Here is a 55,880-nt window from a genome sequence, read left to right as displayed (position 1 = left end):
GATCTTTCTTGAGCAAGGTCGGATCAAGGAAGACGGGCCCCCAGATGAGGTGATGAATAATCCGAAGTCGGAACGTTTCCGCCAGTTTCTCGCACGCTCGCGTGACTGACCGAATGTTCTTGCAATCCTGAACGCACCAAGGGAGGTACCTATGTTCAAACCACTAAGAAAAATGACTGCAATCAGCCTGCTGGCTATTGTTTCAGCCGGAACTGCCAGCGCCGACGACGTGATCCGCTTTGCGACCGAGGCCGCGTACCCCCCTTTCAATGAACGGGCGGCAGATGGCAGCATCGTTGGCTGGGAAATCGACCTCGGTCAGGCCATGTGCGCCAAGATGGAACGCAAATGCGAATTCGTGGCGCAGGACTGGGATGGGATGATCCCCGGGCTTCTGAGCAACCGCTTCGACGGAATCTTCGCTTCGATGACCATCACCGAAGAACGCAAACAGCGCATCGATTTCTCTGACAAATACTATCAATCCCCTGCTCGTTTCGTTGCCAAGGACGGTGCCGCAATTGACCGCGCAGCTTCCGATCTTGGTGGCCTCAAGGTGGGTACGATTTCCGGGGTAACCGAATGTTTCCTGAACAAGCACTACCCTGACACCGAAACCGCCATCTACCGCTCGTCTGAGGACATGTTCCTAGATCTGCAATCCGGGCGGCTTGATGCAATCCTGAGCGAATCCGTGCAGGCAGACTTTGGTTTGATCCGTGAAAATCCGGATGATGGCTTTGCTTTCCAAGGTGGCCCGGCCCTGGATGCCGAGTGTTTCGGCGAAGGTATCGGCATTGGTGTGCGTAAGGATGATGCCGAGCTTCGCGCCGCACTGAACGAGGCAATTGCCGCCGTTCGCGCGGACGGAACCTATGATCGTCTGGTCGAAGAATACTTCGGCTACGACATCTACGGCGAATAAACTCCCACCAGCCTAGGGGAGAGTGTCAGGCGACATTCTCCCTCTTTTTTGTGAACCGAAGGGATGCGCTTCATGGAAAACGTGATTGCCTATAGCCCGTTCCTGATGAAGGGCGTTACGGTAACAATCGCGCTTAGTGTCTGCTCGATCTTGCTTGCTGTGGCCCTCGGATTACTGGGGGCGGCCGGGAAACTGTCCGAAAGGCTCTGGGTGCAAAGAATTGCTGGCATCTATATCACCATCGTCCGAGGTATTCCCGATCTTGTGGTCATGCTGCTTTTGTATTTCGGTGGTCAGGTTTTATTGAACCAGATCGGAGCTTTGACAGGCTTGTGGACCTACTTCGAATTGAACCAGTTCGTTGCTGGGGTGATCGCCATCGGCTTTATCTTCGGTGCCTACATGAGCGAAACGTTTCGAGGCGCTTACATGTCCATTCCCGTTGGTATGATCGAGGCTGGCGTTTCAGTGGGTATGACGCGGATCACCCTTTTCCGGCGGGTGATCTGGCCACAGCTCGTTCGCTATGCATTGCCCGGATTCACCAACAATTGGCTGACACTGATGAAAACCACGGCGCTGGTGTCGGTGATCGGATTAGAAGACATCGTCTACAACGGTTTTGCTGCTGGTCGGGCCACACGCGAACCTTTCACCTTCATGCTTATCGCCCTTTTCGTCTATCTCGTCCTCACCATCCTTTCCGATACGGGCCTGCGTGCACTTGAACGCCGCTATACCCGTGGTGTCCAGCGGGGAGTGTAACTCATGGAAAACCTGCTGAACGCGGTACAGACATTCTCAGCTGAAAACTCGCCACTGGATTTCTATCTGGTCCTCGAGAACTGGCGCCTGTTCTGGAAAGGCCTGCAGAATACTCTGCTGTTGCTGGTGCTTTCGCTGGTCGCCGGGGGGCTGTTGGCCATCCCGCTTGCGATCATCCGGGCGACCCGCGTACCGGTTCTGAACCCGATCGCTTTTGGGTTCATCTATTTTGTCCGGGGCACGCCGCTGTTGGTTCAGCTTTACGTGATCTACTACGGATTGTCCCAGTTCGAAGCGATCCGCGATTCAGCTGCCTGGGTTATCCTGCGTGATCCCTGGTGGTGTGCGTTGATTTCATTCTCCATCGGCACCGCAGCCTATACTGCCGAGATTTTTCGAGGTGCCATCTCAGATACCCCGCGCGGTGAGGTCGAAGCCACCATCGCTGCCGGCATGTCCCGCGTTCTGGCTTATCGCCGGATCATCCTGCCAAGCGCCTTTCGCCGCGCCTTGCCGGCTTATGGAAACGAGGTGATCTTTAATCTGCACACAACCGTGATTGCTAGCACGGTAACTGTGATTGACGTGCTGGGCGCGGCCCGGACCTTCAACAACAAATACTATCTCGCCTATGAGGGGTTCATCACCGCAGCGCTGATCTTCATCGCCATCGTGTTTGTCATTACGCGAGTGTTCAACCTGATGGAGCGGCGGATGCTACGACACCTGAAACGCGCGTAAAGCAAATCGCAAAGACGGAAGGTCAGTTTAGGCTTTCGCTGACAGCCTTGGCGGTTTTCACAAAGGCCGATACCAGCGGAGAGACCGGGGACTCGGCGTAATGAAGCAAACGGATACTTGTCACTTTACGGATGTGCGCTGGCATGAGGGCACGCATTTGCCCGGCCTCTACCCACGCACGCGCATAGTGTTGCGGAAGGAAGCCAATGAAATTCCCTGTCAGGATCAGCGTGGCGATGCCTTCAGAGAATTGCCCGCTGGCACTGGGACTCAGCCCGACCTTGTGTTCATCCCGAAGTTCGAGCTCTGAATAGGCATGCTGGGCGAACCGCTGTTCGTTCAGCATTTCAAGCGTAAGATCATCATTATCCTTAAGGAACAGCGGGTGGCGATCGCTGCAGAAAAGATAACCGTGTTCGGAAAACAACGGCAGTGTGCTCGCCCCCTTGATCTTGCCGCGATCCGTTGAAAATCCGATGTGAATGCGGCGGTCAGTGATCGACTGATCAATTTCGGCGGCTGAAGCCGTTATCAATTTCAGTTCCACCTCAGGATACTCTGTCGAGAACTGCGTCAAAATCTCTAGGATTGGTGATCTCCGGCTGGTGATCAGCGAGTCGATGCTTCCGATAAATAGAGTTCCAGCTGGTTTTTTCTGCAACCCGTTCAATTCGGCACGGAAACCTTCAAGCGCGCTGAACATCCTGGTGCTGGCGACGTAAACAGCTTTCCCTTCGGGCGTCAGTGCAAAACCGGATCGACCACGATGGCACAACTGAACACCAAGGCGGGTTTCGAGATCCGCTATCTGCTTACTGATGGCCGATTTGGTCATGTTCAATTCGACCTCGGCCAGCGCGAATCCACTGCAATCGGCGACCGCACGAAAGGTGCGTATCAATTTCAGATCGAAATCCGAAATCTGTCCAGAGAACAACCTTGTTGCGAGCGACACGGCACTTCCTATCAGTCTGGAAACTTATCTTCTTTTACTTATATAATTTGGAAACAAAGAAGCAATCAGGACAAGGTTTCCGATGCGGCAAGTCAGCTTTCCAAGTCTGGGGGTGCATATACTTCGCTGCATCCATATTGATGCTGCCGTACACCGGTTCCAAAAAGGCATATGATCATGACAGGCATATACACTCTTAGCGAGATTAACGCAGTTTTGCCCGACGTAGACGTTGTCGAAGAGATCGCAAAGGGATTTGCCGCCTTCTCGCGTGGTGAGGTTGAGGTGCCGCCTGTCGGAGAACTTCTGTTCCCGGAAAACAATGGTGAACTGCATATCAAATATGGGGCCATCCGAGGGGATGATCTTTGCGTCATCAAAGTGGCTACAGGGTTCTTCGAAAACCCGAAGATCGGCCTGCCGCCGTTCGGGGGTTGTATGCTGATCGTCAGCCAGAAAACCGGCATGATCGAGGCTGTGCTGCTGGAGGAAGGTGAGCTGACAAATCACCGTACGGCAGCTGCGGGGGCAGTGGCTGCACGCACGCTGGCCCCAGAAGACCCGAAAACGATCGGCATCGTCGGGTGTGGTGTTCAGGCCCGGCTTCAGGCGGATTACCTGCGCAAGGTGACAAATTGCCGGGATCTGACGATCTGGGCGCGCAAAGCCGGTCCTACTGAACGAGCGGCGGCCGACCTCAGCGCCATGGCATATCAGGTAACGGTATCTCAAACACTTGAAGAACTATGTGACCGATCCCGTCTGATCGTCACAACCACGCCAGCCGAACACCCCCTGTTGACAGCAAGCATGATCAGACCTGGCACTCACATCACCGCAATGGGGTCGGACACACCGGAAAAGAACGAAATCGCACCCGACGTACTGGCGCGCGCCGATGTGGTGGTTGCCGACAGTCTTGTCCAAAGCGAGCTGCGCGGTGAAATCTATCAAGCCCGCCGCGCTGGTGCTCTGCCCCAAGAGAAGATCGTTGAGCTTGGCAAGGTCATTTCCAACGAAGCCAAAGGGCGCGATAACGGAGACCAGATTACGCTTGCGGATCTGACCGGTGTCGCAGTCCAGGACATCGCAATAGCCAAGGCTGTTCTAAACCAACTGCAAGCCAAGTAAGGTTCGGTGTCCGAAAAAAAACGAGCAATTTATGTGTAGCCTCTTGAGATGGCTTTGTTGCGCAAATCACGCTGGGGATTCACTGTTTGAATCCAGCATGATAACCTAGAGGCTATGAGCAGTGGGACCCCGACGAAGTACACGACCAAGTACTGGCCTTCGTCCAACACAGCGTTGAAGTAACACCGATCACTATTGATCTGGTTTGATCCGGACATGACCTGAGTGTCGCAACCCAGTAGCAAGCACGGTCCACAACAGCAATTTAGCGATGCCGCAATCCAAACCTGTCTTGCGCTGAAAGTCTTATTTGGCCTGCCGTTGTGACAAATCACGGGCTTCGTGGAATGCCTGTTGAGGCTGGTCGGCTTTCACATGGGATCCGCGCGTTGTGCTAGTTTACGGGGCAGACGGCATAACCGGCCAGACTGGCATGATCTATTCGTTCGGTGAGATACTTCGCAAAAGACCCGTCAAACCTGCGCGCTCAATGTCACAATATCGCGGATGATCGACGCGGCAGTTGGGATGGGTTCGCGCTCCCACAGTTTTGCACTGATCGTACCGTAGATATCAGTCTGCAGTTGCACTCCCTTTTCCCAACCTGTGACAGTGGCGAGAAAATCGCTGTTCTTCAGAACTGTTGGTGCAACTTTCAATGCGTCATCTGACGCAGAGGCAACCAATCTGACAACTTCACCGTCCGATCGTGCCTTTTGCACGATTGCAGGTGATAAAATGTCAATCCCGGTGACATCGATATCCGCCAATGTAGTGCTGCCATTCTTGAGGCAGTTGAATATTATGCAGAGTTTTGCTGCCGTGTCCCACCCACAGATAACCAATGATGGATCCGCTTCGGCGATACCAAGCTCCTGTGCCGTTGTAAGTGCCTCGGCCATGCTTCTGCCTTGGGACATTTGTTCAAGAATGAAATTGCTGGTGCTGTTGAACACACCGCGAATTTCCTTGATTTCACCGGCAACCAAGCCACGATCACCGAGGTTGAGAACCGGCAAACCACCGCAAACCGTCGCAATATACCTAAGCCCCGCGTTGTTCTTCCGTGCCAACGCCTTAAGGTGACCAAACACCGCTGGCATCAAGGTGATCATCAATATGCTCAAAGATTTTGGTTGTCCGATCCCGATCGAGATGGTCAGACGGAAACATCTCAATGTCATCGTTGAACAGGATTCCCGTTTCATCAAGAGGCGCACTCGGCCTCTGCCGGGTTTCAAGTCCTTCGCTTCAGCATCGGCAACGCTGGCAGGCATCGAGGTTGCGCATATGATCGGCAAGAGGCAATTCACACCCATATTTTGTCCATTTCAGCAGTTCGCAGAACTGGCTGCTTTCTGCAGCGGGATGAAAACGAAGCTGTCTGACTACAGCAAAGTTGAACACTGGTGGAATTCAGGACTTGCGCTGAAAACAAAAAAATCCGTTGATGGCCAAGCTATGTGACTGCGGGGAAAATTTGATCTCAAATATTGGCTTTGCCAAAGCTCGTTCGGATCCGTAGATGAGTGGAAAATAACGGGAACAAGATTTGTTTAGCGCAATTATCAACGCGACTTCGCAGCGTTACATGGATATTCGTTTAGATATTCCAGGTGGTTACCGTGCGCGCATTTTTGAGCGCCCCGGCCTTTGGATGCAGAGCGATGAGCTGGACAATCTGGTTGCGGATTTGCGGCATGTGGCGTCGAAAACTCTGCCCGCTGGCGATCTGATGTATGGCGTGTTTGCCGGAGATCGGGATCGGCTTGAACATTCGGTGATCACTCTGATTTCACGCAGGGATGACGCTACTCCCGTTGCCTTCAATGCCCTGGCGCTGATGAATGTAGACTTGGGGCATCGGTCCGAAGAGGTGTTGCATCTGGGATTGGTGATGGTTGATCCGGGGCTTCGCAGCCAGGGATTCAGCTGGGTTCTTTATGGGCTGACCTGTGTGTTGATCCTGTTTCGAAACGGTATGCGTCCGCTCTGGGTTTCGAATGTGACGCAAGTCCCGGCGGTAGTTGGATTGGTGGGGCAGGGCTTTGCCCGGGTTTTTCCGACGGCTCAAACCGGACCTCAAGAGCGGCGCAGCCTTCTGCATCTGCAGTTGGCTCGGAGCATCATGCGTCATCATCGTCATGTATTTGGCGTCGGACCTGATGCCGGGTTTGACGAAGACCGCTTTGTGATCACCAACGCCTATACAGGCGGGTCGGATCATTTGAAGAAATCCTTCGAGAACGCTCCGAAACATCGGGATCAGATCGTGAATGAGTTCTGCAAGGACCAACTCGATTACGACCGAGGCGATGATGTTTTGCAGTTAGGGCAAATGGATATGCCGACCGCGCTGTCCTATTTCGGGCGCGAAGTTCCGCGCGGTTCCCTTGCTGCCCTTGCCCTTGCTGTCGGTGCTGCAGTTTTGCAGAGGCTTGCGATGCCACTCTGGCAATGGGCAGATACACGGCGCACATTCGGTATCCTCAGACCAAGAGAACAGAAATAATGACGAACTTTACCTATCAGGAGTTCACCACCCGCAATCTGGGTTTTGTTTCCGAGGATGAACAGGCACGTTTACGCAACGCCTGTGTGTTCGTCTGCGGCACCGGCGGTATGGGGGGTAGTGCAATCATGACCCTGATCCGCGCCGGGGTAGGCCGGTTGATTCTGGCTGATCTGGACGCGTTCGAAGTCTCCAACTTGAACCGTCAGCTTTTTGCGACGCTGAAAACTGTCGAACAAGACAAAGCTCAGGCAACCCGTGATCAGTGTCTGCAAATCAATCCCGAGGCTGAGATAGAAGTGCTTGGGGCGGATTGGTCGAACCATGTGGAGTGTCTGGTTCAAAGCGCGGATGTGGTAATCAATGGCACGGACGATCTTGGTGCCAGTTTGCTGCTGTATCGGACCGCGCGGGCCAAGGGGCGTGTCGTGATTGATGCCTATGCGTCTCCTTTGCCATCAGTTTATGTCACAGGCCCCGGCGATCCCATGCCCGAGGAGCGTCTGGGATACACCACAATTGAAACTGACTGGAACGAGTTAACCCCAGAGATGCGTAATGCGGCAGCAATGGCCGAGGCCGAATACGTACTGACCCATTCTTCATCCCGGCATCATGTTGATCTGGCGCTGGCTGGCGAAGTGATTGCCGGGATACGCAGTCGTATGTCCTTTGCGCCAATGGTTATCATGGCAGGGACCCTGATGGGAGGAGAGGCGATTCAAGCGGTTCTGGGGCGGCCGCACGGCGCGGATTATCGAGGTTGGTTCCTGAACCCACACACTGGCAAGGTCGAGCGGCGCTTGCCGGATTTTCTTGCTGCGCTTATGCGTCCGCTGGTTCGCCGGCAGATGACTAAACTGCTGCCGTCATGACGGATATGGCGACCTTTCTGGCGGATTCTTGGGTTTCACTATGCGCAGCATTGGGTGCAACAACTGTGTTGTTGCGTCTTCAGGACCTTGTGCAGAGGCCGGAAATTTCCAGACGGTTTCAATTTTGCTTGTGGGTGCTGGTTGTCCTGATGCTGGCGCGGATTGGTCACTGGGGTGGCTGGGGCTGGTTTTTCTCGGCCGCCTCAAGCATCTGCGCTGCACTGATTCCATTGGCGGCACTTGTTTTGTCTGAGGGACTTATGCGACGCCACGCGCCTCCGGCATTGAAACAACTCTGTGCTTGGGGGGCTGTGATACTCGGGCTGTTGGGTCTTTTCCAATTCAGCAGTATCGAGTTCGCACGGCTGGCCGGTCTGTTGCTGTTCCAACTGATTGGGCTGGGCGGTGTCGCTTTGTTTGTGTTGCGGCGCGACAAAGACAGCCTGTCATCGGCGGAAAACAGAACCATCAACTGGATTAGCCTGTCCTTTCTGTTGATCCTACCGTTTCTGGCAACAGATTTCATGCGTGGGACACCGCTTGACCTGCCGGTCAGGCTGGGTGGTGTGGCTGTGCTGGGGCTGTGCTGGTTATCAATCTCAATGAACCGTTCCGGATTGCGACCGTGGGATACTCTGCTTGGATTCGGCATCGTATTCGTGGTGACTGCTCTGCTTTCGTTGATCGTTTCTGGGATTGTGCCGATGGGTATACGGTCGAGCGTGCAGGTTATGGCAATCATTTTGTCCTCACTTATGCTGCTGGCTATTTGGCAAGCAGCAATTGCTTTACGAATTGAGGATCGCCAACTGATTGCCCTTCGTGAGATTGCAGATGCTGGCGGGCAGGGCCCACAGGCCAGCCTGGCATTGCTGCGTCGCGCTGCCGGATCTGCGGACGCGATTTTGGTGGACGAGGCAGATTTGAAGGACATGAATCTGCAGGAACTGCGCACCAGTTTCACGGCAATACCTGTGCAACAGTTAGGTGCAACGGATGACGAGCAGGTCAATTGGCTGTTCTCGCGTTTCGATGCGACCCATGCGGTGTTCTTGTCCGACATCCCACTGCGTGTGGTCATGCTCAACAGTCCCGACATCGTGGTCCAGGACAGCACTGGTGCCGCCTTGCGCGCAGTACAACGGATGGCACGAGTTTTAATGAATGAGGGACAAGCATGATTGAGCTGCTGGAAAGGGACTTTCCAAGTTTCTTCGCTGCCCCATTCCACGCCTACGGGGCGGACACACCATATGTTTCGCCTATGAAGGTGGATTTGAAACGTTTTTTGTCGGTAGAAAACCCATTGTTTTCCAACGCATCGGATTTCACCTATTTCTCGGTGAAACGGGACGGCATTCCTGTGGGTCGGATTACGGCTCATCTTCATCGACGCTCCAACGACCTGCACTGCGAGGCGCGAGGATGCTTTGGCTACTTTGATTGTGCAGATGACACCGAGGCCGCCACAGCATTGCTGCAAGCGGCGGAAAACTGGGCCAGCGCCAGGGGCATGACCCGACTGGTCGGTAACTTCAACCTGACCGCCATGCAGCAGGCGGGGATTATGACCAGCGGATTTGATCAGGTGCCCTTTACTGATCAGATATGGGGGCCTTCGCATCTTCCGGGGCTGCTTGAGGTAAATGGATATCAGTCACACTTTCCCATGACCACCTTCGAGCGTCGTCTGGATACCAACCCAACCTCGGAATTCTTGCCCGACGCGCAACGCACGCAGTTGCTGGATCAAGGGTTCTCTTTTGCACCGGTCACCCGCGCGACCATTGCCGAGCGGCTTGAAGATGCGCGTGCCATCTTGAACCGCAGCTTCAAAAACAATCCCATGTTTGTTCCGGTCACAGCTGAAGAGTTCCACTTTCAGGCCAAAGACATGAAATGGATCATGGACCCGCGGATTTCAAAAGTGGTGCATTATCGTGGCGCGCCAGCGGGTGCAGTGATCGCCATTCCCGACCTCAACCCGCTGCTCCGTCGGATCGGATCGCGATGGCGCCTGTCCCTGCCGTATCACTATTTCAGATACAAAGCTCGCCGCGACCGCGCAGTGGTCATTTTTCAGGGTGTGATGCCAGAGTTTCAGGGTCGGTCGGTCAACCCGTTGATGCTGAACGAGATGACGCGGGACATGATTGCTGCCGGATACAAAACGGTGGGCGGTACGTGGATTGCTGATGAAAATGCGGCCAGCCTGCGCCAAACCGAGAAAGCCGGGGCTGTGCCACTTCACAGACTGCATCTGTTTTCAAAGGAGCTTTCGTAGTGGACAGCTTGGAATTTGAAGCGATTGTTGCGCAGGCGATGCTGGCCCCTTCGGCGCATAACACGCAGCCGGCGCGATGGCGGCTGAACCAGGGGTATATTGAGCTTTACGCTGATCTATCACGTCGCCTTCCAGTTGGTGATCCGAATGATAGAGATCTGGAAGTGTCATGCGGTGCAGCGGTCGAGGGCACCGTAGTGGCCATGGCTGCGCGGGGGATTGGTGCGAAAGTGACCCTGTCAGACCAACCTGTGGAGACCGGGTTGCGACCGATTGCTCGTATTGCCCCGAAGACGACTGCTGAAGCAAAAGACGCAGAGCTGGCCGCAGAAGTTTCGAAACGTCTTACGCATCGGGCGGGCTTTGTGACTTCACCGAAAGGGGCTTTTGAAGACTGGGAAGCCACTCATATGACATTGGTCGAGGACAGGGTTGAGATCGAGTGGCTTGCCAAACAAATTGACATCGCGTCGGCCCGCGTCATGCGGTCCAGAGCCTTTCGTTCGGAATTGCTGCATTGGATGCGATTGCACCAAGACGATCCGAATTACCACACCGACGGCTTGAACCGAGAAGTGCTTGCCATGGATGCGACAACTGCAAGGGTTGCGCCGACCGTACTGGGAGGCGGGCTTTATGATCTGTTGTCGCTGCTGGGTCTTGGCCCTCACCTGTCAGGAGAAGCTGCGCGCAGTCGTGATGCAGGTGCAATCGCATTGTTTCACTGGCCTGCGAACGAAACGATGATCGAGGCGGGTAGGGCGTTTTATCGATCCTGGCTGCAAGCGACTGCACGTGGGTTGGTGGGATGGCCTGCGGCGGCACTTGCGGACGACCCAGAGACGCGGGTTTCGGTGTCGGACCGGTTCAGTATTCCCGGTGACAGGGTCTTGTTCAACACGTTGAGACTGGGGGCAGCAAACGGTGCCACCCCCAGTCGAACACGCCTGTCCGTGCGTGAGGTTATTGTTTAGGCAGCGATATTCTCGCCCACCTCTTTCAAGAGCTTTTCGGTTTTTGCGTCTTCGATCCTGTTGTGGAGACGCTGCGATTCTTCACGGTCACGCAGGGTCTTTGTGATCGAAACGGTGGTATGTACCAACATCAACGCGGACATGGAGTAAAACCCTTTTGCGGCAAAGCTCGCCTCGAGGAAGTAGATGCCGCCAGCCATCATCGCTGCCGCGACAATGAACGAGATGATGGTGAACATGTTCCAGGCGTTAGACTGCGGCAGGTTCAGGTTTTCTTCGGTACTCATGGATCAATTCCTTTCAGTTTCTCTGTCGGCTTAATTTGATTTGGTCGTCAGTCTGATTTTGATTTGTTGGATTTCTGGGCCTTTTTCTTCAGGCGATCGAGAACGTCATCAGCGTTTGATCGCAAAGGCTTGCCGCACCCTGCTTCGGCTAACTTGTCGCGTATGTTCTCGGCCGAACCGGTCGCTTCCAACTCGGTCATGGCGCGGGCTGTTGCATCCATTTCGCTTTGACGCTCTTGCAATCGCTGCAATGTGTCCTCGGCCTCGCGCAAAGTGGATAACCCGCTGTCCGGCGCGACTTGTTGCAGGCGTTGCGTTTTGTCCGTGGCCGCGGCAAGGCGTTGGCCGCGCTGCAACTGCCGCAACCGTGTTTCAGCTTCGCGTAGGACAGTGCGCAGGCGGGCGATCTCAGTCTCAAACCGGGCCTGTGCCTGTGTTGACACGTCACGCTCTGCTTCGAGATGTGCAATTGTCTCAGCCGCATCCCGCGCTAGATCCTCGCGGTTTTGTTGCAGGGCATCCAGAGTGCGTGTTTCGAGATCCGCGATCTGTTGGGTCAACCGCTTGTGTTGCCTAATTTCCTGTTCATTCTGCGCTATTGCGACGGCTACGGCCTTGCGAGACACCTGAATGGCATGGGCACAATCCCGGATCTGTTGGCGTAGAATGGGCAGGGCATGACGATCCGCAACAACGGTTGCCGCCTCAAAGGCTCGACCCCTTATCAAAGTAGCAAACTGTTTGAACATCTTTGGCTCCTCGTTTATGAACATTGTTCATGAAGTGACTGTGCGCCGATTCTGAACGCTGTTCAACAAAAAAATGAACATTGTTCATAAATTTAGTTGAGCGAGGATTAAGTGTCTGAAAGTAAAAGAGATATTTTGAAAAGAAAAATACTTGGTGCCGCAGAAAAGCGCATTGAAACGCAAGGTCTTGCTGCGCTGCGTGCCCGCGATGTCACAAAAGATGCCGGATGTGCGCTGGGCAGCCTGTATAATGCCTTTGAGGATCTGGACCTTCTGATTCTTGCGGTGAACTCGCGCACTCTTGCGCGTTTGCACGCATCATTGCAGAGTGCATCAGCGTCACAAACCTCGCCCAAGGAAAAGCTTCTTGCGCTCGCGTTGGCCTACCAGGATTTTGGTACCGAGAACCCGAATCTATGGGCCGCACTGTTCGATCATCGGATGCAACCCGGAGTACCCGTACCGCAATGGCACCTTGAGGAGCACGTGCTGCTCATATCTGAAGTTATCGGTCCGTTGTCACAATTGAATCCTAACTTGGATGACGACATGTTAGCTTCGCGTGCACGAACAGTGTTTTCTGCTGTGCACGGCATCGTAAAGCTTTCGCTGGATGGTCGTTTTGTTGCGTTGGACCCGGATAAGGTCAAAGCTGAATTGTCGGAATTCGTTTCCCAGTACCTGCGGGGGAATACGTCAGAAAAGAAAGCGTAAAGCCAGAGCAGTTACTGCTAATCGACGATTGCACCAAGAACGTCCCGGCAGCAGTTCGTTGCGGGTGGCGTGGGTTTCTTCATATTACGGATGCCACACGCATTGAGTTATGCAGCGTACTGGGGCTCAAACCGCCAAATTAGGTCGGCACCCACCAAGTTCCAATGTCGAAAATTTTTGCAGTCATCAGTTTGTATGAAATGGTTTCAATCGCGCGGATCAAGGTTGTTGAAAATTGCTGTGAAGAAGCGAAGTCTTAATTATTCTCATTGCATTAGGTCCCTATGATACTTTCAAGTTTCGCGCGATCGACTTTGGAGGCATGACGCTTGTCCATGGGGATTCTCTCAATTGAAATCACATTGGGAACACCAAAACCAAGCGCAGATTTCTTCCAATCCTCGAAGTGATCCAGGGATCCTTGAACGCACAGTGCGGGGCCTGCCGTAGAATTGATTAGAGCACACCGATCAATACCCGGCCATTGCTGTGCCGCGGCCTCGATGGCAAAGGGGAAGAGCAGGCCTTTATCGACCTCTATTTCGGACCCGATCCGTCCCCACAACCACAATCGGCCGTCATCATCCAGCGCACCAGCATCACCTGTTCGGTGCCATATGATGCGGCCTTCTGTGATTTTGTTTTCTTTTGAATGGGCCGGGTCGAGATATCCGTCATTCACATGCGCGCCGGCGACCTGAATCTCATTGTCGCGAATACGGAGAGCGACATTAGGCACCGGGTATCCTACGAGAAGACCCTTTCCAGCAGCCATCTGGAAGTGATCCTCTTGCGAGATGTCCTTGGTATCGAGATGAGCAATCGGTTCAGCTTCGGTTGATCCGTAGACGCAAACGACCGAAAGCCCGTGCTGGGTTCGCAATGTCTCAACAAGGTTCGGAAACACCGGACCACCGCCCGTGAATACCGTATGCAATTGTGCGGTGTCACCGGATTGGGCGAGTTTTTCACAAATCGATGGTGGGATGAGGGCGCGGGTGATCTGCTGTGTCCTAATCCAATCTTCCAACTGCGCAGGCGCGAGGTGACCCAACTGGCTGAGCCTCCAGTTTGGCAACACACTTGTGCGCCCAGATGCCAGATTGATCAGAGTGAATACTGGAAATGCCACCAGATCGCGCTCTGCCTCGTCACCTTCTAAGAGCGGCGCGATTGCATCGTGCTGCGCCATGAGAAACGCGTGAGAGCGTGGAATGGCTTTTGGCAGCCCGGTTGTTCCGGACGTGAAAGAGATGAGCGCAATATCGTCCTGCCGAACATCGTGGACTGGTGGATCGCGGCGGCTTCTACATGGCCTCAGCAGAGGCAAGGCCCAAAGGTCCGGAACCAAAATTTTCAGCAATGCAAATGCACCCGCAGCGCAGAACGCCTTTGGCTTTGTGGTCCGGACGGCGTGACGCAGACCGGCCAAACCCATTGCCGGTTCCGGAAGGACAACGGTTGCTCCTAGGGTCCACAGGGCCGCCAAGCTTGCATAGAGGTCCGCATTGACAGGCATGGCCAGCAGCACGCGATCTCCGGGCCTGATACCCTTCGCCGCCCATCGACCGGCTAATTGTTGAACGCGCGATTGCAGATCCCGAAAGCTGATCTGACGGCCTTTGCCATCTACAATGGCGGTTCTGTCCGGAAATCGCTTCACCGCATCAGAAAAATGGGTAAGCAGGTCAGCCATTCAGCTTCTGCCCAAGCAGAGTATAGCGCCTGAAAATCGTCGCGCCTTCTGCAGCACTACGATCGGCAGAGGTATTGTCATCATGGATCAGAGCATGGATGGCGTTTTCGAAGCCCATTCCGAATGCTGTTTTGTGAAACTTGTGGGCCAGGTGTCGCCCGGCGCCCGGCTCGAGACTTGCGTAGGTTTTAAGGATTGCGGATGTGGGATTGGGGCCTTCGGCGTAGTTGGGGATGCCGAATAAAAACCCGGCCAGCGTTCCGTCGTGGCGACGCGCGAAAAGGATCAGTTCGCGCTTCAACATTGGCACAATGGGAAGGTACATAGCCATAAAATCCGCTTCGGAGATCGGCTTGTAGAACGCATTGTTAGAAAAGGCGCGGGTTGAAAGGGCAAAGACCTGACGGAACAGGGCTTCGGGGTCGCTTCCGTCCCACGCTTCCAGAACATAACCATCGGTTTCAGGTGGTGCCGATGCGGTGGCTGCCTGCAGCGCGACGCGGGCCGAGAAATATCGGCTGATTTCTGCAAACCCTGCAGCTCGGAATACATCGGGTTCATGAGGTTTGTTGGTGGGTTCCATCATGAACGGATCGGACCCGTCGCTGTCTGAGACAAACCGGTAGCTGTGCCAGGTATCGCCTGACATGGGCCCAATGATGCGGTCGATACCCGCGCTTCTGACTTTCTCCATACCTTTTTGCAGGATCTCGGCACCGGCCTCGGAAGATTTGCAGGAAAAATTACCGAAGGTTGCGGCGGGGATGCCGTCCCAGTTTGGGCCGTTCAGAAATACGGTCAGTTTTGCATCAGCCGTTCTGAATGTTTCTGTGATCATGAAACAACTCCGGCAAAGAATCCGTCACCCATCGACGCAGCTACTGTCCACGCGTAGTAGGTCAATGGCGGAATGAGGGCCAATAGCGTCAGTTTCAGTACCCGGTCTTTATCAAACCATTGCGGTCGGATCAGCGGTACTGCGGCAGTGCAGAGCAGTGAGATGAGGGCCAGAACTGTCAGTGGCTCGGCCCAGTTCGATTGTTCAGAATTCTGGGGCACGACCCAAGTTCGAATGACAAACAGGACAGTCGCCGCAAGCGGTACCGCAACAGGAATGGCACGTAGCGCCACAGCAATAAGCCCCATAGCCAACCCCATCGCACTGAGACCAAAAAAGGAAATTGCATCCCATCCTGTTGCATTTCCCGCCGCTAGCCAACCGAATCCCAAAAGCCCCAAAGCAGCTACGATATCCAGATCGGAGTACTTACTGTCACAAGGAGAAACGGTACGCGCCCACCCGTGTGCGGCAAGAACCAAAATCGGCAATAACGTGTTCTGAAGTTTGGCGGCCGCCAGCAGCAAAAAAACCGCGACAACATATACACGGGTCGTATGTTTGGTCAGGCCCAGCTTGGTCCCCACTACGCCAAAACTGGCAAGGGCGGCAAAGAACATGGCGGCCAACAGGGCAAGCTCTGCCAATGAGCTGTGATAGTGACTTTTCAGAAAAATTAACAAGCCAAGCGGCAGGAACAGATTGTCAAACCCTCGCCAACTTTGAGCCTCGACCAGTGTGCCAAAGGCCGCGACCATGAGACTCAGCATCATGATGTTAGATGGCGGGAGTTTCGACAAGAATAAGAAGCAGATTATCGCAACCAATAGGGTTACGACAAAAAACACTACTGACCCTTCTAAGCTCTTGTCGCCATCTTCGACCACGTAGCGTTTAGTTCCATACGTGGTCCCAGCCAGCGCAGCGGCTGCATCGGCCAGCGTCAGAACAGCGATTGGCAGTATGTAGAACAACGTGTTCTCTCTGGCCAGCAGGAAGCAAAGCCCAACTGACAAGGCGAGCAGAAATTCACCATAGGATGTGCGTTCGACCCCGTGCAGCGCGGCGCCAAGACCCGATGAGAAACGCGGCAGGCGCAAGACCAGCATCACAAGCATCGTAGCCGCAATCAGCATGTAGACTGGCCATCGATCGGGAAAGAGCCATGGCAGCAACAACGCAAAAAGACCCGTATTGACATGCATCAGCTTCCGCTGCATTTCGGCCGCCAATCCCGCAGACTTGGCCAGATGGCGGATGATTGTCATCACTCCAAGCAGAGCCAGAACCGACGCTGCCGCCAGCAATATCTGCAAAGAAACTGTCAAGATACTACCTCTTCGACGATGAAGTCCGAGTAGAAGAATGCCATATCGCAGGCTTTTTGCCGGGTTTCGATTTCGGTCAGGGTTTTCACATTGTCACGGTACTCTGGCGGAACGCGCCTGGGCGCCATCATGTTCCAATAAACCAGCCGGGCGTCAGGCTCTGCGGCGGTCAGGATTGCACCATAGACCTGGTTGAAGGTTTCAGGGGACATGTACTCGAAGATGTCGGACAGGTTGAACCCGCGGGCTTTCTCGCCTGTCGAAACAAAAGCCTCCAGCGAACCAAGGCGGATATCCAGTCGATCCAGGCGGGATCGGATTGTCTCAAAGTGTTCGGCGCGCCATGCCAAGGGCAATGCTTCGCCGTGGTTGCCCTTCAAAATCCAGTGCAGATAAGGGTTTTGCGATGGGTCAGTCGAAACCCCCGCATGATGGATGCGTTGGGCGACATGTTGGGCTGGGCTCCCATCGACATGATCAAAAAACGCGCTGTCCCGGCCCATGCGCCCCATGACGAAACGAGAGAAGAAAATGTTTAACAAAAGCCGCCATCGGACTGTGTTGAAGCGCGTGTCAAAAAAGGTTTGTCGCGCTTCTGCGGCGCGGGGAGTGAATACTTCGTCTATAGTTTGGCGCGAATGCACCAGCGGTAGCAACCAGGTCCGAAAGATACGAAAATAGCGTTCGAACTTGCCGACACCCCCGATGCCGTACTTTTCAACGTCTGGTGACAGAGCCTGCCAGAACCTCTGTGTTTCGGTATCTGTGGCATCTGTAACCCGGGCTAACAACGCACCCCGCCGGTTGCTTGGGCGGGAGCCGGTGAGTTCTATGAACTCAGAGTGGGACAGCACTTTGTAGGCCGCGATCCTGAGTTTGAGGCAGGCAATCTGGGCCGGCGACAGATCCAGCACCACGACTCGCGCGGGATCGAGTGTCAGCATCGCCAGCGCGTTGTCGCCCGCCGAGCAGATGGATACCAATGTTTGATCCGCACAATTGCCCAAGGCCGACGTCAGTACATCTGCATCCTCCCACAACTGGGCGTATCGGATATGGTCGAAATCCGCTTTTTTCTCGATTTCGCTGCTACGCATCGCACCGTTCCACTGTGCCGCTTGCTCCGTCGACAGACAGCATCTCTCCGTCTTCGATCCATTGTGTAGCCCCTTTGAGGCCGACAACGCAGGGAATACCCAGTTCGCGTGCGACAATGGCCGAGTGAGACAACAGCGATCCCCGCTCGACAACAATCGCTGACGCGTTTGAGAATACAGCGATCCAACCCGGGTCTGTGTGGCGCGCCACAAGGATATCGCCGGGACTCAGCGCTTCGCTGCGCGGGTTGCGGATCACACGCGCCCGCGCCGTAACATGTCCTGCGGAACAACCCGTACCCTGCTTTGCCCGCGTTTTATCTGCCTCAAGACCGGTGTTCTCTGACCAGAGAGTCGCGATGGCGGGGCCGCGAATTTCGATGCGCTCCGGTGGGTCGAGGCGTCTGGACGAGGCCTCATCTTCCTGCTTGCGTCGTACAACAATGCCTTTCAAATCAGGCGACAGGTTATAGCCTTCGACCGCTCCAAGGACTTCGTGCGTGGTCAGGAAAAACACATCCCTTTGGGTTTCAAGAAAACCGCGCGCAGCAAATTCCCGACCGATCCCCAAGAGCACGCGCCGCGCGTAACCAAAGATGCGTGTGCGTTCAAAACGCAGGTTTTCGCGGTCTCGCACACGCGCTTTGGTCCAACCCAAGATCCACTTTGCCAAATAGCGCTTGATCAGGTTCGCCGGAATCAGAGCTTGCCAATCCGGTTCCACGCCTAACTGGCGTCTGCCCGGAGGACGCTCGGCACTGGCAGCAATGGCGAGTAACAGGCTGGTCGGGTCGTCACTCAGCGGAATGCTTTCCAGCTTGAGCTCTTCCGTGCAGCGGTCACCGAACTTCTCAAGGTATGCCTCGACCTCGGTTTCAATCTGCGGGTGGCCAGACAAAGTGTGCAAGTGCGGTTTCGCTCTCAACGACTCGGTAAGACCGGCCTGCTGGACAAGCACGCCCATTCTCGTGATGCGTTGCGCGGGTTCGGCTGAAACGATGTCGCCTTGTCCGATCATCAGGTCATTGTGCAATGCCAACCCATCCTCGCCCAGCCACTTTTGCAGCAGGTTCCGCGAGCCGCCAAAAGCAACCATGCACAGAAAATCATTGATCAACGGCGCATCCCAACGATCCAGCAAAGTGCTTTCGATGCGGCGATATTCGGCGGCCAGTTCGGTTGCGTTCGAGGTGTTGACGTCCAGCCCCGCCTGCAACACGCCGTTCAACCTGTGGTAAAAATCGCGCCGGGTTTGCGGCAGACGGATGGCCTGCCAGGTCAGGCCGCCCGCGACCTTGACCAGTTTCGTGTATTCCACAAACTTCCGCCAACCGATCGAGGGGGGCGGGGCGAGGGCGTCCGTGACCTCGCGCGGCATCGGTTCGGATACTCCCATCATCGTTTCCATGTAATCACGATTCAGCGAGAAGCCCGGCAACATAGCCAGAGCGCGGTACCAATTGATCAGATTGTAGTAAACACGCCCGTCCACCCGGCCGAGCAAGTTGTCGAAAATGGTAGGATTCTGGACGACGGTACGTTGAGAAACACCCAACAACCTGACAAATGCGCGGTAGACTTGGGAATACACATGCAGGGCAAAGGAATAGGTCAGAGGGCTGACGACACCCGGATAGCTTTCGATGACGTTCGAGTTGTCGAAAATGGTGAGTGTCTTGTCATCAAGGGCGGCCGGGCGCAGGGGCGTTGTGATTGGTCGAGCCTGCAGAATATGAAGCCCCTGCGCATCTATTGCCCATTCGATGTCTTGAGGTGATCCGAACAGCGCCTCGGCTTTGTACGCCAGAGTTGCGATGGATTGAGCTTCACTCGCAGTCAAATGTAGCGGTGTATCTGGTGCGCTTTCGGGGGCGCCATCTGCGCTGATGATCCAGTCCTCTCCATCCGTTTCACCTGAAACAAGTTGTTCTGCCAGTCCGTCAATCGCCGAGATCACGGCCACATTCCGCCGACCGCTGACTGGATCGGCGGAGAAGGCAACGCCCGCAGATTTCGGATCAATCATGAGTTGCACGATGATCGCAGGGGCCTCGACTTCGCCACCGGATCTGACCGCACGGTAGGTTTCGACCGTGTCCGAGAATCCAGATTGCCAGACTTGCTTGGCCGCAGCCAGCACAGAGTCGGCGGAGACACCAAGGACGGTTGCATATTGGCCCGCATGGCTGTGTTCCACGCCGTCCTCAGAGCGGCCGGAACTACGAACCGCGTAAGGCCCCGGCCCGAGTGTTTCAAGCGCGGCGGTCACAGCCGATCGCAGACCTTTTTGGGCAACGGGGCCGGAACGGCCCATGCGAAACGCGTCATTGGTGATGACAAAAAATGCAGGAGGGGCAAAACCATGCCGGGAAAGATAAGACAGGGCTGCTGCTTTGCCTCCGACCACAGAAACATCTTCAGCTTCCGTTTGGGTGACGATGAAAGTCATGCGCTGGCTCCCGTCAGGAACGGTAGGAAACCAGCAGTGGCGTAGCAGAAGAACACCCAAAGCCCTGCAATAGTGTCCATCCTTGTTTGGGCTTTTTCCGTCGGTGATTGAATGTATCGGTATGCGGCAAGTCCACAGGGGCTTAAGGCCAATGCTCCGATCACGGCGCTTTGCCAGCCAACTCCGGTTGCGGTGCCCGTGCCGACAAGTAGCGCGTAGGAAAGCAGAACGCAGCCGATCCAGACCCGCCCCGCCTGACGCGGGCCCCATAGGGCTGAATAAGTGTCGACTCCGACGATTTCGTTTTCGGGGGCCCATAGTTTACGTCCAATCTCAAGGACGCAACCGTTCACGAAAGAAAGTGCCAGAAACAGCCATAGAGAGGATGCAGCCCCTGCCGCAGGCAGCCATTCAATGCCGGTCAGCAATAAATCAATCAAGGGCATGATCGCCATATGACTCAGCAAATATAGAATTGGCCGCGCCTTCAGCCATTTGGGTGCACCGAATTCAACTGTCATTGCCGCAAGCCAGATCCAGACCACCCCCAACAACCACAAGACCGACGGGTTCCAGAACCAGGCGGCGGCTATGGCCAGAGGAATTGTAATCAAGCCGAGGCGTAGGACTTCTTTCTCAGATACCAGGCCTCGGGGGATTGGTCTGTCTGGTCGATAACGCCGGTCGTCCTCGGCGTCCTTGAACTCGTCGCAGACCCGCATTTGGAAGAACAGCGCCATAGCCAGCGCAAATCCTGCGGTAAATGCGGGCCACTCCGGCAATGGGCGGCCCGCCAGGCGCGCGGACACACAGATGCTGGCGGCGGAAAATACAAGCAGCAAGGGGACGGTCTTTTTCAGCGGAAATCGCTCGGATTGATAAACCCAAAATCGGTTCTGAAAACTCATCTCTGACGCGCCAGACTTTCGTGGGCGCGGGTGAAGTGCCCCGCTGCGATCGCTGCGACGATCGAGATCTCACCACAAAGGCATGTGGCCGCAGCAACCTCGGCCAAAGCTGTGCCGCACCCGTTACCCCGGAGGCCCAAAAGGTTCAGCGCTGCCGCCTGACTTGGCAATCCTGTGCCGCCGCCGACCGAGCCGACCAGGATATTCGGAAGTGTCACCGAGCAGAAAAGATCGCCATTCCTTGGTTCCATCCGCGTGACCCCCATCGCACTTTCGGCGACACAGGCCGCATCCTGACCTGTGGCGATGTAGAACGCTGCCAACCCGTTGGCATAATGGGCTTGCGCTCCAAATTGGCCTGAAAGATGTGCCCCTAGATTGGCGACGCGCCCATAGGCCAGCATCGCCTCAACCGTTGTGCCCAGTGTCTTTTCGACAATATCGGCTGGAAGTGTAACCGAGGCACTGACCTTGCGCCCACGCCCGGTCACCAGCCCCAAAGCCGATGCTTTTTTGTCACCAGAGAAATTGCCCTCAATATACCAGTTCTCAATCGTTACGGGGCAGCGCTCGGTGATCGCATGACACAAAGCGTCAGTGGCGATGGTCACCATGTTCTGGCCCGCCGCATCGCCTGTGGTATAGCGGCAAATCAGGAATACGACGTTGGTGTCAATGAATGGCTCCAATGAAATAAGCTTGCCATGACGTGTGGTTGCTTCCGCTGCAGATTTGAGAATGTCGACATTTGTTACTACCCAATCCACGAACTGCCCGGCCTTCAAAAGGCTTTCGAACACAAACGCCGGAGTCCGCAGTACGCCTTCGTAAAGAACAGCAGTGCTGATACCGCCTGACCGAGTGGCGACGTAAGCACCCCGGGCGTAGGAGGCGACCAGTGCCGCTTCGGTCGTTGCAAGGGGAACATGAAAATCCCCGTTTGCATTCATCCCGTTCAAGCGTAAGGGGCCAATAACACCGACAGGCAGCTTAACGGTCCCAATGAAGTTCTCGATATTGGCGCTGTAGGATTCGGCAGCTTCGATGGTTGCCGAATCTGCAATCTGCGCTTGATCCTCGTCGCTCGCGGTGGGCTTTAATTTGTCCCAGAAACGCGCCACCATCTCTTTGGTGGGCCTGCGGGACGGGCGCAATGTTGAAAATTCGGCATCATTCGGCGCCATCTGCTGCGGTATCTGATCGGCGTCAAATCGTGCCTTTATGCGTTGAAGCATTTCCCGAACGTGAAACGGAATTACCAAAAGCGTGCTCCAATAGATTTCCTGCACAGTTGTGTTGCAACTAAAAACCGCTGCGTTTGCAGGCTATCAGTCGATATACTGATATCCAGCCAAATATGCTTCTATCAAGTGTTTGGTCCGAAAAGGGTCTCGCATTTGCCGCATAATCTGAATCGATGGTTCTGCATCTCAATTATCATGGAACATCGTAATCAGCCGGATTGCTGTGCCCATTTTTCTAAGAGAGCCAAAATGACCAAGCAGCTATGCTTTGTTGCATTGGGTCGGATGCACTGCGCCAGAGTTTTGCAACCTGCCCGATGACACTGTTTAAGATTGTTAGGCCGAGCGCGACGTCTTTTTTTCATACGCGATAGATATTTCGCGAGTATCCCACAGGCGCCGGTGGTTGATATTGTACATGGTGGAGTTTTTCTGAACACATGGACAAGATTTGGCCAAGCGCAAAGTTTGGGGGAGTAATTCGTGATCCGAAACCCTGAATTTTACCCCGGCAAAACCGTTTCGAGCAAAGTTAGAATAGCTTCGGACGGTTCTGCCTTAGATTTGCATCGACAGGCCTAGACTTCGGCAGTTTCACGTTTCTGAAATTACAAAATGGAATTGAATGGATATGCCACCGATCCCGAGCGGCTGGTGCGAGTATAAATCTGTAGTCGTTTTTAAATGGCTTCGTCAGTTACCTCTTTGTTCCATAATCTGCAACAAAACCTCAAGTGTGGCCTCATTGCAGCCGTAATCCGCTCTTATTCCAACGGCAGGTGAGAGCAAGAAGATTAGCCCCATGAAACTTGTAATTCAGATTCCGTGCTACAATGAAGAAGAAACCTTGTGATCGGTGCCACACCGATCGCGTTCGGCCTCGTTACTTTCATGGCCGGTCTACGTGCAGACCTGATCACGGCGAACCGAATATTGTCAGCTGTCATTCGCAGCCTCCAGTTGAAGGTCGAGCTTGAGCGGAGCAAACAGCTTTGAAAAATACGCTCGGTTGGCCAAGCTTAAGTCTCCTTTTTGGCATCAGTCTGCTTCTGATCTTGCTAGGTGTGTTCGCGTCTGATGGCTTCTTCATTTTAGACGAGTTCATTTACTTTGCCGGTGTCCAGTCGTTTAGTGATTCAGGCGGATTCTCTGTTTCTAACGGATTTGAACAATTCGGGTCCGAGGACTTGCGGTTGTGGTTGTTGGTCGAAGGCCCATCGGGTCTTGTGCCCCAATATCCAATAGGTACGACGCTTGCTGGCGCTGCACTGCTTGGTTTATTTGGGCAGAAGTCTCTAATCGCACTAAATGTTTTGGCTGGGATTGGTACACTATGTTTTACCTATGCGCTGGCCCGTCGGATGTTTCCCGGAAGATTTGTAGGTGATCTTGCCGTTCTGCTAATGACGTTTTGCACATTTTGGATTGAGTACGTGGTCGGGCATTGGCCGCATTCGGTTAGTATGCTGACGGTCACCGCGGCGATCTATTTTTTTGTCTCGGCTTTGGATCGGGAAAACGGCGAAGCCGTACTGGCAATGGCCGCGGCTTTCTTGATTGGATTTGGCGTATTGTTTCGTTTGGAAGGCGTTCTCGTTCTTCCCGGCATCGCAGCATTGACCGTCATTTATGCCAGATCCCCAGTGAAGGTCCTTGTATCCGGTATGATCGGACTGATGCCCTTTGCAGTCGTGATTGCTTGGTCAAACTTTGTCCGCTTTGGCAGCCTGAATCCCCTTTCCTATGGTTCGACAGGCGGAGGCACAGACCTAGTAAGTTACTTGCCTTTGGGTGCTTTCTTGGGTTTGGCGCTTCTGGCACTCGTGACGCTTCGTGCCAAGGGTAGTGTGCAATCCTGGTCGGCCTGGTCGATTAGTGCCTGTGTAATTGTCACAGTCAGTGTGATCCTGTTGCCCCAGTTATCGGCGATGGTCCTCAAGGTTTCCGAGGGTGTTCGTTCCTTGTTGATAGATGCCACGCGGCTGTCTGATCCACGTAGCGGCGTTCAATCCAATCCGGATGGAACGCTGTCATTTTGGGGTCTACCCAAGAAAGCGTTAGGTCAAAGCCTCCCGTGGTTGGGGTGCCTTGCACTGTTGGTAGGTTTACAATGGAATCGAGAGCGGCGTAGTTTCGTGATTTCTCTAACGATCTGCCTAATCTGGGCTTTACCATTTTTGGTCCGCAGTTGGCATGGTGGCCTCGGCTTGAATATGCGGTACTTTTTGCCGCTTCTTCCGCTATTGGCAGGCATGTCTGCCTTTCTCATCACTCTTTGGATCGACCGGTTTGGTCACCTTTTACTTGTTGCTGGCGTGGTCATGGGGCTGGTTATTGCGGTTTTGTGGCAGGTGAATTTAACCGTCAGCACTGCAGAGTTTCATCAGATAACAACGACGCGCGTGGTGATCTTTGTAGTGCTCGTTTCACTTGTTTCCGGATTTATTCCCAAACGCTCCACTTCCGGTTTGGCCCTTGCCGCTGTCGGATTCGGTATGGGTGTGGCGACAGTGCTTGCGTTACAGGATTTGGCATTTTCTCAGAGCCGTCGCGCGAATATGGCATCTGCGTCTGAAACCTCGAAATCCATTGAAGGCAGCGTCGTGCTTTATGGTGCACCAGAAGCTCATTCCTACGCGTTGAGGAACCCTAAGCATCTATTGGCCTTACCCAACCCAATTTCCGAAAGTGTTGATTTTTCTTTCGTAGCTGCAGCTTGCAAAGATGGTTACCGGGTATTGTTTCCATCCGAATACTTGGTATCAAACTTAGACCTAAATGTTTTCGCCGAGGTTATTGAAAGTCCAACGAACAGTGGCCGCGCCGTTTATGCGGAAGCAAATTGCACTTTAATAAATCAAGCCGGGTCTGATGAAATACCCGATTCATGAACTTAGGTTTGTCAGGTCTCGGCAGCGGATCTCGCCTTTTTCGCGGGGATTGTCTCAGCCGGCGGCATTCCAGTTAGCTGGGAGCTCAAGCACGATCTCGCGCTCAAACTCGGCAACGCCGCCCAACAGGTTTAGCATCAGCTTGCCTTGATCCGCGGAAGTGTCGAGACTTAGGCCCAAGATACTCAGGTCTGCACCAACAACGTCGATGGGCCGGCGGAAGTAATATATGCCATGTCTGGACAGTGAGAGATACGCATGCAGCTTCATTTTGTGTCACACCTGTGTGTCACACCGCTCTAATGCTTGCTATCTAGTTGTATTGTTAGGTTTTGGTGGAGCCTAGGGGAGTCGAACCCCTGACCTCTTGCATGCCATGCAAGCGCTCTCCCAACTGAGCTAAGGCCCCATGCAGGTACCGCCACGGCGGTGGACGGACGTTTAAGAGACACCGCCGTTGAGTGCAAGTCTAAAAACGCAATCGACGAAAAAGTTCGCACCGTCCCTGCGGGCTAGGGCGAGGCGGAACAGGCCGCCCCGAAACCCATCAGTTTTCGTCTTCTGACGACATGTCCTTGATATCGTCCAAAGGTACGTTGTCGCTGTCGTCTTCGTCGTCTAAAATATCGTCTTCCAGCTCGACATCGACGTTGTCGTCATCGTCCAACACGATTTCTTCTTCCGACGAAGCCTCGCGTGCTTTGACCGAGGCAGCATCTTCAGCATCTGCCGCGATCATCCGGCTTTTGCCGGTTTCCATTTCTACGATCTCGCCGGTGTAGGGGCTGACGATCGGGTCCTTGTTCAGGTCATAAAAGCGTTTGCCAGTGGTCGGGCAAACACGCTTTACGCCCCATTCTTCCTTGGGCATATCAAATCCCCTTGATATCAGGTGAATCTCATCAATGATTCAGGTCACCTGCCACATGCGGCAGGCACTGTCAAAGCCTTTGCGCAAAGGAGATCGGCCCATGGGGCGACACGCATTGCCTGGAACGCCTCTGGTACCGCTGACATTGCGCAAATCTGCGCAGGCAAGACGGATCAGTTTGCGAATTTCCCAATTGGATGGGCGGGTTACGCTAACCTACCCAACCGGCATCGCCGAGGCTGAAGCATTGGATTTTGCACATCAGAAAGAGGATTGGATTCGCGGTCATCTTCAAGATCGGCCAGAGCCTGAAACGGTTGGGATCGGGCAATCCATATCAATCGAGGGGAAAGCGCGGCGAATCGTTCCCACCTCAGGTCGGCGTGTACTGCTGAGCGATAGCGAGATCGGTGTTCCGACCGGTGCAGAGGCGCGAAGGCTCGCCCGGTTCCTCAAAGAACTTGCCCGCGATCGGTTGACCGGCGCGTGTGATGATTATGCCGCGATGTTGGATCGTCCATATAGTAGCATTACGCTGCGCGATACCCGTTCGCGCTGGGGATCCTGCAGTTCTGCTGGTGCGCTGATGTTTTCATGGCGATTGATCCTCGCACCGTCAGAGGTCTTGCACTATGTGGCCGCTCATGAGGTCGCGCATCTGGTCGAAATGAATCATTCGCCGGCATTTTGGGCTCAGGTTCAGCGAATATTTGGCCCCTATGAAGTGCCCCGCCGTTGGTTGCGCGACAATGGGGCCGAGCTTCACCGCTATCGCTTCGATTCTGCCGCTTGACGTCATGAGAATTTGTGATCACATAAACCTATGTTGACCACACGCCCCGCCGAGTCCCACATTGCCACCCATGATCGAGTGTATCGATCACTCAGATCTCGGATCATGCATGGTGAGATGGCTCCGGGGCAGGCTTTGACTCTGCGTGGTATCGGCAAGGAATTCGGCGTGTCGATGACCCCTGCGCGCGAAGCGGTACGGCGGTTGGCGGCCGAAGGTGCGCTGTCTTTGTCCACTTCGGGCCGCGTGTCGACGCCTGAACTGACCCGCGATCGAATTGAGGAGCTGGCAGCGCTGCGCGCGCTGCTCGAGGTTGAACTGGCCAGCCGCGCCCTGCCGCGTGCGCATATGGCACTGATTGACCGGTTGCAAAGCATCAACATGACCGTGGCCGAGATGGTCACGAAACGTGATGCGGTTGGCTATATCCGTTCAAATCTGGAATTCCACCGCACACTGTACCTGCGCGCGCAGGCGCCGGCGATGCTTGCAATGGCTGAAACCGTCTGGCTGCAACTGGGTCCTACGATGCGCGCACTTTATGGCCGCTTACGGCGGACCGAGCCGCCGCATTATCACCGCCTGATCATTGCCGCACTCAAGGCCGGGGATGAGCCGGGGCTACGGCTTGCCGTGCGCTCGGACGTGACGCAAGGGCTTCGCCTGCTGGTGACCTGAGCGGCTTGTTGCCCATCGCTCTGACATGTTGGTTTCGGGTGCCACTCTGCTGGCCTGAGCGACTTGGCTGCGTTATCCTAAGAACAAATCACAACAAGAGCAGATTTCAGCTATGATCAAACGACGAGCATTTTCCATCGGGCTTGGGGCAACCCTATTGGCGGCCTGTTCCACAGGCAGCGCACCCACCCGTGCCCCGGCTTCGCGGATGCGTGCGGTTCCAAACGCCGGATGGGATGCATGGGTTGCCAGTTTCAAAGGTCGGGCAGCGTCGCAGGGCATCTCTCAGACCACGCTCAACCGCGCCTTTCAGGGGGCGGGGTATTTGCCCGACGTGATCGAGCGCGACCGTAATCAGGTCGAATTTAAGCGCTCGCTTGAGGATTATCTGGCCATTGCCGCCTCGGACGAGCGGATCAGCACCGGCAAACAGATGCTTGTGCGGCACGCAGGCACCCTGTCGCAGATTGAGGCCAAATACGGGGTCGACAAGGAAATCGTCGTCGCCGTCTGGGGGCTGGAAAGCCGCTATGGCGCGCGGCGCGGCGATGTGCCGGTGATCTCGGCGACCTCAACGCTGGCTTACGATGGGCGACGCGGCGCGTTCTTTGAAAAGCAATTGGTGGCGGCGCTGAAGATCATTCAAGAGGGCGATACAACCCCTGCCAATATGACCGGTAGCTGGGCCGGGGCCATGGGCCATACGCAATTTATTCCAACGTCTTATCTAGCCTATGCGGTTGATTTCACCGGTGACGGTCGGCGCGATATCTGGTCTGAGGACCCGGCGGATTCTCTGGCCTCAACGGCCGCCTACCTGTCGCGTGCGGGTTGGGTGCGCGGGCAGCCTTGGGGGGGCGAGGCTGGCACGGTCTCGGGCACTCCGGTGGCTGTGTTGCAACCACAGACGCCCGGACCGCGCATCGCAGTGTTCCGCAATTTTCAGGTGATCAAGCGCTATAACAACTCGGACAGTTACGCGATTGGTGTCGGCCACCTTGCTGACCGGATTGCCGGTGGTTCGCCGTTCCAGGCATCGTTCGGGCCGGATGCAACCGGATTGACGCTTGAGGATCGCAAAGAACTGCAGCGCCGCCTGACTTCCGCGGGCTATGACACGCAAGGCGCAGATGGGGTGATTGGCAAAAACACTGAAGCCGCGATCAGTGCCTATCAGCGCGCGAATGGGCTGTCCGTGACTGGCCAGCCTTCGGTGGCGTTGTTACAGCGGTTGGGTGGCTGACAGGCTAAGCTGCCAACCCTTTTGAGCCGATATCCAGGAACTTCTGACGGCGGTCCTTGATCAGGGCCGCCGCATCTTTCCCGTCAAGTTCTTCCAGCATCGAAGCAATTGCAGATCGCACGGCCTCAACCGTTGCCGGGCGGTCACGATGCGCCCCGCCATTGGGTTCTGGAATGATGTGGTCACAGATACCAAGCTTATGCAGATCCTGAGCCGTCAAACGCAGAGCTTCGGCGGCTTCGCGCATCTTCTCCGAATCTTTCCATAGGATTGAGGCGCAACCTTCGGGCGAAATCACTGAGTATACCGAATGTTCCAGCATTGCGACGCGATTGGCCGTCGCAAATGCGACCGCACCGCCTGAACCACCTTCACCGATGATCACTGAGACCAGAGGTACTCCGATCTTCAGGCACATCTCGGTCGAGCGTGCGATGGCCTCGGACTGGCCACGCTCTTCGGCGCCTTTGCCGGGATAGGCGCCGGCGGTGTCGATCAGAGTGATCACAGGCAGGCCAAAGCGCCCGGCCATTTCCATCAGGCGCACGGCCTTGCGATAGCCCTCGGGGCGAGCCATGCCGAAATTCCGCTCGATCCGCGATTTGGTGTCGCTGCCTTTTTCATGACCAATCACCATGACAGGCTGGTCGTTGAACCGCGCAAGACCGCCAATCACCGCCAGATCGTCGGCAAAGTTCCGATCACCTGCCAGAGGTGTGAATTCCGTAAACAGTTCATCCACATAATCATTGCAATGCGGACGCTCAGGGTGACGCGCGACCTGGCACTTTCGCCACGGCGTGAGGTCCCCATAAAGCTCGTCCAGCAGCTTGGCAGCCTTGACGTCCAGCGCGGCGGCTTCTTCTGCCACGTCCATCTCTTCATTGGCACGGGCCAGCGCCCGCAGCTCTTCAGCTTTGCCTTCGATCTCGGCCAGCGGTTTTTCGAAATCTAGATACTGGGTCATGACGCCTCTCAACGCGGATGTTCCCTGCTATATGACCTGTGGTCGCCCCGGATGCAACTCAGCAAGATTTGTGGTTTCACAATATGCGACGACAGGTGGGCGAAGAATTCGGAAGGATACCAATGGCCGCCAGCTATGAAGATCGTGTGCTGCGTGTGTTGGCTTATATCCACGACCACCCCGGTGGGGATTTGTCGCTGGATACCTTGGCCGATGTCGCGGCGATGTCCCGATTTCATTGGCATCGCGTGTTTCGCGCCATCACCGGCGAGACCTGCGCGCAAGCCACCCGCCGGATACGGTTGCACCGCGCCGCCTGTTGGTTGGTGCAGTCGGACAGGCCGGTTGCACAGATCGCGACCGATATTGGCTATCCGAACCTGAAATCCTTCGCGCGGGCCTTTTCCGAGGCCTACGGCAGCAGCCCCGTTGCGTTTCGAAAAGTGGGGCGGATTCTGCCGGCCCATCCAAATTTCAAAACCGGAGAATATCCCATGCATCCCGTGACCACCCGAACCGAACCGTCCCGCCGTGTCGTAGCCCTTTCGCACAAAGGGGCTTATGCTGAGATTGGTCGTAGCTTCGAGGCCTTTAGTGCCCTATGTGAATCGCGAAAGTTGTGGCCACAGGTCGGTCCGATAATCGGACTTTATCTCGATAGCCCCGAGGATGTGCCCGAGGATGAACTGCGCAGCTTTGCTGGGGCTCAATTCTGCGGCACAGATACTCCGGAGGGGATGGAGGACCTCAGCATTCCTGGTGGCAAAACGGCAGTTCTGACTTACAAAGGCCCCTATTCCGGAATCCACGCCGCCTATCAAGCCCTGTTTGGAAACTGGCTGCCCGACTCGGGTGAAGAACCCGCAGATCAACCTTGCTATGAAATCTATCTCAATGATCCGCGTGAAACCGCACCCGAGGATTTGCTGACTGAAATCTGCCTGCCTCTCAGATGATTTAGTTCGGCCAGAGAACAGGATAGAGCGATGCGACCAGAAGCACAGCCATTGTCCAGTTGAATACCAGTAAACGGCGCGGGTTTGTCAGAACGCGCGCCATTTGTTGGCCCAGGACCGTCCAGGTGCTAACCGATGGCAGGTTGATTGCACCAAACACCAGCGCAACAAGAATAATAGCTTCAAGTGATTGCCCAGGCGCATAAGCCGCCGTTGCCGTAAGTGCCATTGCCCAGGCCTTTGGGTTCACCCACTGAAAGGCGGCGGCCTGAAAGAACGTCATCGGCGTACCGATTGCTTCTTGCCCTTTCACCGGCGCTGCGTGGGCGATCTTCCATGCCAGATACAGCAGGTAAATGACGGATGCAATTTTTAGCACCGTATAACTAGCTGGAAAACGGTCGAAAATCTGAACGAGCCCCGCACCCACCAGCAAAACCATGAACGTAAAGCCCAAACCTATCCCCAGCATATGAGGTATCGTCCGCCGGAAGCCGAAATTTGCGCCTGACGCCATAAGCATAAGATTGTTGGGCCCCGGAGTGATCGAAGAGACAAAGGCAAATACGATCAGGGCCATAAGTACATCATAGGTCATGACCGTATAATCTCGTCATAGCGGGCAAATGAAATTGCGTTTTCGTGCGTGGTTTGCTTAGTTTCACAACAAATGGCGAAGATTGATCAGATAAACCAACAGATATTGCAAGAATTGTCGCGGGACGGCCGTATCAGCAACCTCGATCTTGCGGATCGCGTAGGCTTGTCACCCTCGGCGTGCCTGCGTCGGGTGCAGGAGCTTGAGCGCGCGGGCGTCATTGCGGGGTATCGCGCAGTCCTGAACCCGGCGGCGTTGGGCGTTGGCTTCGTGGCCTATATCGGTGTTGGTCTGGGGGAACACACCAAAGCGGCGCAAGAGGGCTTCGAACGTGCGCTGCAACAGGTACCCGAAGTCGTAGAGTGTCACAACATCACCGGCACGATCGAGTACCTGTTGCGGGTCGAATGTGCGGACCTTCCTTCCTACAAAACCTTCCATACCGAGGTGCTGGGAACCTTGCCGCAAGTCACATCGATCACCTCATATGTCGTGATGGGATCACCCAAGGATACGCGGGCGTGACAGATGAAATGTGATTTATAACCACCTTGCGAGGTCAATGTTCACGGCCTAGTGTCATCTCAACAATATCGCCGGCAGGGTTAATTCCCGAAGCGGGCGTAATCTCAGGGAGAAGACGATGACATTTTTCCGCACCGGAGCGCTTGTGGCTGCCCTAGCAATATTTGCGGGTTCGACTACAGCTGCACCTTTGCAATTACAGCCAGCAAGCCCTCAGCCCAGTCCAACTGCCGGGTTGAATGTAAAGTACATCAGTACCGGGACCCAGATTAAGAAGATCCGCGATCTGAGTCAGGCAAAGAGCATGCTTTCAAAGGCGCAGCCCGGGCAACCCTTACGGGGCTTGGATTATCGGGACACCAACAAAGGTGAGAGTGTTCTGACGTTCGATCAGGCTTATAATGTTGCTGCCGAGGTCACGGGGTATATGCGTTTTGATTCACCTGGTGCCTACGAACTCGAAACTTGGTCGAATGACGGTATAGAGGCCTGGGTTGGTGGCCAGCAGATTGGCCGTTCAGATTCTATTCAAGGCTGTGAGGCCAATCAACGAACCGCGGTAGAAGTGCCCAAAGCGGGCTGGTATGCACTGAAGATTGTCTATTTCCAGAAACTAGGAACGTCCTGCCTGATGATGAAATCGGGCAAGCAGGGTGGAAATTTCACCTGGACACCGAATGAGGTTTTTGGTCGTTGATGGGGTCTGAAAGAAGACGCTCGATGGAGCGCCTTCTTTCTTGAGTATTAGCTTCCTGCCGCGATCAGCTCGGCTTGCGCGACAATGACTTCGGCTTGTTTGATCGAGGCAATGTCGACCAGACGCCCCTTGTAAACGGTCGCGCCTTCGCCGTTGGCTTTTGCTTGTTCCATCGCGGCCAGGATTTCTCGTGCCTCGGACACAGCCTCATCCGAAGGGGTGAACACCTGGTTGGCCAGCGCGATCTGCTTGGGGTGGATAGCCCATTTGCCGACCATTCCCAGCGTGGCCGAGCGTTTAGCCTGCGCGACATAGCCTTCATCATCGGAGAAATCTCCGAACGGCCCGTCCACCGGCAGTACGCCATGCGTACGGCAGGCAGCGACGATGGCGGCCTGTGCCCAGTGCCACGGATCGGACCAGTGTTTCTCACCTTCGCGCAGCATATAGTAGTTTTCCTGCGTACCGCCGATGCCGGTGGTCTGCATCCCCATCGAAGCAGCAAAATCCGCAGCCCCGAGGCTCATCGCCTGCAGGCGCGGGGATGAAGCTGCGATCTCTTCGACATGCGCCAATCCGGCGGCGGATTCGATGATCACTTCGAAAGAGATGGGTTTAGTCCGGCCCTTGGCGCGCTCGATAGCGCTCACCAGAGCGTCGACTGCGTAGACATCTGCCGCACAGCCGACCTTGGGGATCATGATCTGGTCTAGCCGGTCGCCTGCCTGTTCCAGCACATCAACCACGTCGCGATACCAATAGGGCGTGTCCAACCCGTTGATCCGAACCGACATGTATTTGTTGCCCCAATCGACCGTGTTGAGCGCCTCGATCACATTGGTGCGGGCGGAATCCTTGTCAGACGGGGCCACCGAGTCTTCCAGATCCAGATTAATGACATCCGCTGCTGACGCAGCCATTTTGGGAAACAGCTTGGTGTTCGAGCCCGGACCAAACAGTTGGCAACGATTGGGGCGCGCCGGAGCGGCGGGTTGGATGCGGAAACTCATCTGAACCTCGTCTGAGTAATGAAATTGCGTTCCTTGCTGGCAGTGGGATATTAAATTGCGCAGCGCAGCGCAAGCTTGATTGTGCTGATGCGGCAATGCGCGCGCAGCATGAACTGTATTTGGTATATACAGGGATGCTTAAAGTTTGATCAATTTGATAACTTCGAATATTTTTGCGGAATCTTCTGTAAGTGCGCAATTCTGTCCCGCCAGACGGCGGGTTGCGAAGAAAATTTGAGAAACCCTCGTTAAATCGGTTCTCTAGCTTAAGCCAGAATCAAAGGAGTGCAGCGCGATGATCGAGACACCGTACCTATTGTTTTTGGGCGATGCGCCCGACCTGTTGGCAGCCAAAGTGGCTATTGGCATACGGGACTGGCGCCCGGAGAACGCTGTGGGTCAAATCAGGCTGGAAGGTTGCAACGCCGATCTGGGTCTGACGGAATTGACGCTTGCCGAAGGCAAAGCCGCAGGCGCCAAAACGCTCGTCATTGGTGTTGCAAATCGGGGTGGAGTCATCAGTGCTTCCTGGAAAGCGGTTCTGATCGCTGCGTTGGAAATGGGCTATGATCTGGCGTCGGGGCTGCATAACCTGCTGCGCGACGAAGGTGATCTTGTTGCAGCAGCTCAGACCCATGGGTGTACCCTGCATGATGTCCGTGTGCCGACCGTAGGTTACCCGATCGCAAACGGTCGCAAGCGTACTGGCAAACGGTGCCTGGCGGTTGGAACCGACTGCTCTGCCGGTAAAATGTATACTGCAATGTCGATGGACGCCGAAATGCGCAATCGTGGCATGAAATCCACCTTCCGCGCCACCGGTCAGACCGGCATCCTGGTTACCGGGCAAGGTGTTCCGCTGGATGCCGTCGTTGCGGATTTCATGGCCGGGTCCGTAGAATATCTGACACCGGACAATGATCCGGACCATTGGGATCACATCGAAGGACAGGGCTCACTGTTCCATGTGTCCTATTCGGGCGTGACGATGGCACTGATCCATGGTGGTCAGCCAGATGCGCTGATCCTGTGCCACGAACCGACCCGCACCCATATGCGTGGCTTGCCTGAATACACGTTGCCAACGCTGGAGCAACTGCGCGATACCGCACTGCCGCTGGCGCGCGTGGCAAATCCGGAGTGCCAGGTTGCGGGTGTGTCGATCAACACTCAGCATCTGAGCGAAGACGAAGCGCGCGCGTACATCGCCAAGGTCGAGGCCGAAATGGGTATCCCGGCAACCGATCCTTATCGGTTTGGGGCCGGTAAACTGGTGGAAGCGCTGACTGCGCTGTGATCTAAGCACCCTGCCGGTGGTGGGCAATACGCCTCCGGCGGGTAATTATCAAAAGATGAAGGAGCAGGCGCGTGCGGATTGAAGTTTCTCGCGATGTGTTTCGACTGGCGCAGGTGTTTACCATTTCGCGTGGCTCACGGACCGAGGCAAAGGTGTTGTCGGTTCGGATTTCCGACGGCGAGCACCATGGTTGGGGCGAGTGTGTGCCTTATGCGCGCTATGACGAAACTCTGGAGTCGGTCGAAGCCGAGATTGCAGCGCTGCCAGAGGTGTTCTCGCGCTATTCCCTTATGGGCCTTCTGCCTGCTGGCGCTGCGCGGAATGCGGTCGATTGTGCGCTGTGGGATTTGGAAGCGAAACGTGCTGGAAAACGGGCATGGGAGCTTGCAGAAATCGCCGCGCCAGGACCTGAAATCACAGCCTATACGCTGTCTCTGGACACGCCCGAGGCAATGCGGGCTCAGGCGGCAGAGAACGCTTTCCGCCCCCTGCTGAAGATCAAACTGGGAACGCCGGATGACATGCCTCGGCTTGAGGCGGTACGAGCGGGGGCACCAAATTCCAGGATCATCATCGATGCAAACGAGGGCTGGTCTGCCGAAGTCTATGCTGATCTCGCCCCGCATCTTGTGCGCCTGGGTGTGGCGCTGGTTGAGCAACCTTTGCCAGCCGGCGAGGACGACGCCTTGATCGGGATGGATCGCCCTGTGCCTGTCTGTGCTGACGAATCCTGTCACGACCGGGCAAGTCTGCCTGCACTCAAAGGTAAGTATGATGTGGTAAACATCAAACTGGACAAGACCGGCGGTTTGACCGAGGCGCTGGAGTTGCGCAGGGCCGCATTGGCTGAGGGCTATGATGTCATGGTCGGCTGTATGGTCGGAAGCTCGTTGGCGATGGCCCCGGCAACTCTGCTGGCGCAGGGTGCGATGGTAACGGACCTTGACGGCCCGCTTCTGTTGGCCGAAGACCGCGATACACCACTGATTTTTGATGACGCCGGAGTGCACCCGCCCAAAGCGGCTCTCTGGGGTTGAGGAGACAATACATGACCCGCACCGTTTATGTGAATGGCGAGTATCTGCCCGAAACCGAAGCCAGTGTTTCGATTTTTGACCGGGGTTTTCTGTTTGCGGATGCCGTATACGAGGTCACAAGCGTGCTGGATGGCAAGCTGATCGACTTTGAAGGCCATGCAGTACGTCTGAAGCGGTCCTTGGACGAGCTGGATATCGTTCAACCTTGCAGCATGGACGAATTGCTGGAGATTCACCGCAAGCTGGTCGAGTTAAACGGCATTGAGGAAGGTCTGATCTATCTGCAGGTCTCCCGCGGATCGGATGGGGATCGGGATTTTGTTTTCCCATCTGCTGATACAAAGCCCAGCCTCGTGCTGTTTACCCAAAACAAGCCGGGCCTTGCCGATAGCCCGGCAGCAAAGAAGGGTGCCAAGATCATCTCGATCGAAGATATCCGCTGGGGTCGTCGCGACATCAAGACCGTGCAGCTGCTTTACCCGTCGATGGGTAAGATGATGGCCAAAAAGGCGGGTTGTGATGATGCGTGGCTGATTGAAGATGGCTACGTGACCGAAGGCACCAGCAACAACGCCTATTTCGTCAATAACGGCAAGATCGTCACCCGCCCATTGTCCAACGATATTTTGCACGGCATCACGCGCAAGGCGGTTCTGCGCATGGCGGCCGAGGCGCAGATGGAGATCGAAGAACGCCTGTTTACCATCGACGAGGCAAAAGAAGCGGATGAGGCCTTCACAACTTCGGCCAGCGCATTTGTCATGCCGGTGGTTGAGATTGATGGCGTGGCGCTGGGTGATGGTACGCCAGGCCCGATTGCAAAACGTCTACGCGAGATCTATCTGGACGAAAGCCGCAAGGCCGCAATCTAAAGACAAGGCCCGCCAATTCGGCGGGCCTTCTTTGTTTCTGGGTATTAGCCTTTATTCGCTACGTTTTCTTCAAACGCGACCTTGAACTCTGCCTGTTTCTCAGCACTGGCTTCGGTCTGATAGTTAGCCTTCCACTCATCCATGGTCATGCCATAAAAGGTTTCACGGGCCTCATCCTTGCCCATTTCGATGCCCTTGGCATTTGCGGCTTCCTGATACCAGCGCGATAGACAATTGCGGCAGAACCCGGTCAGATTCATCATGTCGATATTCTGAACGTCGGTGCGATCCTGCATCAAATGCTGCTGCAGGCGGCGAAACGCTGCGGCCTGAAGTTCGATTTCGGTTTGCTTGTCCATGGTCGGGCTCCGAATGATTATCTTGCGTCCTTGGACTGAACTAACAATCCGCCAGCCACGTTACAATGTACAGCAGGCACCCCAATTTCCGGGATCGGATACTACGCCAGCTTAAGTGCCAGCCATGGCATGAGACAGAATATGATCGTGAGTATCTTGTAGTTGGCAAGATATCGGAAATAAGCGCGCTTAATGTCGGCCCGTTCCATCTGGAACATCCGGCCATGCACATCTGCTATCCAGTTCTGTAACACGACGATCATCAGCGTACTGAACAGCAATACCGCGAAGTTCAGGACAGTCATCCAGCCGAAGACTGCCGTCAGGAATTCCTGAGTCATGGTCGTCTCCTTTCCTTAGATATATGGGGGCCAATACGGTGGGCCACAATGTCATGCGATCTAGATTGACCCAACATCAAAGGCCGCTGTCAGCCAACGCGCCCTGCAGGATGGTAGCCAGACGCCCGGCCCATGCGCTCTGCCCTTCATGATCGGCGATCAGATCATTGCGCAGCTCGATTAGGACGTTTGGGCGATCATAAGCCGTGCAGTGCGTGTCGATAGCGTCGCCGGGCAGGACACCGGTGTAGGGTTCGTTAACGCCGACACACAGGTCGCCCTCGGTGTTCAGCCGATTGATCAACGGATGCGAGAACCGTTCATCCGGTGTGTGCAATACGCCGATGTGCCAAGGCCGAGGATCGCGGCCTCGCAACTGGCGCGTAAAGGAATGCATGGAGACGATAACTCTATGGGGCGTGGCCGCAAGCTGTGCCAGCGCATCGTGATAGGGGCGGTAGCACATGTTCAGGCGTCGATTACGTTCGGCCTTGTCGGCGTCGCGGTTGCCCGGAATGATCGACCCATCATAAAGCTTCATCAGAAGCGTTGGGTCGTCCTCGCCACGGTTCGGGTCAATGACGAGGCGTGAGAAGTTGGCCGCGACCACCGGCGCATTCAAAATTTCACCCAGATGCTTTGAAACCTCGTAGGCACCCACGTCATAGGCGATGTGGCGTTCCATGTCTTCGCGTGACAGGCCCAAGTCTCCGCCATTGATGTCGGGCGGCACCATGTTGGTGGCATGGTCGCAAGTAATCAACCAGCGCGACGGGCGATCCGCGCCATGAACAAAAAACGGAGAATATGTCATATGCCTGTCATCTTGTTTGACGCAGGTGTAGGACAGTTGCCTCGGAAAGGGAATTGCGCAATAAGCAGGTCGAGCACTGTTTGCGGTAACATGAGACGTTCAAGGAGAGCCTAATTGATGCGACGCCTGAGGAATGTGAAAATCGTGGCGACGCTGGGGCCGGCGTCTAATGACTATGACACCATCCGCGCGCTGCACGAGGCCGGGGCTGATGTGTTTCGCCTGAACATGAGCCACGGCAGCCATGATGAGATTCGCGAGAGGCATCGCACCATCCGGCAGATCGAAAAGGATATGGACAGCCCGATCGCCATTCTTGCCGACCTTCAGGGGCCAAAACTACGTGTTGGTGTGTTTGCCAATGATGCGGAGGAACTGGAAGAGGGCGCGGCGTTCCGTCTGGACCTTGACCCGGCTGCCGGGGATATCACTCGGGTCTGCCTGCCGCATCCCGAGATTTTCGCCGCTTTGGAGCCCGGCGCGCGCCTGTTGGTAAATGATGGCAAGATTCGCCTGATCGTGCAGGATTGCGGTCAGGATTTCGCGCATTGCACAGTGGAAGTTGGTGGTACGATCTCGAACCGGAAGGGTGTGAACGTGCCCGATGTGGTTCTGCCGCTGGCGGCACTGTCAGCCAAGGATCGCGATGATCTGGAATTTGTATGCCAATTGGGTGTGGACTGGCTGGCGCTCAGCTTTGTTCAGCGCGCCAAGGACGTGTTCGAGGCGCGTGCCTTGGCCGATGGCCGTGCGTCAATCCTGTCAAAGATCGAAAAACCTGCTGCGGTTGAGGCATTTGATGACATCCTTGATGCCTCGGACGGAATCATGGTCGCGCGGGGAGATTTGGGTGTAGAGCTGCCGGTATCTGCCGTGCCTCCGATTCAAAAGCGTCTGGTGCGCAAGTGCCGCACAGCCGCGAAGCCGGTGATTGTCGCCACTCAGATGCTGGAAAGTATGATTGAAAGCCCGATGCCGACACGAGCCGAAGTTTCGGACGTGGCCACGGCCATATACGAGGGTACCGATGCAATCATGCTCAGCGCGGAATCGGCGGCTGGATCTTATCCCATCGAAGCAGTTCAGACGATGAACAAAGTTGCCATCGAGGTCGAGGCCGACCCAACCTATACACAGATCATTGCCGCCTCACGCACGGCCAAGGGCACGACCATTGCCGATGGGATTGTTGCTGCGGCGCGCGAGATTGCAGAGAAAACCGATATCAAAGCCATTTGTTGCTTTACTCAAAGCGGCACCACCGCGCTGCTCACCGCGCGCGAGCGTCCCGGCGTGCCCATCATTGCGATGACCCCTGCAACTGGCACCGCGCGCCGGTTGTGTCTGAGCTGGGGCTGCCATTGCGTCATGACCCCGGAATTGGAGCGGTTCAAGGGCGCCGTGGTCAGTGCGGCCCGCGCGGCCCGCTCGGCTGGTTTCGCGTCTGAGACGGATCAGATTGTGGTGACCGCTGGTGTGCCATTTAACGTCCCCGGCACAACCAATATTCTGCGCATCGCCCCCTGTGACGAACGGCTGATCTACAACACCGATCCAGGTTGAGGCCGGATTGCCAGCCGTGCTCCACATCATTACTTAGTCTTTGCCTAAATATTAGGCAGTAAATAATATTTATTTTCAACTAGTTGAGCGATAACTGGTTGTATTCTGAAATTACCTCTCTGTTTTTCCGTGTTTTTTCGAGATACTTGCCTTTAGGGCAGTCTACTCAAGCAAGTTCCAGGTTCCGGCTGCCCTGCCGGGGGCACGGGTCCCGGCCAAATCAACCATAACGGAGGAACGAGATGACAACGAAAATTGTCATAGGACTGGACGGGACAGAGACCGGAGAGCGCGCGATTGCCTTCGCCAAAGACTTGGCCGAGAGGATCGGCGCGTGTGAGTTGCTGGCCGTCTACGTTATCGAATGGTCCCCATTCACTTTCCAGACACCGGAAGAGAACGCGCTGCGTCACAAGCGGCGTGAGGAAGAAGTTGAACTTGCCACAACGCGCGTGGTGACCCCGGCAGTGGATGCGCTGAAGGCAGCGGGCTTTCAGGCTCAGGGCATTGTTCGCCACGGAGATGTGGCGGAAACGCTGAACGCAATCACGATTGAAAATGGTGGCTCTCAGATCGTTGTGGGCCGGTCCTCGGCGGATGGGTTCAAGAAACGCCTGTTCGGAAGCTCGACTCAGAACTTGGTCATGCACGCCGATGTTCCGGTCACGGTCGTGAACTGAGGGGAGGGATGATGATGAATATTCAGAACAAACTGGGTCTGGCCGCGCTGGCCACGCTGTTCGCGGCGCCTGCCGCCGCACAGGAAGCGGTTGGATTGGACGACAAGATCAATCAGGCCTTCGCCGATTTCACCGGGCCGTTCGTCAGCTTTATTTTTGCCCCGTTTCCGGGAACCGGTTTCCCGTGGATCGTTGGCTGGCTGGTGATCGCGGCGACCGTGTTTACCCTTTACTTTGCCTTTGTGCAGCTGCGGTTCTTCAGCCACGCGATCAGCCTTGTAAAGGGTGACTACTCTGACCCCAATGATGCGGGCGAAGTCAGTCACTTTCAGGCGCTGGCTACGGCGCTGTCCGGTACGGTTGGCCTCGGGAACATTGCCGGCGTGGCGGTGGCCGTTGGTATCGGCGGGCCGGGCGCAACCTTCTGGATGATCGTCGCGGGCCTTCTGGGCATGGCGTCGAAATTCACAGAATGTACGCTGGGCGTGAAATACCGCAACGAATACGATGACGGCACCGTCTCGGGTGGCCCAATGTACTACATGTCCAAAGGGTTCAATGAACTGGGCCTGCCGGGCGGTAAGATTCTGGCTGTTCTGTTCTCTATCTTCTGTATCCTTGGCGCGCTCGGCGGGGGCAATATGTTCCAGGCTAATCAGGCGCACCAACAGATCGCGGGCATTACCGGAGACTATCCCGGTTGGATCACAGGGATCGTGTTTGCGATCATCGTGTTTCTTGTCATCGTAGGCGGCTTGAAATCCATCGCGCGGGTAACCGAAAAAGTCGTTCCTTTCATGGGTGTCCTGTATGTGGCTGCCGCACTGGTGATCATCCTCATGAATGCGGACCAGATCGGTTGGGCCTTTGGCCAGATCTTTGCTGGGGCCTTTACCGGTCTGGGTGTCGCTGGTGGCATGGTTGGTGCACTGATCCAGGGCTTCCGGCGTGCGGCGTTCTCGAACGAAGCAGGCGTTGGTTCTGCGGCGATTGCGCACTCGGCGGTTCGGACTAAAGAGCCGATTACCGAAGGCTTTGTGTCACTGCTTGAGCCGTTCATCGACACGGTCGTGATCTGTACCATGACTGCGCTGGTGATCATCATTACCCAGCAGCTGATTGTTGATCCTGAAACCGGCAAATACATGTTGAACGAAGCTGGCAACGCGATTGCCACTGTTGATGGAAACTCGGGCGTCAGCCTGACCTCGGCGGCCTTTGGTAGCGCCTTCAGCTGGTTCCCATACGTACTGGCAATAGCGGTGGTCTTGTTTGCCTTCTCGACCATGATCAGCTGGTCCTACTATGGCCTGAAGGCCTGGACCTACCTGTTCGGAGAGGGCCACGTCAAAGAACTGGTGTTCAAGATCATCTTCTGCATCTTCGTGGTCATCGGTGCCGCGGCCAACCTTGGTCCGGTCATTGATTTCTCGGACGCGGCGATCTTTGCCATGGCGGTTGTGAATGTCTTTGCGTTGTACTTCTTGATGAAAGTGGTGCGCCAAGAACTGGTTTCCTATGCGGAACGTTTGAAAAGCGGTGAAATCCGTAAATTCGAACATTGAACCAAACCACTGGGGCGGCCTTTGTCGCCCCAGTGCCTGATCAGCCTGCGAAAAGCGCAGATTCTGGTCGAAACCCCCTTGCCAGTATGACCGAACTTGCGTAAACGGCGCTTCTGATCGCGTGACCGGCCGAGATGGCATGCCGAGTCGCGTTTGAAACCGAACCCGGAAAAGGAGACGGAAATGCCTAAGATGAAGACAAAGTCGAGCGCCAAAAAGCGCTTTAAGGTGACTGCGACCGGTAAGGTCCTTGCTGGCCAGGCCGGCAAACGTCACGGCATGATCAAGCGGACCAAGAAATTCATCCGCGATGCCCGTGGCAACACCACCCTGTCCGCCCCCGACGCCAAAATCGTCAAGGGCTATATGCCCTACGACCGATAAGAGGAGATTAAGACATGTCCCGCGTTAAAGGTGGAACCGTAACTCACGCCCGTCACAAGAAGGTCATCAAGGCCGCCAAAGGTTACTATGGCCGCCGCAAGAGCACCTTCAAGGTTGCCCGTCAGGCCGTCGACAAGGCGAACCAGTATGCAACCCGTGACCGCAAGAACCGCAAGCGCAACTTCCGCGCGCTGTGGATCCAGCGTATCAACGCTGCTGTCCGTTCGCATGACGAAGCGCTGACATATTCCCGCTTCATCAACGGCCTGACCCTGGCCGGTATCGAAGTGGACCGCAAAGTTCTGGCCGACCTGGCCGTGCACGAACCGGAAGCGTTCGGCGCGATCGTCGCCCAGGCTCAGGCTGCTCTGACAGCCTGACCCTCTTTCGAGAGACAGTGAACAAGAGACCGTTCCATTTGGGACGGTCTTTTTTGATTCCGCGCTGGACAACCACTTGGAGCGGGAGCACAGTTTTATCGAGGTATCCACGGCGTGAAGCGCTTGGCTGTTTTGTGTTTCTCAGTCCAGACCGGTAGAAAGAATTGTAACACCAAAGGCTGACCAACTTCAGATACCGGCAACCGCTTGATCTTTGGGAAGGCATATTTGGCCAGCGTGTCAATCCATTGCTGGCCATGCGTGGAGTTCTTCCAAGTTGCCAAGCGTTCGATGTGCACCCGTCGGGCGATTTCTTCAAAACAGGGGATCACCTGCCGTCCATTGAAGCGCGGGTTGATACCTCGCTTTGTCAATCGTCGATAAACCAACAAAACCAGCCCTATGAGGGGCTGAATAGCATTGAGCACAATTGAATGAAAATGGTGTGTGGCGGAGACGAAGGGATTCGAACCCTCGAGACCCTTCCGGGCCTACTCCCTTAGCAGGGGAGCGCCTTCGACCACTCGGCCACGTCTCCGCTGGCCGGTATATCCTTGCCTGTCATCCAGATACAAGGCGATTTTCCGAGATGGGGCCAAATTTCTGAAAACCGATTAACAAATCCGGGTGGGCGGTTCTGCCGGTCAACGAAAATGGTTGTTTGTAACGCCCAAAACACGGCCAAAGATCGGAAAGCTTGCCAATTCCAATTGTTTCGGCGCATATTTGTATAGTTTTTATGGCAAGTATAACTAATCAGATTTAGCTTATTGAGGCGACAGACATCGGGCGCGGGGTGCATCAGCATCCCAGTGGGTACCTTATTGGGGAAGGGGACTTGGGTTTGGCCTGGTTGAAATTGTTTATTGTTCTATTGGTTTTGTCTGCGTTGCCAGCATCGGCCATTGCATCAATCGGAAAAGTGTTGAGCGTCAAGCCGGGTGCAGATGTCATCCGCGCTGGAAAAAAAGTACGTCTGCGCGAAGGGATGGAGGTGGTTTCGGGCGATACCATTTCAACCGACAGATCCGGTGTGGTTCAGCTTCTGTTCGCCGATGAAACCAAGATCGCTGTTGGCCCGAACGCGCGGATGGTGCTGGATGTCTCGATGTTGCGCGGAAACCGCAAGGCAAAGAGTTTCACCGTGCAGGCGTTGGGTGGCAGTTTTCGTTTCATCTCGGGAAAAAGCAGAAAACGAGCCTATTCGATCAAAACCCCCAACGCCACGATGGCTGTACGAGGCACAACGTTTGATATGTGGATCACATCAGGCAATCAAAGCGCCATGCTGGTGATTGAGGGCACCGTTCAGATGTGCGGACAGCGCGGCTCGTGCCGATCTGCAAGCCGCCAATGCAGCCTGTTTGCAACCAGTTCAAAAGGTCAGGTTGGGCGGCCCGCTGATCAGGAACAATATGACAAAGCACTACAGGGCGGTTTTCCCTTCATACGTTCGCAAAATGATTTGCTGCCTCCGTTTCGTGTGGCTGCGGAAGGCTGTTCAGGCAGGCGAGCGCAGGCGCCCCGGGTTGAATCCGAACAACCTGAGCGGCGTGAAGCCCGGCGTGAGGCAGAGCAGGCGCGGGCTGAAGCGCCAAGTCGCGAAAGCGGGCGGTCAGAAGCCCCGGGACGGGCCTCGGCCAGCGCCGAAGGGCGCTCAGGGAATTCGGCGCGCTCCGGTGTCAGTTCTTCCGGCGGCGTCAGTGCATCGGCGAGTGCATCCAGCAGAAAAAGTGGTGGCTCGGGTCTCAGCGCCAGCGCATCTGCGGGCAGCGCATCGGCGACGGCTGGTTGGTAGTCACAGGCGCATGCTTTCATTTCTCCCTGCGTTTGGGAGGCAAATATGGCGGGTAGGTTAAGAGACAGATTTGGGCGCCGACTGGTGTTTCGGTTTGTTGGGATGGGATTAATCCTGATGGGCTGTTTTGTGCGGGTCGCAGATCCATATCCTGTGCAGATGTCCAGGTTGATCTACTTTGATATTCTGCAGCGGATTTCGCCGCGGGCCTATGATCCCGACTTGCCGGTCCGCGTTGTGGACATCGACGAAAGGTCTCTGGCGGCGTGGGGCCAATGGCCCTGGCCGCGCACCCAGTTGGGGCAGATGGTTCAGCGGTTGGGTGAATACGGCGCCGCTGCGATCGCCTTTGACATGCTGTTTGCAGAACCGGATCGATACTCGCCCGTGCGATTGTTGCAGGACCCGTCTTTGTCGGGGCTGCTGCAGGTGGATCAGGCTGCGGCCAGTCTGGACAATGATGTCAGATTTGGAGATGAAATCGCAAATTGGCCAGTCGTTCTGGGTGTGGCAGCGCGGCAAACCGACAGCGGTTCGGCCATTGCGCCGAAGGCGGGGCTGGTTGAAATTGGCGAAAACCCGGCGGCTGGCCTTGTCAGCGTGGCGCATTGGACGTCGTTGGCACCGCCCTTAGGTGAGGATGCCGCCGGCATTGGCGGCGTCAATGTTTCGCCTCTGGGCGGGCTGGGTGTAGTGCGACGGGTCCCGGTGCTGTGGTCCGGGCCAAACGGAGTTCTGCCTGCGCTCGGGGTCGAGGCCCTGCGGGTCGCTATGGGCGAGCCTGTCTACTTTGCTGAAGGATCGCAGGAAGAAGCGGGAATTATGCTTGAACTTGGCATTGGTGAATTCCTGTTGCCGACCACCGAGAATGGCGAAATCTGGGTGCGTTACAGGCGGGACAATCCGGGTCTGTACCTTTCGGCAGATGATATCATGCGCAGTGGTGATGACCCGGCGCTTCGGGCAGAAATCGAGGGACGGATCATTCTGGTCGGGACCTCTGCGGCGGGCCTCTTCGACATGCGCGAAACGGCGTTGGGCGAATCCGTACCCGGCGTTTCGATCCATGCCCAGATTATCGAACAGATCATCCTCGGGGATGTGCTCAGCAGATCGGATGTGACAGCCGCGCTTGAACTGCTGGCATTTGTGATCCTGGGCGTCGTTGTGACCGTGGTCATGTCCAACCATGGGGCGGTCGCCTCATTTGTTGCTGGTGGTGTGGCGGCAACCGTGGTGATCGTGATCAGTTGGCTGGCGTTTCAGAACCAGTCGGTTCTGTTTGACGCGACCTTTCCGCTGGCAGGGGGAATGGCGAATTTCGGTCTGTTGGCGGGATATCTCTTTGTTTCGACCGAACGGGAAAAGCGTGTGATCCGCCAGACATTCTCACATTATGTCGCGCCAGAGATCCTTGATGAGATGGAGGCCAACGGGCACCACCTGAAACTGGGTGGCGAATCTCAGGAGATCACGGTGATGTTCTCGGATATTCGCGGGTTCACGCCATTGTCCGAGTCGGTGTCGGCCACCGATCTGGTCGCCTTGTTGAACGCATTGTTTTCGGAGATTGGGGATCAGATACTGATCGAGCGGGGAACGATCGACAAGTTTATCGGTGATGCGGTCATGGCTTTCTGGAACGCGCCGTTGCCAGTAGAAGATCACCCATGCCGCGCCGCGACAGCCGCGTTGAAGATGCGTAGCGCGTTGGGCAAGTTCAACGCATCACCCATTATGCGCGGCCGTCCTCCGATCGCGTTAGCGACGGGATGCGCAACCGGAGCGGCATGTGTCGGGAATATAGGTTCGCGGCGACGGTTCAACTACACCGTGATTGGTGATGTGGTGAATGTGGCGGCCCGAATAGAACAAAACTGTCGCCATGTGGATTATGACATTCTGGTTTCTCAATCGATACAGCACGCTACCAATTCTGACCTTGCGCTGCTTGAGGCGGGATTTGTTGATCTGAAAGGCAAGAGCGAACCCGAACCGGTTTACGTTCTGGTTGGTGATCGCGATTTGGCTGATGGGGCAGGATTTCAGGCGCTGAAGGCTGCCCATTTACAATTGCTCGCCGCCATACGTGAGCGGGCCCCGCAATCCGTGGTGTCTGGACTGTGCAGCGAGTGTACTGCGCTTGCCGAGGCGGTTGAGCCTGGATTGCAACCTTTTTACCGGGCGCTGCCGGGCCGTACAGCGGATTTCCGATCGGAGGTCAGGACGCGGCGTGCAGTGTTCAGTCATCATGGCGGTCGACGCAAGGCTGCTGAATAGAAACGTGGATTCATGGCCTTGGAAAGAGAACGGGGCGCGGTTGAAAATCAACTGCGCCCCGCCAGAAAGATCAATCTCGCCCCCTCGAATACTATCTAAAAAAATACGGGCTAAAACTTTCGATATATTCGAGACCGACCTTCTATCCTCAACGGAATAAATTCATATTGTATTATTGTCGCAAAGGCGACAGTGAAGCAGTTCACATTAACCTGAATTTAATTACCTAGCGCCAGTCGAAGAAACCGGGTCCGGCTTTTGTCAGCAGAGATTCTGCCATGGCCTGACCCAATTCGGCCCCGTCTCCGACCGATCCGGTGACTTCTTCGCTGATCGCTTCGGACCCGTCCGGTCGCAGAACCTCTCCGCGCAGATGCAGTTGGCCGTCCCGGACTTGCGCCAATCCTGCAATCGGTGTTTCACACGAACCGTCCAGCCCGGCCAGTAGGCTGCGCTCGGCCGCGAGACGCTGGCTGGTTTCCAAATGGTGAATCGCCGCGAGCATCTCGGCCGCGCGACTGTCATCGCCGCGGCGCTCGATGCCAATGGTGCCCTGGGCAATAGCAGGCAGCATGTCGTCAGGAGAAATGGCGGTTGCGGGAACGTCTTTCATATCCAACCGGCGCAACCCGGCCATGGCCAGAAAGGTACAATCGGCAACCCCGTCGGCCAGTTTCTTCAGGCGGGTCTGAACGTTGCCGCGAAATTCGACCACTTTCAGGTCAGGTCGCCGGTTCAGCAATTGCGCCCGGCGGCGCAAGGATGAAGTCCCGACGACCGCGCCCTGTGGCAAATCGTGAATTGAACTCAGCGTCGGAGAGATAAAGGCATCACGCACGTCTTCGCGTGGCAGGAAAGTGTTCAACACCAGCCCGTCGGGCTGTTCCACCGGCATGTCCTTGGTCGAATGCACGGCGATGTCGATTTCACCCTTCAGCATGGCGTCTTCGATTTCCTTGGTGAACAGGCCCTTGTTACCAATCTCTTTCAGCGGCCGGTCCGCGTCGATCATGGCGCGGTTGTCGCCGGTGGTCTTGATCACCACGATCTCGAACGCATCCTCGGGTAGATCGAAGGCGGCGCCTAGCCTCTGACGGGTTTCATAGGCCTGCGCCAGCGCCAGTGGTGAACCACGGGTGCCGATTTTCAGAGGCGATGCGGGGGTGGGCAATGTGAGACTCATGTGCACAGCTTTAGTCGCGTCACATTGCCCTGACAATGGGGGCAGAGCTTGACAAATTGCCACTGAGGCCCGACCCGTTGCACCAGACCGGAAGATTGGGGGCAAGAATGGCCGAGACAAAGAAATTGCTGCGGGCGCTGGCGGGTGAAGTGCAGGACATCCCGCCAATCTGGATGATGCGTCAGGCCGGGCGCTATCTGCCCGAATACCGGGCCACGCGTGCGCAGGCTGGGGATTTCCTGTCCTTGTGCTATAATCCGGAGCTTGCCGCCGAAGTTACTCTGCAACCCATCCGCCGCTATGGGTTCGATGCCGCGATCCTGTTTGCTGACATCTTGTTGGTTCCCCAAGCGCTGGGTGCGGATTTGTGGTTTGTCACTGGCGAGGGGCCACGCTTGTCGACAATTGCCCGGCAGTCGGATTTTGATGCGTTGAGACCGGTTGAGGATATCCATGAAACTCTCTCACCGGTTTATGAGACCGTGCGTCTTCTTTCGCGCGAGCTTCCGTCCGAGACAACTCTGATTGGATTCGCGGGCGCACCCTGGACCGTGGCGACCTACATGATCGCAGGTCGGGGAACTCCGGATCAGGGGCCAGCGCATGCGCTGCGCGAAGAAAACACAGCGCTGTTCGAGGCGCTGCTGGATCAGATCACAGCGGCCACGATCGAATACCTGTCCGCTCAGATCGAAGCCGGCGCCGAGGTTGTCAAAATCTTTGATAGTTGGGCGGGGTCATTGAAGGGGGACGCGTTCCAGAAATACGCCGTTGAACCCTGCCGCGTGATCACCGACGCCGTAAAGGCCCGCCATCCAGGTATCCCAGTCATCGGTTTCCCTAGGGAAGCAGATCAGGGTTACGTCGGTTTCGCGAAAGCCACGGGTGTGGATTGTGTCGCGCTGGATAACTCCGTATCGCCTGAATGGGCTGCTGAAAACGTGCAAGCTGATGGGTGTGTACAGGGCAATTTGGCCTCATCGCATATGGTCACCGGTGGCCAGGCGCTGGTGGATGATACATGTCGGATTGTCGAGGCCTTCTCGAACGGACCGCATATTTTCAACCTAGGGCACGGGATTACGCCAGATGCAGATCCAGAGAATGTTCAGCTTATGATCGATACGGTGCGCAGGCAGTAAACGCGTGAGGGGGCCAGCCCCCTCTTGGCCTGCGACCAATTCACCCCCGAGGTATTTTCAGCCAGATGAAGCAGGCGGGAGGTCGTTTAGAATTTCCTGTGTGTGTTCTCCGCGTTTAGGGCTGGGTTGAGGGTGCCAGTTGTAGGTTGAGAACCTTGGGGCCGCCGCTGCTTGGGGTATCTCGTCGTGGTCGATCCACGTTTGGCGTGCCGCGTTCATGGGATGACCCTGCGCCTCTTGCGGGCTTAGGACCGGCGCAACACAAGCATCTGTATTCTGGAATAGCGCGGCCCATTCGTCGCGCGGTTTCTGCGCAAATATTTCCTTCATCCGCTCTGTCAGGTGGGGCCACGCGGATTGTTCATATTGCTGAGCGAATTCCGCATCATCGCTGAGCCCAAGAATTTCGAGAAAGCGAGCATAGAATTTTGGCTCCAGACATTGGACTGATATGAAGCCACCATCGGCGCAGGCATAGGTTCGGCTCCAATGCGGGCCATCCAGCAGGCTTGAGCCTCTTGTATCGGACAGGTTGCCGGTTTGGCGCAGGCTCATCAGCAGGTTCATCATATGGGCCGAGCCATCGTAGATGGCGGCGTCTACCACCGTGCCTTTGTCGGTACTCCGGGCATTCAGAAGCCCGGCGAGCAGGCCCGCGACCAGATACATCGCGCCACCGCCGATATCCCCGACAAGCGTTGCGGGTGTAATCGGTGGTTCGCCGGGTGGGGACGCGTATGACAAAGCCCCCGAAAGTGCGATATAGTTGAGATCATGGCCCGCAGTGTTGGACAAAGGGCTTCGTTGCCCCCAGCCCGTCATCCGACCGTAGACCAATTTCGGGTTGATCTGATGGCAGTCCTCCGGTCCCAACCCAAGCTTTTCCATCACGCCAGGGCGAAATCCTTCGATCAGCGCATCTGCAGTCGCGATCAGGCGTTTCGCTATGCTTAGATCCCGTGAGTCCTTGAGATCCAGAGCAATGGATCGCTTACCTCGGTCCAGAAGGGAACGCTCGGGCATTCCGGGGGTAATCGCAGACCCCTTGCGATGTATGGTAATGACGTCAGCACCCATATCCGCCAGCAACATGGCAGCGAAAGGGCCCGGGCCGAGCCCCTCGACTTCGACGATACGAATTCCGTTCAGCATGGGTCCCTCCTGTGGTGCAGGGTTTCTGCATGACGGTGTGAATGCAAGCGTAGAGTTACCCCGGCCCGTGCAATTGGGTTGCTTGCATAGGCATTTCAGGGCTAGGTCTATTTTGGTCTGCCGTAGGTATGAAAGAGGTTCTCGGATGCAGTTAAGCGATACCCGCGAAATTCAGGCACCACCTGCCGACGTTTATTCTGCCTTGCTGGACCCCGAAGTGCTGAAAGCATGCATCAGCGGTGCACAAGAAATCACAGGCGACCCGGCTGAGGGGTATAATGCGATTGTGGTGCAAAAAGTTGGTCCCGTTAAGGCGACCTTCAAAGGCACCGTTACCATGTCGGACATGATTGAACCGAAACGTCTGACCATCGCGGGTGAGGGCAAGGGTGGGGCGGCAGGCTTTGCCAAAGGCAGTGCGAATGTGACGTTCGAGCCCGGTGAGTCTGGTGGCACTGTCCTGACCTATGAGGTTGATGCCAAGGTGGGCGGTAAATTGGCGCAGCTGGGCAGCCGCCTGATCGATGGATTTGCCAAGAAGATGGCCGACCAGTTCTTTGCCAATCTGCAAGAGCATTTCGAAGGCCCGCCACGGGAAGACGAAGACGCCGGAGAAGAAGCCAAAAAGGGGTGGTTGGGTCGTCTGACCGGACGAGACTAAGCCCTGCATACATGCGCATGACACTGTGCGGAATTGGACTGTTCCCTGATGGTCCACCGCGATAGGTTGCGGGACCAGAACGAGGGAACGCATGACCACCATTTTGTCCATCCGCGATTTGCGGAAATCCTACGCTGATGGTTTTGAGGCGCTGAAAGGCGTGTCTCTGGACATTGAAGAAGGTGAGATTCTTGCGCTGTTAGGCCCCAATGGTGCTGGTAAAACAACACTGATTTCCACCGTTTGCGGCATCACCACTCCGACTTCCGGTTCGGTGACAGTGGGTGGATATGATATCCAGACCGAGTTTCGCGCGGCCCGCAAGATGATCGGTCTAGTGCCGCAAGAGATCGCTCTAGAGCCGTTTGAGAAGGTTTGGAACACCGTCCGCTTCTCACGTGGGCTGTTCGGTCATGGCAGTGACAATGCCCGGATTGAGGTGATACTGCGCAAGCTGTCCCTTTGGGATAAGCGCCGCAATGCAATCAAGGAACTGTCTGGCGGCATGAAACGCCGTGTGCTGATTGCCAAGGCTCTGGCCCATGAGCCGCGCGTGCTGTTTCTGGATGAACCCACTGCCGGAGTGGATGTCGAGTTGCGCAAGGACATGTGGGAAATCGTCGCCGAACTGAAACAGGCCGGCGTCACCATCATCCTGACGACTCACTACATCGAAGAGGCCGAGGCGATCGCTGACCGGGTGGGCGTGATCGACAAGGGTGAGCTTCTGCTGGTAAAGGACAAGGACACTCTGATGGCGCAGATGGGTAAGAAACAGATCGAGGTCATGCTGACCGAGCCTGTTTCGACCATTCCCCAAAGCCTGTCAGAGCATAATCTGACACTTAATGGCGCCGGGGATGCGTTGATCTATACCTACGACACCCATGCCGAACGTACCGGGATCACCACCCTTCTCAACGATGTGGCGCAGGCCGGGCTGGTATTGCGCGACGTTCAGACCCGTCAGTCGAGCCTGGAAGAGATATTCGTCAACCTCGTGTCCGGAGAACCCGCATGAACTGGTCCGCGATTGCCGCCATCTACCGGTTCGAAATGGCCCGGTTCTTCCGCACTCTTGCGCAGAGCTTTTTGTCGCCGGTGCTGTCGACCTCTCTTTATTTCGTGGTGTTTGGCACCGCGATTGGTAGCCGTATTCAGGAGATCGAGGGCGTCTCGTACGGTGCTTTCATCGTGCCCGGCCTCATCATGCTGTCGGTGGTGATGCTGTCGATCTCGAACGCATCTTTCGGAATCTATTTCCCCAAGTTTTTGGGTACGATTTACGAGCTGTTGTCGGCCCCGGTCAATTTTATTGAGATTGTGATCGGATATGTGGGCGCGGCGGCAACCAAAGCGTTGTTCGTGGGTCTTGTCATTCTGGCCACCGCGACGTTCTTCGTCGACATTCGCATAGAACACCCCTTTGCCATGGCGGCGTTCCTGATCCTGTCTTGCCTTAGTTTTTCGCTGCTGGGATTTATCGTGGGGATCTGGGCCGGGAATTTTGAGCAGATGTCGCTAGTCCCTCAACTTGTCGTGACGCCCCTGATCTTTCTGGGTGGAACGTTCTATTCGATCTCGATGCTGCCGCCCCTCTGGCAGACGATCACGCTGTTCAACCCTGTAGTCTACCTGATTTCAGGCTTTCGCTGGTCATTCTACGGTATCGCCGATGTGCCTATTTTCTGGAGCCTTCTGGCCATACTGGCCTTCACCGGAATCTGCCTTGCGATCATCGGTTGGATATTCAAAACCGGCTGGCGTATCCGCAGCTAGGGCGTTGCATTTTTGCCCATCAGGTGTGTGAAATTGGTTCACGTCGCGTTTATGGCGCTTCGGGTCTCTTGTTTACGGCCTCGGCGCGCTCTACATCGGCTTCCATGAAACTCAGCCTGCCCTTCATGAAAAAGCAGCCATTGGTGGCCGTCGTTCGCCTGTCCGGTGCTATCGGAATGGCCGGTCGCGGGTCGATGAATGCCACTGCCTTGGCACCGGTTCTGGAAAAGGCCTTTCGCAAAGGCAAACCTGCCGCCGTCGCGCTTGAGGTCAATTCGCCGGGTGGATCGCCTGTCCAAAGCTCATTGATTGGCGCGCGTATCCGGCGTCTGGCCGAAGAACTTGATATCCCTGTCTATGCCTTCGTTGAAGATGTGGCCGCCTCGGGCGGATACTGGCTGGCGGCGTCGGCAGATGAAATTTGGGCTGATGACAGTTCGGTTCTGGGATCAATAGGCGTGATCTCTTCGGGGTTCGGTGCGCATGTCTTTCTGGCGCGTCAGGGCATTGAAAGACGGGTGCACACGGCGGGTCAGTCGAAATCAATGCTTGACCCGTTTACCCCCGAAAAGAAAGAAGACGTGGCACGTCTCAAGGGGTTGCTGGGTGATATCCACGGGAACTTCATCGATCACGTGAAATCTCGCCGAATCGGCAAGTTGGATACCAGCGCTGATCTGTTCAATGGCGAGGTTTGGCTGGCGCGTCGCGCGCAAGAGCTGGGCCTGATCGACGGGATCGCGCATTTGAAGCCCAAAATGCAGGAAAAGTTTGGCGATAAGGTCAAATTCCGCCGCTACGGCCTGCGTAAGCCGATCTGGTCGCGCTTTGGGGCCTCGATGGCGCAGGATGCCATCGCCGGGCTTGAGGAGCGCGCTGCCTATGCGCGTTTCGGGCTGTGACGTGATCATTAAGATCGTCACCCTGTTTTTGGTTGCCATGGGCGTTCTGGCGATGTTCGGTAAGCTGCGCTTTCCGGGCCAGAAACGGCTGAGCTCGGCCAAATGCCCCCGCTGTGGGCGCTTTCGGATCGGCAAAGGCCCGTGTCCTTGCGATAAAGGAGGCCGTGGATGACGGCGTGGCTGTTCTCTGCTCTCGGGCTGCTGATCCTGCTGTTGGCAGGGGATGCGTTGGTGCGCGGGGCGGTGAACCTCAGCCTGCGACTGGGCGTCCCTGCTCTGATCGTCAGCCTGACCATCGTGGCCTTTGGTACCTCGGCGCCCGAGCTGCTGATTGCGATCAGCGCTATCAAGGAAAACGCACCGGGTATTGCGTTGGGCAACGTGGTGGGATCGAACACGGCGAATATACTGCTGGTGCTGGGCTTGCCAGCACTGCTGGCGACGCTGCACACCAGCGAATGCAACAGCCGCAAGAATTACCTTTTCATGCTGATCGCTTCGGTCCTGTTTATCGGGCTGGCCTTTTGCGGAGTCTTTAATCTGATCAGCGGGGCCATCCTGCTTACAGCGTTGGCCTTGGTCCTCGCCAATGCCATTCGTGAGGCGCACGCCCATCGCAAAGCCTGCGGTGAAGCCTGTGCTGAAGACGACGAGTTGGAAAGTCTTGAGGAAGCAGACCCCGACATGCCCTACTGGAAGGTAGCGGTCTATTTGATCCTCGGTCTGGTTGGCTTGCCAATGGGCGCACATTTGCTGGTGGAAAATGCAACCATGATTGCCCAGCATTACGGTGTGAGTGATACGGTGATCGGCCTCACCCTGATCGCGGTTGGCACGTCATTGCCGGAACTGGCCACAACAGTCATGGCGGCATTGCGCCGGCAGGCGGATGTCGCGCTGGGCAATGTTATCGGATCGAACATGTTCAATCTGTTGGCTATTGTTGGTATCGCAACCCTGTTTGGAAATATTCCGGTCGATCCTGAATTTCTGCGATTCGATCTGTGGGTGATGCTGGGCTCTTCACTGTTGTTGGCCCCGTTTGTCTTCTTCAAGCAGGACATTACGCGTATCTGGGGTCTGATTCTGACACTGCTCTATGTGTTCTATATTGCGATCCTGTTAGCCTGACCTACCAAGGGAGAGAGCTTATGAGCCGAGCACTGGTGACCGGCGCCGGTAAACGCCTTGGCCGCGCCATGGCGCTTTATCTGGCGCAACGGGGGATGGATGTGGCGATCCATTATGCCAGCTCAGAACAGGCGGCGCAGGAAACCGTGACCGAGGTTCGGGCGTTGGGCCGCGCCTCAATTGCGCTGCAGGCTGATCTGTTGGATGAGAGCCAGGTCAGCACATTGTTGCCCCGCGCCGCCAGCGCGCTGGGTGGGCCGATCACCTGTCTGGTCAACAACGCCTCAATCTTTGAATACGATAACATCCACACAGCGACCCGCCAAAGCTGGGACCGGCACCTCGACAGCAATCTGCGTGCACCATTTGTCTTGACGCAGGCTATGGCCGAACAGGGATTGCAGCCGGAACTGGATGATCAAAAAGAGCCGCAGGCCGTTGGTCTGATCGTGAACATGGTAGACATGCGGGTGCGCAAGCTGACCCCGGAATTCATGTCATACACGATTGCAAAGATGGGTTTGTGGGCCCTGACCCAGACGGCAGCGCAGGCCCTGACACCCGCGATCCGCGTGAACGCGATTGGCCCGGGGCCGACTCTGCAGGGTCATCGGCAAAGCGATAAGCACTTTAGCGCGCAGCGCCAGAACACAATTCTGGAGCGTGGGGCAAACCCATCCGATATCACGGCTGCACTGGGGTACTTTCTGGATGCACACGCTGTCACCGGCCAGTTGTTATGCGTCGATGGTGGGCAGCACCTGGGCTGGCAAACGCCGGATGTTCTGGGCGTAGAATAGACATAACGGCTGCAAGTTTTACACCGCTCTCATTCCTGTTATTGGAGCGTTACAAAAAT

General features: G+C 55.8%; 57 protein-coding genes, 2 tRNA genes and 2 pseudogenes (1 of these 61 only partly in view). 37 read left to right on the top strand and 24 right to left on the bottom strand.

Annotated features, from left to right (window positions below; all coding sequences use genetic code 11):
- From BLU89_RS12090 to BLU89_RS12075, 4 genes are all read left to right on the top strand, one after another.
- Positions 1–109: the end of an ABC transporter ATP-binding protein gene (locus tag BLU89_RS12090; RefSeq protein ID WP_074737084.1), read on the top strand. Its footprint begins 686 nt before the window's first position; the window shows 109 of its 795 coding nt (coding positions 687–795); its start codon lies off the left edge, out of view; it ends in the stop codon at positions 107–109.
- A gap of 42 nt (positions 110–151) precedes the next feature.
- Positions 152–925 carry a transporter substrate-binding domain-containing protein gene (locus BLU89_RS12085; protein WP_074737083.1) on the top strand — a complete coding sequence of 258 codons (774 nt, stop codon included), beginning with the start codon at positions 152–154 and terminating at the stop codon, positions 923–925.
- A gap of 72 nt (positions 926–997) precedes the next feature.
- Positions 998–1,690 carry an ABC transporter permease gene (locus BLU89_RS12080; RefSeq protein ID WP_074737131.1) on the top strand — a complete coding sequence of 231 codons (693 nt, stop codon included), beginning with the start codon at positions 998–1,000 and terminating at the stop codon, positions 1,688–1,690.
- 3 nt (positions 1,691–1,693) lie between these two features.
- Entirely contained in the window at positions 1,694–2,431 is a 738-nt protein-coding gene (locus tag BLU89_RS12075) for an ABC transporter permease (RefSeq protein ID WP_074737082.1), read from the top strand.
- Positions 2,432–2,453: 22 nt separating this feature from the next.
- Here the strand turns inward: BLU89_RS12075 and BLU89_RS12070 are convergent, their stop codons facing one another.
- Positions 2,454–3,386: a LysR family transcriptional regulator gene (locus BLU89_RS12070; RefSeq protein ID WP_074737081.1), complete on the bottom strand. Its 933-nt coding sequence runs from the start codon at positions 3,384–3,386 to the stop codon at positions 2,454–2,456.
- A gap of 177 nt (positions 3,387–3,563) precedes the next feature.
- Here BLU89_RS12070 and BLU89_RS12065 point away from each other — a divergent pair, with 177 nt between their 5' ends.
- A complete protein-coding gene (locus BLU89_RS12065; RefSeq protein ID WP_074737130.1) occupies positions 3,564–4,517 on the top strand; it encodes a Rossmann-fold NAD(P)-binding domain-containing protein in 954 nt (317 codons plus the stop codon).
- Between the two features lie 114 nt (positions 4,518–4,631).
- A pseudogene (locus BLU89_RS21715) lies at positions 4,632–4,841 on the top strand (transposase); the annotation flags it as partial.
- A 149-nt stretch (positions 4,842–4,990) separates the two neighbouring features.
- Here BLU89_RS21715 and BLU89_RS12055 read toward each other — a convergent pair.
- A complete protein-coding gene (locus BLU89_RS12055) occupies positions 4,991–5,620 on the bottom strand; it encodes a hypothetical protein (RefSeq protein ID WP_074737079.1) in 630 nt (209 codons plus the stop codon).
- On the opposite strand from BLU89_RS12055, the pseudogene BLU89_RS21300 reads away from it, so the two are divergent.
- The 6 genes and pseudogenes from BLU89_RS21300 to BLU89_RS12025 all read left to right on the top strand — a co-directional run.
- Positions 5,607–5,870 (top strand): annotated as a pseudogene (locus tag BLU89_RS21300) (DDE-type integrase/transposase/recombinase); the annotation flags it as partial. The gene BLU89_RS12055 and the pseudogene BLU89_RS21300 overlap by 14 nt on opposite strands.
- A 238-nt stretch (positions 5,871–6,108) precedes the next feature.
- Positions 6,109–7,029 carry a hypothetical protein gene (locus BLU89_RS12045; protein ID WP_074737078.1) on the top strand — a complete coding sequence of 307 codons (921 nt, stop codon included), beginning with the start codon at positions 6,109–6,111 and terminating at the stop codon, positions 7,027–7,029.
- Positions 7,029–7,904, top strand: coding sequence for a ThiF family adenylyltransferase (locus BLU89_RS12040; RefSeq protein ID WP_083347740.1), 876 nt, complete (start codon positions 7,029–7,031; stop codon positions 7,902–7,904). The genes BLU89_RS12045 and BLU89_RS12040 overlap by 1 nt, the downstream gene beginning before the upstream one ends.
- A 149-nt stretch (positions 7,905–8,053) precedes the next feature.
- Positions 8,054–9,085 carry a hypothetical protein gene (locus tag BLU89_RS12035; protein ID WP_143030569.1) on the top strand — a complete coding sequence of 344 codons (1,032 nt, stop codon included), beginning with the start codon at positions 8,054–8,056 and terminating at the stop codon, positions 9,083–9,085.
- Positions 9,082–10,188, top strand: coding sequence for a GNAT family N-acetyltransferase (locus BLU89_RS12030; RefSeq protein WP_074737076.1), 1,107 nt, complete (start codon positions 9,082–9,084; stop codon positions 10,186–10,188). The genes BLU89_RS12035 and BLU89_RS12030 overlap by 4 nt, the downstream gene beginning before the upstream one ends.
- The gene (locus BLU89_RS12025) at positions 10,188–11,162 is read left to right on the top strand and encodes a hypothetical protein (RefSeq protein ID WP_074737075.1); all 975 of its coding nucleotides are present in this window, start codon (positions 10,188–10,190) and stop codon (positions 11,160–11,162) included. The genes BLU89_RS12030 and BLU89_RS12025 overlap by 1 nt, the downstream gene beginning before the upstream one ends.
- Here the strand turns inward: BLU89_RS12025 and BLU89_RS12020 are convergent.
- Complete coding sequence (locus tag BLU89_RS12020; RefSeq protein ID WP_074737074.1) at positions 11,159–11,449, bottom strand: YiaA/YiaB family inner membrane protein; 291 nt, start codon at positions 11,447–11,449, stop codon at positions 11,159–11,161. The genes BLU89_RS12025 and BLU89_RS12020 overlap by 4 nt on opposite strands.
- A 47-nt stretch (positions 11,450–11,496) precedes the next feature.
- A complete protein-coding gene (locus tag BLU89_RS12015; protein ID WP_074737128.1) occupies positions 11,497–12,198 on the bottom strand; it encodes a PspA/IM30 family protein in 702 nt (233 codons plus the stop codon).
- Between the two features lie 111 nt (positions 12,199–12,309).
- Here BLU89_RS12015 and BLU89_RS12010 point away from each other — a divergent pair, with 111 nt between their 5' ends.
- Entirely contained in the window at positions 12,310–12,912 is a 603-nt protein-coding gene (locus tag BLU89_RS12010; protein WP_074737073.1) for a TetR/AcrR family transcriptional regulator, read from the top strand.
- A gap of 274 nt (positions 12,913–13,186) precedes the next feature.
- Here the strand turns inward: BLU89_RS12010 and BLU89_RS12005 are convergent, their stop codons facing one another.
- From BLU89_RS12005 to BLU89_RS11975, 7 genes are read right to left on the bottom strand one after another with little or no spacing between them, the layout of a single operon-like run.
- Positions 13,187–14,608: an AMP-binding protein gene (locus BLU89_RS12005; protein ID WP_074737072.1), complete on the bottom strand. Its 1,422-nt coding sequence runs from the start codon at positions 14,606–14,608 to the stop codon at positions 13,187–13,189.
- Positions 14,601–15,446, bottom strand: a complete 846-nt coding sequence (locus tag BLU89_RS12000) for a hypothetical protein (RefSeq protein ID WP_074737071.1) — start codon at positions 15,444–15,446, stop codon at positions 14,601–14,603. Before BLU89_RS12000 ends, BLU89_RS12005 begins: the two co-directional genes overlap by 8 nt.
- Positions 15,443–16,774: a hypothetical protein gene (locus BLU89_RS11995; RefSeq protein ID WP_074737070.1), complete on the bottom strand. Its 1,332-nt coding sequence runs from the start codon at positions 16,772–16,774 to the stop codon at positions 15,443–15,445. The genes BLU89_RS12000 and BLU89_RS11995 overlap by 4 nt, the downstream gene beginning before the upstream one ends.
- Positions 16,771–17,871 carry a BtaA family protein gene (locus BLU89_RS11990; protein WP_074737069.1) on the bottom strand — a complete coding sequence of 367 codons (1,101 nt, stop codon included), beginning with the start codon at positions 17,869–17,871 and terminating at the stop codon, positions 16,771–16,773. Before BLU89_RS11990 ends, BLU89_RS11995 begins: the two co-directional genes overlap by 4 nt.
- Entirely contained in the window at positions 17,864–20,320 is a 2,457-nt protein-coding gene (locus BLU89_RS11985; RefSeq protein WP_074737068.1) for a PEP/pyruvate-binding domain-containing protein, read from the bottom strand. The genes BLU89_RS11990 and BLU89_RS11985 overlap by 8 nt, the downstream gene beginning before the upstream one ends.
- Positions 20,317–21,228: a UbiA family prenyltransferase gene (locus BLU89_RS11980; protein ID WP_074737067.1), complete on the bottom strand. Its 912-nt coding sequence runs from the start codon at positions 21,226–21,228 to the stop codon at positions 20,317–20,319. Before BLU89_RS11980 ends, BLU89_RS11985 begins: the two co-directional genes overlap by 4 nt.
- Positions 21,225–22,463, bottom strand: a complete 1,239-nt coding sequence (locus tag BLU89_RS11975; protein ID WP_074737066.1) for a hydroxymethylglutaryl-CoA reductase — start codon at positions 22,461–22,463, stop codon at positions 21,225–21,227. Before BLU89_RS11975 ends, BLU89_RS11980 begins: the two co-directional genes overlap by 4 nt.
- A 1,001-nt stretch (positions 22,464–23,464) precedes the next feature.
- Here BLU89_RS11975 and BLU89_RS11970 point away from each other — a divergent pair.
- Positions 23,465–25,363 (top strand): ArnT family glycosyltransferase, encoded by a 1,899-nt coding sequence (locus BLU89_RS11970; protein WP_074737065.1) that lies wholly within the window; start codon positions 23,465–23,467, stop codon positions 25,361–25,363.
- Positions 25,364–25,417: 54 nt separating this feature from the next.
- Here the strand turns inward: BLU89_RS11970 and BLU89_RS21565 are convergent, their stop codons facing one another.
- The 3 genes from BLU89_RS21565 to BLU89_RS11955 form a co-directional block, all read right to left on the bottom strand.
- On the bottom strand, positions 25,418–25,633 hold the full coding sequence (locus BLU89_RS21565; protein ID WP_176797700.1) for a recombinase family protein: 216 nt from the start codon (positions 25,631–25,633) through the stop codon (positions 25,418–25,420).
- 63 nt (positions 25,634–25,696) lie between these two features.
- Positions 25,697–25,772 (bottom strand) — tRNA-Ala (locus BLU89_RS11960).
- Positions 25,773–25,910: 138 nt separating this feature from the next.
- A complete protein-coding gene (locus tag BLU89_RS11955; RefSeq protein WP_074737064.1) occupies positions 25,911–26,234 on the bottom strand; it encodes a TIGR02300 family protein in 324 nt (107 codons plus the stop codon).
- Between the two features lie 100 nt (positions 26,235–26,334).
- On the opposite strand from BLU89_RS11955, the gene BLU89_RS11950 reads away from it, so the two are divergent.
- The 3 genes from BLU89_RS11950 (at position 26,335) to BLU89_RS11940 (ending at position 28,948) form a co-directional block, all read left to right on the top strand.
- Positions 26,335–27,027, top strand: a complete 693-nt coding sequence (locus tag BLU89_RS11950; protein ID WP_074737127.1) for a M48 family metallopeptidase — start codon at positions 26,335–26,337, stop codon at positions 27,025–27,027.
- Between the two features lie 30 nt (positions 27,028–27,057).
- Positions 27,058–27,705, top strand: coding sequence for a GntR family transcriptional regulator (locus tag BLU89_RS11945; protein ID WP_074737063.1), 648 nt, complete (start codon positions 27,058–27,060; stop codon positions 27,703–27,705).
- A 112-nt stretch (positions 27,706–27,817) separates the two neighbouring features.
- Positions 27,818–28,948 carry a lytic murein transglycosylase gene (locus tag BLU89_RS11940; RefSeq protein ID WP_074737062.1) on the top strand — a complete coding sequence of 377 codons (1,131 nt, stop codon included), beginning with the start codon at positions 27,818–27,820 and terminating at the stop codon, positions 28,946–28,948.
- Between the two features lie 4 nt (positions 28,949–28,952).
- Here BLU89_RS11940 and BLU89_RS11935 read toward each other — a convergent pair whose 3' ends face one another.
- Positions 28,953–29,915, bottom strand: coding sequence for an acetyl-CoA carboxylase carboxyltransferase subunit alpha (locus tag BLU89_RS11935; RefSeq protein ID WP_074737061.1), 963 nt, complete (start codon positions 29,913–29,915; stop codon positions 28,953–28,955).
- A 122-nt stretch (positions 29,916–30,037) separates the two neighbouring features.
- Here BLU89_RS11935 and BLU89_RS11930 point away from each other — a divergent pair, with 122 nt between their 5' ends.
- A complete protein-coding gene (locus BLU89_RS11930) occupies positions 30,038–30,871 on the top strand; it encodes an AraC family transcriptional regulator (RefSeq protein ID WP_074737060.1) in 834 nt (277 codons plus the stop codon).
- 1 nt (position 30,872) lies between these two features.
- Here BLU89_RS11930 and BLU89_RS11925 read toward each other — a convergent pair whose 3' ends face one another.
- Complete coding sequence (locus tag BLU89_RS11925) at positions 30,873–31,469, bottom strand: LysE family translocator (RefSeq protein WP_074737059.1); 597 nt, start codon at positions 31,467–31,469, stop codon at positions 30,873–30,875.
- 72 nt (positions 31,470–31,541) lie between these two features.
- Here BLU89_RS11925 and BLU89_RS11920 point away from each other — a divergent pair, with 72 nt between their 5' ends.
- Positions 31,542–31,994 (top strand): Lrp/AsnC family transcriptional regulator, encoded by a 453-nt coding sequence (locus BLU89_RS11920; RefSeq protein WP_074737058.1) that lies wholly within the window; start codon positions 31,542–31,544, stop codon positions 31,992–31,994.
- Between the two features lie 145 nt (positions 31,995–32,139).
- Positions 32,140–32,691, top strand: coding sequence for a PA14 domain-containing protein (locus tag BLU89_RS11915; protein WP_245709747.1), 552 nt, complete (start codon positions 32,140–32,142; stop codon positions 32,689–32,691).
- A gap of 47 nt (positions 32,692–32,738) precedes the next feature.
- Here the strand turns inward: BLU89_RS11915 and BLU89_RS11910 are convergent, their stop codons facing one another.
- Complete coding sequence (locus BLU89_RS11910) at positions 32,739–33,701, bottom strand: L-malyl-CoA/beta-methylmalyl-CoA lyase (protein WP_074737056.1); 963 nt, start codon at positions 33,699–33,701, stop codon at positions 32,739–32,741.
- 295 nt (positions 33,702–33,996) lie between these two features.
- Here BLU89_RS11910 and dgcN point away from each other — a divergent pair, with 295 nt between their 5' ends.
- The 3 genes from dgcN (at position 33,997) to BLU89_RS11895 (ending at position 36,907) form a co-directional block, all read left to right on the top strand.
- Positions 33,997–34,998: an N-acetyltransferase DgcN gene (dgcN, locus tag BLU89_RS11905; protein ID WP_074737055.1), complete on the top strand. Its 1,002-nt coding sequence runs from the start codon at positions 33,997–33,999 to the stop codon at positions 34,996–34,998.
- A gap of 71 nt (positions 34,999–35,069) precedes the next feature.
- Positions 35,070–36,035 carry an N-acetyl-D-Glu racemase DgcA gene (gene dgcA / locus BLU89_RS11900; RefSeq protein ID WP_074737054.1) on the top strand — a complete coding sequence of 322 codons (966 nt, stop codon included), beginning with the start codon at positions 35,070–35,072 and terminating at the stop codon, positions 36,033–36,035.
- Between the two features lie 11 nt (positions 36,036–36,046).
- Complete coding sequence (locus tag BLU89_RS11895; protein ID WP_074737053.1) at positions 36,047–36,907, top strand: D-amino-acid transaminase; 861 nt, start codon at positions 36,047–36,049, stop codon at positions 36,905–36,907.
- Positions 36,908–36,951: 44 nt separating this feature from the next.
- Here BLU89_RS11895 and BLU89_RS11890 read toward each other — a convergent pair whose 3' ends face one another.
- From BLU89_RS11890 to BLU89_RS11880, 3 genes are all read right to left on the bottom strand, one after another.
- The gene (locus BLU89_RS11890) at positions 36,952–37,266 is read right to left on the bottom strand and encodes a DUF1244 domain-containing protein (RefSeq protein ID WP_074737052.1); all 315 of its coding nucleotides are present in this window, start codon (positions 37,264–37,266) and stop codon (positions 36,952–36,954) included.
- Positions 37,267–37,367: 101 nt separating this feature from the next.
- Positions 37,368–37,607 carry a DUF6868 family protein gene (locus BLU89_RS11885; protein ID WP_074737051.1) on the bottom strand — a complete coding sequence of 80 codons (240 nt, stop codon included), beginning with the start codon at positions 37,605–37,607 and terminating at the stop codon, positions 37,368–37,370.
- Between the two features lie 76 nt (positions 37,608–37,683).
- Positions 37,684–38,421 (bottom strand): N-formylglutamate amidohydrolase, encoded by a 738-nt coding sequence (locus BLU89_RS11880; RefSeq protein ID WP_074737050.1) that lies wholly within the window; start codon positions 38,419–38,421, stop codon positions 37,684–37,686.
- A gap of 117 nt (positions 38,422–38,538) precedes the next feature.
- Here BLU89_RS11880 and pyk point away from each other — a divergent pair, with 117 nt between their 5' ends.
- The 5 genes from pyk to rplT all read left to right on the top strand — a co-directional run bounded on the left by pyk (position 38,539) and on the right by rplT (position 42,993).
- The gene (gene pyk / locus BLU89_RS11875) at positions 38,539–39,984 is read left to right on the top strand and encodes a pyruvate kinase (protein WP_074737049.1); all 1,446 of its coding nucleotides are present in this window, start codon (positions 38,539–38,541) and stop codon (positions 39,982–39,984) included.
- Between the two features lie 242 nt (positions 39,985–40,226).
- Positions 40,227–40,664 carry a universal stress protein gene (locus BLU89_RS11870; RefSeq protein WP_074737048.1) on the top strand — a complete coding sequence of 146 codons (438 nt, stop codon included), beginning with the start codon at positions 40,227–40,229 and terminating at the stop codon, positions 40,662–40,664.
- Positions 40,665–40,678: 14 nt separating this feature from the next.
- Positions 40,679–42,229: an alanine/glycine:cation symporter family protein gene (locus tag BLU89_RS11865; RefSeq protein WP_074737126.1), complete on the top strand. Its 1,551-nt coding sequence runs from the start codon at positions 40,679–40,681 to the stop codon at positions 42,227–42,229.
- A gap of 183 nt (positions 42,230–42,412) precedes the next feature.
- Complete coding sequence (gene rpmI / locus BLU89_RS11860; protein WP_010443552.1) at positions 42,413–42,613, top strand: 50S ribosomal protein L35; 201 nt, start codon at positions 42,413–42,415, stop codon at positions 42,611–42,613.
- Between the two features lie 14 nt (positions 42,614–42,627).
- Positions 42,628–42,993, top strand: a complete 366-nt coding sequence (gene rplT / locus BLU89_RS11855; RefSeq protein ID WP_074737047.1) for a 50S ribosomal protein L20 — start codon at positions 42,628–42,630, stop codon at positions 42,991–42,993.
- A 95-nt stretch (positions 42,994–43,088) separates the two neighbouring features.
- On the opposite strand, the gene BLU89_RS11850 is transcribed toward rplT, so the two are convergent.
- Together BLU89_RS11850 and BLU89_RS11845 are read right to left on the bottom strand one after the other, a co-directional pair.
- On the bottom strand, positions 43,089–43,382 hold the full coding sequence (locus BLU89_RS11850) for a phage integrase central domain-containing protein (protein WP_143030567.1): 294 nt from the start codon (positions 43,380–43,382) through the stop codon (positions 43,089–43,091).
- A 59-nt stretch (positions 43,383–43,441) separates the two neighbouring features.
- Positions 43,442–43,531 (bottom strand) — tRNA-Ser (locus BLU89_RS11845).
- Positions 43,532–43,915: 384 nt separating this feature from the next.
- On the opposite strand from BLU89_RS11845, the gene BLU89_RS11840 reads away from it, so the two are divergent.
- Positions 43,916–44,791, top strand: coding sequence for a FecR family protein (locus tag BLU89_RS11840; protein WP_245709754.1), 876 nt, complete (start codon positions 43,916–43,918; stop codon positions 44,789–44,791).
- A gap of 45 nt (positions 44,792–44,836) precedes the next feature.
- Positions 44,837–47,071 carry a CHASE2 domain-containing protein gene (locus BLU89_RS11835; RefSeq protein WP_074737045.1) on the top strand — a complete coding sequence of 745 codons (2,235 nt, stop codon included), beginning with the start codon at positions 44,837–44,839 and terminating at the stop codon, positions 47,069–47,071.
- A gap of 226 nt (positions 47,072–47,297) precedes the next feature.
- Here the strand turns inward: BLU89_RS11835 and hemC are convergent, their stop codons facing one another.
- Positions 47,298–48,254 (bottom strand): hydroxymethylbilane synthase, encoded by a 957-nt coding sequence (gene hemC, locus BLU89_RS11830; protein WP_074737044.1) that lies wholly within the window; start codon positions 48,252–48,254, stop codon positions 47,298–47,300.
- Between the two features lie 107 nt (positions 48,255–48,361).
- Here hemC and hemE point away from each other — a divergent pair, with 107 nt between their 5' ends.
- The gene (hemE, locus tag BLU89_RS11825; protein ID WP_074737043.1) at positions 48,362–49,396 is read left to right on the top strand and encodes a uroporphyrinogen decarboxylase; all 1,035 of its coding nucleotides are present in this window, start codon (positions 48,362–48,364) and stop codon (positions 49,394–49,396) included.
- 57 nt (positions 49,397–49,453) lie between these two features.
- Here the strand turns inward: hemE and BLU89_RS11820 are convergent, their stop codons facing one another.
- Positions 49,454–50,548, bottom strand: coding sequence for a CaiB/BaiF CoA transferase family protein (locus BLU89_RS11820; RefSeq protein WP_074737042.1), 1,095 nt, complete (start codon positions 50,546–50,548; stop codon positions 49,454–49,456).
- A gap of 145 nt (positions 50,549–50,693) precedes the next feature.
- On the opposite strand from BLU89_RS11820, the gene BLU89_RS11815 reads away from it, so the two are divergent.
- From BLU89_RS11815 to BLU89_RS11785, 6 genes are all read left to right on the top strand, one after another.
- On the top strand, positions 50,694–51,209 hold the full coding sequence (locus tag BLU89_RS11815) for an SRPBCC family protein (protein ID WP_074737041.1): 516 nt from the start codon (positions 50,694–50,696) through the stop codon (positions 51,207–51,209).
- Between the two features lie 91 nt (positions 51,210–51,300).
- Positions 51,301–52,230, top strand: coding sequence for an ABC transporter ATP-binding protein (locus tag BLU89_RS11810; protein ID WP_074737040.1), 930 nt, complete (start codon positions 51,301–51,303; stop codon positions 52,228–52,230).
- Positions 52,227–52,988: an ABC transporter permease gene (locus BLU89_RS11805; RefSeq protein WP_074737039.1), complete on the top strand. Its 762-nt coding sequence runs from the start codon at positions 52,227–52,229 to the stop codon at positions 52,986–52,988. Before BLU89_RS11810 ends, BLU89_RS11805 begins: the two co-directional genes overlap by 4 nt.
- A 104-nt stretch (positions 52,989–53,092) precedes the next feature.
- Positions 53,093–53,890 (top strand): S49 family peptidase, encoded by a 798-nt coding sequence (locus BLU89_RS11800; protein WP_074737038.1) that lies wholly within the window; start codon positions 53,093–53,095, stop codon positions 53,888–53,890.
- A 168-nt stretch (positions 53,891–54,058) separates the two neighbouring features.
- A complete protein-coding gene (locus BLU89_RS11790) occupies positions 54,059–55,021 on the top strand; it encodes a calcium/sodium antiporter (RefSeq protein ID WP_074737036.1) in 963 nt (320 codons plus the stop codon).
- A gap of 20 nt (positions 55,022–55,041) precedes the next feature.
- Positions 55,042–55,821 carry an SDR family oxidoreductase gene (locus tag BLU89_RS11785; RefSeq protein WP_074737035.1) on the top strand — a complete coding sequence of 260 codons (780 nt, stop codon included), beginning with the start codon at positions 55,042–55,044 and terminating at the stop codon, positions 55,819–55,821.
- Positions 55,822–55,880: the final 59 nt, after the last annotated feature.

This window comes from Ruegeria halocynthiae, assembly GCF_900106805.1.
Classification (GTDB): domain Bacteria; phylum Pseudomonadota; class Alphaproteobacteria; order Rhodobacterales; family Rhodobacteraceae; genus Ruegeria; species Ruegeria halocynthiae.
The sequence above is the reverse complement of the archived record's forward strand: the minus strand, read 5'-3'. Positions and strand labels throughout refer to the sequence as shown.

Bases quoted from the DNA above. Each gene is read 5' to 3' on its own strand.
- BLU89_RS12085 (WP_074737083.1), top strand. From the start codon at position 152: ATGTTCAAACCACTAAGAAAAATGACTGCAATCAGCCTGCTGGCTATT.
- BLU89_RS12080 (WP_074737131.1), top strand. From the start codon at position 998: ATGGAAAACGTGATTGCCTATAGCCCGTTCCTGATGAAGGGCGTTACG.
- BLU89_RS12075 (WP_074737082.1), top strand. From the start codon at position 1,694: ATGGAAAACCTGCTGAACGCGGTACAGACATTCTCAGCTGAAAACTCG.
- BLU89_RS12065 (WP_074737130.1), top strand. From the start codon at position 3,564: ATGACAGGCATATACACTCTTAGCGAGATTAACGCAGTTTTGCCCGAC.
- BLU89_RS12055 (WP_074737079.1), bottom strand. From the start codon at position 5,620: ATGCCAGCGGTGTTTGGTCACCTTAAGGCGTTGGCACGGAAGAACAAC.
- BLU89_RS12045 (WP_074737078.1), top strand. From the start codon at position 6,109: ATGGATATTCGTTTAGATATTCCAGGTGGTTACCGTGCGCGCATTTTT.
- BLU89_RS12040 (WP_083347740.1), top strand. From the start codon at position 7,029: ATGACGAACTTTACCTATCAGGAGTTCACCACCCGCAATCTGGGTTTT.
- BLU89_RS12035 (WP_143030569.1), top strand. From the start codon at position 8,054: ATGCTGGCGCGGATTGGTCACTGGGGTGGCTGGGGCTGGTTTTTCTCG.
- BLU89_RS12030 (WP_074737076.1), top strand. From the start codon at position 9,082: ATGATTGAGCTGCTGGAAAGGGACTTTCCAAGTTTCTTCGCTGCCCCA.
- BLU89_RS12020 (WP_074737074.1), bottom strand. From the start codon at position 11,449: ATGAGTACCGAAGAAAACCTGAACCTGCCGCAGTCTAACGCCTGGAAC.
- BLU89_RS12015 (WP_074737128.1), bottom strand. From the start codon at position 12,198: ATGTTCAAACAGTTTGCTACTTTGATAAGGGGTCGAGCCTTTGAGGCG.
- BLU89_RS12005 (WP_074737072.1), bottom strand. From the start codon at position 14,608: ATGGCTGACCTGCTTACCCATTTTTCTGATGCGGTGAAGCGATTTCCG.
- BLU89_RS12000 (WP_074737071.1), bottom strand. From the start codon at position 15,446: ATGATCACAGAAACATTCAGAACGGCTGATGCAAAACTGACCGTATTT.
- BLU89_RS11990 (WP_074737069.1), bottom strand. From the start codon at position 17,871: ATGCGTAGCAGCGAAATCGAGAAAAAAGCGGATTTCGACCATATCCGA.
- BLU89_RS11985 (WP_074737068.1), bottom strand. From the start codon at position 20,320: ATGACTTTCATCGTCACCCAAACGGAAGCTGAAGATGTTTCTGTGGTC.
- BLU89_RS11980 (WP_074737067.1), bottom strand. From the start codon at position 21,228: ATGAGTTTTCAGAACCGATTTTGGGTTTATCAATCCGAGCGATTTCCG.
- BLU89_RS11975 (WP_074737066.1), bottom strand. From the start codon at position 22,463: ATGCTTCAACGCATAAAGGCACGATTTGACGCCGATCAGATACCGCAG.
- BLU89_RS21565 (WP_176797700.1), bottom strand. From the start codon at position 25,633: ATGAAGCTGCATGCGTATCTCTCACTGTCCAGACATGGCATATATTAC.
- BLU89_RS11955 (WP_074737064.1), bottom strand. From the start codon at position 26,234: ATGCCCAAGGAAGAATGGGGCGTAAAGCGTGTTTGCCCGACCACTGGC.
- BLU89_RS11950 (WP_074737127.1), top strand. From the start codon at position 26,335: ATGGGGCGACACGCATTGCCTGGAACGCCTCTGGTACCGCTGACATTG.
- BLU89_RS11945 (WP_074737063.1), top strand. From the start codon at position 27,058: ATGTTGACCACACGCCCCGCCGAGTCCCACATTGCCACCCATGATCGA.
- BLU89_RS11940 (WP_074737062.1), top strand. From the start codon at position 27,818: ATGATCAAACGACGAGCATTTTCCATCGGGCTTGGGGCAACCCTATTG.
- BLU89_RS11935 (WP_074737061.1), bottom strand. From the start codon at position 29,915: ATGACCCAGTATCTAGATTTCGAAAAACCGCTGGCCGAGATCGAAGGC.
- BLU89_RS11930 (WP_074737060.1), top strand. From the start codon at position 30,038: ATGGCCGCCAGCTATGAAGATCGTGTGCTGCGTGTGTTGGCTTATATC.
- BLU89_RS11925 (WP_074737059.1), bottom strand. From the start codon at position 31,469: ATGACCTATGATGTACTTATGGCCCTGATCGTATTTGCCTTTGTCTCT.
- BLU89_RS11920 (WP_074737058.1), top strand. From the start codon at position 31,542: ATGGCGAAGATTGATCAGATAAACCAACAGATATTGCAAGAATTGTCG.
- BLU89_RS11910 (WP_074737056.1), bottom strand. From the start codon at position 33,701: ATGAGTTTCCGCATCCAACCCGCCGCTCCGGCGCGCCCCAATCGTTGC.
- dgcN (WP_074737055.1), top strand. From the start codon at position 33,997: ATGATCGAGACACCGTACCTATTGTTTTTGGGCGATGCGCCCGACCTG.
- BLU89_RS11895 (WP_074737053.1), top strand. From the start codon at position 36,047: ATGACCCGCACCGTTTATGTGAATGGCGAGTATCTGCCCGAAACCGAA.
- BLU89_RS11890 (WP_074737052.1), bottom strand. From the start codon at position 37,266: ATGGACAAGCAAACCGAAATCGAACTTCAGGCCGCAGCGTTTCGCCGC.
- BLU89_RS11885 (WP_074737051.1), bottom strand. From the start codon at position 37,607: ATGACTCAGGAATTCCTGACGGCAGTCTTCGGCTGGATGACTGTCCTG.
- BLU89_RS11880 (WP_074737050.1), bottom strand. From the start codon at position 38,421: ATGACATATTCTCCGTTTTTTGTTCATGGCGCGGATCGCCCGTCGCGC.
- pyk (WP_074737049.1), top strand. From the start codon at position 38,539: ATGCGACGCCTGAGGAATGTGAAAATCGTGGCGACGCTGGGGCCGGCG.
- BLU89_RS11870 (WP_074737048.1), top strand. From the start codon at position 40,227: ATGACAACGAAAATTGTCATAGGACTGGACGGGACAGAGACCGGAGAG.
- BLU89_RS11865 (WP_074737126.1), top strand. From the start codon at position 40,679: ATGAATATTCAGAACAAACTGGGTCTGGCCGCGCTGGCCACGCTGTTC.
- rpmI (WP_010443552.1), top strand. From the start codon at position 42,413: ATGCCTAAGATGAAGACAAAGTCGAGCGCCAAAAAGCGCTTTAAGGTG.
- rplT (WP_074737047.1), top strand. From the start codon at position 42,628: ATGTCCCGCGTTAAAGGTGGAACCGTAACTCACGCCCGTCACAAGAAG.
- BLU89_RS11835 (WP_074737045.1), top strand. From the start codon at position 44,837: ATGGCGGGTAGGTTAAGAGACAGATTTGGGCGCCGACTGGTGTTTCGG.
- hemC (WP_074737044.1), bottom strand. From the start codon at position 48,254: ATGAGTCTCACATTGCCCACCCCCGCATCGCCTCTGAAAATCGGCACC.
- hemE (WP_074737043.1), top strand. From the start codon at position 48,362: ATGGCCGAGACAAAGAAATTGCTGCGGGCGCTGGCGGGTGAAGTGCAG.
- BLU89_RS11820 (WP_074737042.1), bottom strand. From the start codon at position 50,548: ATGCTGAACGGAATTCGTATCGTCGAAGTCGAGGGGCTCGGCCCGGGC.
- BLU89_RS11815 (WP_074737041.1), top strand. From the start codon at position 50,694: ATGCAGTTAAGCGATACCCGCGAAATTCAGGCACCACCTGCCGACGTT.
- BLU89_RS11810 (WP_074737040.1), top strand. From the start codon at position 51,301: ATGACCACCATTTTGTCCATCCGCGATTTGCGGAAATCCTACGCTGAT.
- BLU89_RS11805 (WP_074737039.1), top strand. From the start codon at position 52,227: ATGAACTGGTCCGCGATTGCCGCCATCTACCGGTTCGAAATGGCCCGG.
- BLU89_RS11800 (WP_074737038.1), top strand. From the start codon at position 53,093: ATGAAACTCAGCCTGCCCTTCATGAAAAAGCAGCCATTGGTGGCCGTC.
- BLU89_RS11790 (WP_074737036.1), top strand. From the start codon at position 54,059: ATGACGGCGTGGCTGTTCTCTGCTCTCGGGCTGCTGATCCTGCTGTTG.
- BLU89_RS11785 (WP_074737035.1), top strand. From the start codon at position 55,042: ATGAGCCGAGCACTGGTGACCGGCGCCGGTAAACGCCTTGGCCGCGCC.